Raw genomic sequence first — 49,233 nt, 5'->3', positions numbered from 1 at the left:
ACTTCCCTGCTCGGTACGAGCATCTTCGCAAATTGCACTCAAACGATTGAACCGCCGTATACCGAACGGTACGTACGGTGGTGTGAGAGGTCGGCTACTCAATTAATGGGTAGCCTCCTACTCGATTGTAAAGAACGGTTTAGATTTGTTTGCTGTCTATCGACTCGATTCTCACATTGCTACAATCATTTAAAGCAGTATCGCTCTTGTATACTGCTAATGGATGTCCATTACGATGAACCGCTGCAGCCTGACATGATTATAGACACGGAGAATAATACCGTAGAAAGATGCACGGATGCATAGCTAACTTTATGACCACTAGGTTCGCCTATCCATATATGTTCGGGAGTTGAGGCAGATTTATAGAAAAGGAGAGGATTCGGATGAAGATCGATGGAGAGCGTGTAAGTCTTTCAAGGGTTACAGCTAATGACTTAGATTTTGTATGTGAACTAGAAACAAACAACGATATCTGGTTGTTTGAAGAAGATGTTGAATCCGATAAGGAGAAGGTTAGGCAAACGTATCTTGAAACAATGAATTCAACATCCCAATATAATTTTGTCATAACGAAGGAAGCCGATGGAAAGTCAATTCCTGTTGGCTTAGCTCAAATATGGAGTTACTCCGAACACCGAAAGAGTTGGGAATTCGGATTTGCGATAATCCCAGAATTCCAAGGACACGGTTACGGATTAGAAGCCATAAATCTATTACTTGATTTCTCATTCCATCAGTTAGGAGCTCATAAAGTCGTTGGTATGTGTAATTGTCACAATGTGAAATCCATGACCCTTATGGAGAAGTTAGGAATGAGAAGAGAAGGGACTTTCAAAGAGGAATTAATGTGGAAGAACCAATGGGTTGACCAGTATTTTTATTCAATACTCGATACCGAGTACATAAAAAAAGCGAACACATCTAACACCGTCCAACTGTAGATTTAAATATAAATTGCATTGACAAGATGGATTATGCCAATTCAAAAAACGGGCCATTTTGCGGAACAAGGGTTAGAAATCACAGGTGAAAAAGAGTTAGCTTTGGTGAATATTTTGTGTGCCCTATTTTGAGAATTATGGAAATGATATTTGGAATGTTTTAGGCCATATGTGAAAGTGGCTTGTCTTAGGAGAGGAGATAAATAAATGATCGAATTACGAAAAATAACCGGGGATAACATAGATGAATTAATAGCACTTGAAGTAGGAGAAAACCAGAAAGACTTTATACAAACTACTAACCTCAGAAGCTTTGCAGACGCTCATATGTTGAACGCAGACGGGATACCAGCGACTCCCATTGCTATTTATGCCGATGGAGTTGCGGTTGGATTTTTGATGTATATTTATGATACGTTGGATCATGAATCATTTGAAAATGAAGTTTTTTACGGTAAGAAGAGCTATTTTATATGGCATATTATGATTGAAAAGAGTTATCAGGGGAAAGGATATGGCAAACTTGCCTTTGAAAAAATGTTGATGGATATTGAAAATATGCCATATGGGGAAGCAGAATATGTAACCCTCTTTTATCGAACAAGTAATGCCATAGCTAAAACATTATACGCTTCATTTGGTTTCGTAGATACAGGTATCATTCAGGATAATTCGATGTTGGCGATTAAAAATCTAATAGGAAAATAACAGAATCCTTAGTAAAACAGGATCTCTAAGAAAGAAATGTTAGCTATCTACGTAGAATCACTACTCCTCCCAATCGGGGATAGAATGACCAATGCCCAGGTAAGTTTTTAAGTGAGTTCAATCATACAAAACAGTTATAGAAAAAAGTGCCTATCTTGGTGAAGGCACTTTTTGTTATGCAGCCGGCAATACACCGAATATCATTTATCCAAGATGCTCAATCAGGTTCGCAAACGGAACATCCTGCCATGTTCATCTATTTGGCAGTATCGTAAAATGTTCGATCAGTTCGTCCAGTTTTCAATTTGGCTTATAGAATCCCCACTAAATATTATTTGTTAACATCTTCATTTTTAGGGAATAGCCCCCTCCCTGGTTAAGGGATTTAATTAATAAAAATTTATTAAAGATGTAGTAAATAAGCGCAAATAATGATAGATTAAATCTGTTAGTAAAAACTGTCAATAGTGGTCATATATTCTTGTTATGAACATTTTTGCTTGCAGCAGTACCACCAATGTCACCGCCAACAAAACGAAGCGCAAGGCCCCAGTCATCCACGCTGATCCCGAGTTTGATCCTGAGCAGCATGTTAGCGGGATCGCGAGGAGCTCGACCCTATTTCACAACATTTTAGAAATATCAAGAGTAAAGTTTGTTCGCACCTCGATTTTGGGGGTGAAACAATAAAAGACCCTGGCTGCCAGGTTAGAGCCGATGAGGAACTATGTATTCCGAGAGGCTTAAGCCTATTCTTGGAGGTGAAACATGTATTGATCCTCGTTGTGCATCATGATTCATGACGAAACAATGATTGCGTTTCACAGCAGTACAAACCATATCATTGGGAGGCTGGTTAACTTGCAATATGGATTCAAACCCGGTAATCGGAATAAGGTATCGTTATTACGGAGGCTTCAATATTCGGTCGTCATGACATTGATGCTCTGTCTGTGCGTGCTGTTGAATAGTAGTCCTGTCTTTGCTGCTGCGCCGCTTGTACCGGATTCTATTCAAGGTGGGGAAAAGGGGCCTGTCTATATACAGACGGCTGTTGGCGGTAAAGATCAAGTACTCGATATACCGGACGGTAAAGCAAACGATGGGCAAAAGCTTCAAGTATATAATTTCGGAGGATATGGGAACCTTAACCAGGAATGGACGATGGTTGTAGCCTCAGATGGAACATTCCAGTTAAAATCCGTCAAGAATCCAGCTGTATGTATTGACAACACCAAGGGCTATGATGGCTGGAAAGCTAAATGGTTCGATGTTCTCAGTGTGAAAAGCTGTAACACCACTTCCGTTTCGCAGAAATTTTACGTTCAACGTGGCTCGAGTACTAGTGATACCTATGTAATTCGCAGCGTCTAAAGCGACTGGCAATGCGTGGATATCAAAGATGGCAATATCAATAACGGGGAATGGCCAATTAGGTACACTTGCGGCAACCCAGTTAAATCAAACCAAATATGGAAAATAAAACATTATACCGATAATAATTTTGACAATTATCTAAAGACTCTTGCCGATTTCCGTGCATTGAAAATGTATGACGATACGTCACCGCGAATTCTTTCGGTATACTACAATTCTGCATCTAGTCCAGTAACCTCGTTTTCTTCATACAAAACTGTTTCTGATGAAGCGATCTGGAACGGTACCAGTTCGGCAGTCAATAGAACTCTGAACTGGTCGACAACGAAGGTTAATCAGTACACGAATACAGTCTCATCAGAAATATCTGTAACGGTTGGAACAGGCAAGGATTCCCCGGTCAACGTTCAAGTAACAGCTAAATTGGGGTATGCCTGGTCGAACATGCAATCGACTGCAGTAATGGATGGCGGTAGTATGACATTCGTTATCAATCCAAACCAAGGCGGATGGATACTCCGAAGTCAGCTTGTTAGTCTTATTACCGGAACATTCACAATCGGTACCGACCTGGGAGTGACCTATACAACTCCTACGATGACCGGTACGATTCCTCTCTCTGAGGGTGCAGGCAGCAATACAAGCGTTATGGTAGCATGCACTACTGACAGCACTGATAGCAGGTGCCAGGCTACGAATCCTTTTCCAAAATAAAGAAATAAATCAAAAGCCGGAGTTCATGAAAGCCGCTCCGGCTTCCATCATAACGAGGGGATAGAGGAATGGTTGTAAAACTGCATGGGAAATCGAAGTTTGGTATCGTTCCATAAATTCCGTTAGTTTCGATGAGCCCTCATCCATAATCCACTATAACAGCTCGCATCGTACTAAACATGGCAAGCAACATGTCTACTACTTTATATTTCTTTGGACATTGATGAAAAGCCGGTTAATCCTTAGAGCAGGAAAACCGGAAAAAGGACGCATCAGATTTTCTGACTGCGGCTTTTTGTGATTTCCCTATATATTACCGTAAAGGGAATTAACGAATAACAAAAAGTGCCTATCTATAAAAAGGCACTTTTTGCTGAGCAGGCTCGACCGGCCATTCTATCCAAGATGCTCAATCAAGTTCGCTAAAGGAACATCCTGCTCCTGCTCTGGATCGTCAAGTGGATAAATTCGAGCAGATTCGTTGTCGGAATCTACATGCTGAATATAAACTTGTCTACCGTTGTAGGTTACGTTAGCCAGCATTGGAGAGCCTGCGATCTCTTGTGCGCGTTGTGCGTTCATGCCGATACCTCCTGCAATCATCATCTATACACTAGTGTGTGTAAATGAAATGGAAAATAATCGACATGAAACCCGTCATCATCTCAATGGCTTGCCTTCTTTATAATAATAGTGCGGATCGAGGATGATGAAGAAAATGTGAACGCCTGGATATCCTCGCTCTCGCAACATATGGTCGATGCTGGCGGCAACGGCGTCATGTGTTTCCTTGTCCCGTTGGAACATCATAATCTCGACCGAAAGCGGAGTGTTCGTTATAATATGAACATTCAGTACTTCAATCTTGACCTTCTCCGGCTCCACGCGAACAATCGAGGCAAACTCCTCTACAATGTTTGGTGTAATCTCTTCCACGAAGGCATCTGGAAAAGCTTTAAATCGAATGTATGGCATATAAATCCCTTCAATCTGTTCTAATGTTCAATATTGTGATTTTAGGCGCAAATCGATGGAAAAGTCAATTCCCTTGTATCGAAACAATGCAGAATACCTATATTCAGCAGCGGGGGCGTAAATCCTTTTTCTTTCCTTGAAGAGTAAAGACTCATTTATTTAATCATATTAACAAATAAACATGACTCGCTTCGATCCTGTTTGAAAGAATAGGATCTTTTTATTACACTTAAGAGATTCATAGCATAATACAGAGAAGACAATGACGCAACGGGAGCGAAGAAATGATGGAGAGACAATCGATGAGGACTCAATTGATGAATATACTTAACGTGGTTAATCTTGGTGAGAAGTTAAAGTCTGAACTGCGGCACAGCTGGCTGTCAAACGGCAGACAGGAGAGCGTGGCGGAGCACACGTGGAGAGTATCGCTCATGGCCATGCTGATTGAGCCGTATTTAGATCAAGAGATCGATACCGCCAAAATGCTGAAAATGATCATTATTCATGATTTAGTGGAAGCAGAAGCGAAAGATATCCCTGCATTCGATACGATGAACAACGAACAATTGCGAGAACAAAAGGCTCAAAATGAAATGAAAGCCATACAACGAATTCGGGAAACATTAAGAGGGGATCTAGGGCGAGACGTATATGACCTGTGGATCGAATTTGAACATAAGCAAACGTATGAAGCCAAGGTTGCAAATGTTTTGGATAAACTGGAAGCTCAAATCCAACACAATGAGGCGGATATAAGCACATGGATTGAAATCGAATACGAGATGAGCTTTATGATGGGGAAGCATACCGACTTTAGTCCTGTATTGACCCAGTTGAAAGAACTCATTGAAGAGGAAGCAGAGGATAAACTACAACGTGCAGGTATTGATGTAGAAAATCGCAAGAGTAAGAAATGAACGGCGGCCAATTTCTAGCCGATTGGCAATTGAAGCGAAAGTCCTAGCGCAAGCGATGATCCAGGTTGCGAATCAAGACCGTACAGGAATTGCTATCTACACCCCGAATCAAATAGAGAGCGCGGCAATATGAATATATCGCATATCATCGGGGACTAAGGCTACAAGCTATTTTAATGGGGTACAGATACACATCATCTAAAAATGACAATGACCCCGCCAGAACGCCAATGCGTCGGTGGGGTCATTCTGTGATGCAGCAATTTACTATTCAATCCTTGGGTAGGCTAATTTGATATTCCTCATAAAAGCTTTATCGCTTACTTGATCGATTTTGCATATTCAGCTGACTTCGTACCGGCTTGGCGACCGAAGATAATAATTTCCGCAACGGAGTTGCCTCCAATTCGATTCTCGCCATGCAATCCACCTGTCACTTCACCTGCAGCGAACAATCCTGGGATAGGCTTGCCGTCCTTGTCCAGCACTTCTGTATTCGTGTTGATTTTTACGCCACCCATGGTGTAGTGAATCCCTGGGCCGATTTTGATCGCATAGAATGGGGCAGCTGACAATTCATGATCCATCCCCGTTTTTCTGTCGAACTCCGCGTCTTTCTTATTTTTCACCGCACTGTTCCACGTATCGAGCGTTTTTTGCAGCTCTTCAGCCGGTACCTTAATTTCTTCTGCCAGCGCCTTGATCGAGTCTTTTGTTTTGACAAAACCCATCTTTTCGTACTGTTCGATGTCTTTTGCTCGTGAGCGGACACCCGCGTCAAATATAAGGAACGCGTTTTTCTCTGGCAGCTTTGTAATTGCAGTCGTTACACTGTCTCGAGCAGCCATCTCGTTAACGAATCGCTTCCCTTTGCTCGTAACGAGAATCGCACCTTCGCCGCGCACAACTTCACCAATCAGGTAGGAGTTTTCCTGCTGTACAGTAGGATGCACCTGAATTTGCTTCAAATCAACCGTAGTTCCGCCCATTTTCTCAACCATAGAGATGCCATCACCTGTGCTTCCCGGTTGGTTCGTTGTGACATAGCCTTTCAGGTCGGGACGAACTTCAGCAATGCGATTCATGTTGGCTCCAAAACCACCAGCTGTAATGACAACCGATTTTGCTGCAATCGTTTTTTCTCCATGCTGGCTGAATCCAACCTTCACTCCCGTTGCTTTGCCATTTGAACTTGTAATTTCTTTAACATCCGCATTTACAAAAACCGGAATGCCTTTTTCTTGTACATTTTTAAGCAAACCAGTCACGAGATACTGGCCCACGGCTGAACCGTCTTTGGGACGGTGGGTACGCTTCTCGCTCATGCCCCCGGTAATGGTTATATTGTTGAGTGTGATCCCGATAGAATCAAGCCAGTCGATTGCTTTGGCCGAATTGTCTACGAAGAAGTGGAGCATGTCCTTATTGTTCGTGTTATGTCCGCCTTTGAGCGTCTCTTCATAGAATAAGTCATTTTTATCCGAAATGCCTTGTTCCTTCTGGAACTTCGTTTCTGACGCATTCATACCCGATGATGCTTTGCTTGTATTGCCGCCTGCAACCGGCATTTTCTCAAGGATGACCGGGTTCATGCCAGCTGCCTTCGCCTCAAGCGCGGCAGTCATGCCAGCACCCCCCGCGCCAACGATGACGATATCGTAGCTATCCTTCAATTCCTCAAGCGGAGTATACTTCGCCGCTGAAGCACCTGATGTGGCATCTTTCTTCCCCTTATCCTTCTCTTCTTGTACTTTTTTGTTCTCGCCCGCATTTGTCTCGGGCTTCTTGCTTGCATTCCCACAGCCTGAAATGATAAGCAGCATAGAGAGCAAGAGAATCATGACGATGGTTGATTTTTTTTGCATGATGCGCAATCCTCCACGATGGAATCTGTTCTTATATGTTCTTGTCGCTAGGATGTATACAAAGCACCCTAAGTTGAACTGAGCGTTTCATCACATTTAGCATGTCATTTTCAGCTTTATATTATTTATGAACATCTGTAACCTAGATGGGGAGACATGAACGGTAGGAGTTGACTTTGCCCTTAGGGGAAGAGGTACAGTGGAGTTGAACACAGAACGATATACGATCCAAACTGATGACTGGATAAATGATCAAAGAACGGAGGGTATCACTTGTTGTCAATCGGAGAATTCTCGAAAATATGCGGAGTATCGACCAAAACACTTCGATATTATGGTGAAATCGGATTAATTAATCCTAGTGAAATTAATCCTGAAAACGGATATCGATATTATTCCATTAAGCAGCTTACAAAAATGCTATTCATTAACCGCTTAAAATCTTATCACTTCCCACTAGAGGAGATTAAAGACATGCTCGCGTGGGAGGAGAATGATTCGGAAGAAAAGTTGTGCGATTCCCTGTACAGCAAGCGAGAGGAATTACAACTCAAAATCCAAGCATTAGAACTCACGCTTGCACAAATGAATCATGATATTGCAAATTTAGAAGAGGGCGTATCGATCATGTCGTACCTTGATCATATTGAAGTGCAGCTTGTTGAGACTCAGCCTATGAATATTTTGTATATGCGTCGGATGATGAGCAGCGATGACTACGCTGCTGGATATGGCAAGCATTTTGGCGTACTCTATGAAAAAATTGCCGCCGATCATCTCACAATGACGGGCACACCAATGACGATTTATCACAGTCCAGAATACAACCCTGCAGGCAACGATACAGAGTTTGCTATTCCGATTCGGGAACCGGTTAAGGGAACAAGAGATTTGTCGGAAGGACTATGCGCAAAGTCAGTCGTGAGGGGGCCATATGCAGAATTAACTTCGGTATATGCCAAGTTAAGGGAGTGGGTAGAAAAAGAAGCTTATGCACTAGTGAACTCCCCTTATGAAGTCTATGTAACTGATCCAAATCAAGCCGATGAGCCTGAGGCGATGGTTACTGAGGTATATTTTCCTGTCAAGAAAAGATAGAATCTGAGACTTCCATCATCCTTAATTAGGTTAAACAAATTATCTAGTACAGTACTCTTGAAGGAGTTGCGATATGAATAGAAATGACTTAACAACTACAGAGTGGCAAGTTGAGGCCCCATCTGTCTTGCGAATGGATGCTAATACGCTATCAACGCTTGAACCTATCATACGATCAGAGTATAGCAATATAAACGGGATGGTCATTGCGAGACATGGATACATTGCTTACGAAAGGTATTTCAATAGCTTCGGCCCAGATGATACGCACCATGTAGCCTCGGTGACAAAAAGTGTGCTATCCGCGCTGATTGGTATTGCTATAGATGCAGGCTACATTCAACATATAGACCAGAGGGTGATCGACTTCTTTCCTGAATATGTTCCTGATACGGCTCACAGTCAGAGGCGAGAAATCACCCTTCGTCATCTTCTCACGATGACGGCTCCTTATGCATTTGAGGACTGGCGGGAGCCGCTGGACAAGATGTGTATGCAGCCTAACTGGATGATTTATACGCTGGATATGTTAGGGCAGAACGGAAGTACTGGGGCTTTTAAATATTCAACGGCAGGGGCACATTTACTATCGGCCATTATTACGCGTAGCACTGGACAGAATGCTCAATCGTTTGCCAACGAACGATTATTCGCACCCATCGGCATGAGTATAATCCCTGATTATGAGATGAAGGAATATGACTTTGATCATTTATTCGGGAAGAAGGTAAGAGGGTGGGTGCAAGACCCGGACGGCAACTCTACAGGAGGGTGGGGACTTACATTAAGTCCCCGTGATATGGCTCGGTTCGGTGTTCTATATTTGAACCGTGGTATGTGGGACAATCATCAAATCCTATCCAGCTCATGGATTGCTGCATCAACAGCGATGAATCCAAATCATTACGGTTATCTATGGTGGCTGCGTGAAGAGGATGGGGCACTTGCTTACATGGCACTAGGCGATGGAGGCAACGTTATTTGCTGCGTTCCAGATCAAGCTCTTGTCATCTCCATTGCATCTGAATTCATGCCGAATCCTCGGGATAGATGGTCACTGATTAAGAAGATTATGTCAGCAGTAATAGACTAAGTAAGTTTGAAACTTACGGTTTCACATTCTCCAAGCTATTCTCGAACATATCAATGAATTTCAAGGAACCGTTCAGTTGCTTGCAAGTATTGAATGAACGTGTATGTAAATAAACAAGAAATAAGATAAAGTACCAGGAAGAGCTTGAACCATCAAGCTCTTCTTTTGTTGAACTTACAGCTCAGGAATTGGTTCTTCGCTGAAAACAGAAACTGGAACCTATCGCTTATGTTATCCTTTCAGGAAAAGTTCGTTATAATAGTCAAAGGAAGTGAGGAAAGGAAATCAAGTATGAAAAAAATCATCGTTGTAGGAGCAGGAATTCTTGGGGCATCGACCGCTTACCAGTTGGCTAAGTTCGGAGCGGATGTCCTGATTGTAGACCGTAAGGATCAAGGACAAGCTACAGACGCTGCAGCAGGGATTATATGTCCATGGCTGTCACAGCGACGCAATAAAGCTTGGTACCGATTAGCGAAGGCCGGAGCCCATTTCTATCCGCAGTTAATCCAGGATCTCCAGAGCGAAGGGGAGACGGATACGGGTTATGCGCAAGTGGGAGCTCTCTGTATACATGAAGATGTTGAGAAACTCATCAAAATGGAAGAGCGCGCATACGTACGTAAAGCAGATGCACCAGAAATCGGGGAGATCACACAGCTTGATGAATCAGAAACGCAGGAACGATTTCCTCTGTTGGCTGAGGGATATCGATCCGTACATATAAGTGGTGCCGCTCGAGTAGACGGTCGTGCGCTGCGTGATGCTCTGCTCCGATCCGCTCAAAGAAATGGCGCTGTCTTTATAAATGGTGATGCTACGCTTCAATATGAGTCGAATCGTGTTACAGGTGTAACCGTAGGTGAACAGAGCTACACATCTGAGCTTGTAATTGTATGTGCAGGAGCATGGGCTAACCCACTTTTTCAGCCATTAGGACTTGATTTTCAGGTAAGCTATCAGAAGGCGCAAATTATGCACTTGCGAGTTCAGGGGGAACACGACACCGGCGGCTGGCCATTAATTATTCCGCCTTCTGATCAATATCTGCTTACCTTTGACCAACAGAAGATCGTGATTGGAGCCACACATGAAAATGATGTCGAAGGTTATGATACGAGAGTAACAGCAGGGGGAGTACAAGAGGTTCTGAATAAAGGATTGCATTTAGCACCAAAGTTAGCGGACAGCACAATGGAGGAGATTAGAGTCGGATTCCGCCCTTTCACACCAGGCTTCCTTCCCGTTATCGGCGCTGTTCCCGGCTGGGAGGGACTTATTGCAGCCAATGGGCTAGGATCATCTGGATTGACGGCAGGGCCTTATTTGGGTAGCCAACTTGCCAAAATGGCACTGAATATGGAGCTTGATATCGATCCAACGGACTATGATATTCGAAATGCCATGGAGGAAAGCTGAAACTCTGACCATCGATAAGTAGCATCATAATTATAATTTTTAGCAATGATAACAAGATTCTGGATCGTCATAGGTTCATGAGTACAAAAACGCCGCTAGCTTCCGCCTCGAAGTATAGCGGCGTTTTTCTATACCGATGATTTCGTTCCATTAATACGTGACGTCACCATATACAATCCAGCATTCTCCCTTGTTCTTTTTATCGAAATCAAACTTTTTCAGATAGCTTATTCGTCTTTCTTATGTACAGCAAGCAAGAATAAATGGAGGTAACATAATGAAAAACCAACAAGCAAAGAAAATTCCTTTATTAGCGATGGCGGGTCTCATTTGTGCTGTCAGCATCGCAACACCGCAAGTAATATTTGCAAAACAGGCATCCTCAACTCCAAAAGCAGTAACTCAACCGACAAAAAATAATAAGTCATCAAAAGTAGAGATTGGCCAAAAATGTAGAATCCCAGAACTAAAACTAAAGGAAAATACGTATGTCCTTGATTATAAGCAATCCGAAATTACTGGGGATAACATTCAAGACAACGTGATATTGGTCGGGACAAAAGAAAAGTTAAATGGAAAACTGGATACTTATGCGAGAGACTTGTCCATTATCATTCAGGACGGAAAAACCAAAAAATACGTGAAATACGATTGGATATTCAAAGGATCGGACGGAAAAATGTATCGAGAAATCGGAAGAGAACCGAATTTGATTATTGGCGACTATACGGGCAATAAAGTGAACGATATTATCGTAACGGCCCCTCAAGGCGGAAATGGCGGATTCGTGGATCATCTTATCTTAACTGGGGAAAACCTTAACCTCAAAGATGTTATGTCGGATAATCAAGCGCTATACGAGAATTCTCAGGCAAAATTCAGCGTAAAACTGCCTGCTTCATGGAATGGACATTACAAGGTAAACCCAATTTCAGGCGCAGAGGCAGATAAAGTCATGCCATTCGCAAAGCATGTCGTGCAGTTCGAATACGTGACGAAAGATAACAAAGATTCGGAAATAATGATGATGATCTCCGTTTTTACCAAGACTGATTGGAGCCGCCTCTCCAATGAAGATGGCCCGCCTGTAGGGAGTGTAATTGCGGAGGCCGACGGTATGGTATATGTATCTACAACGCCACAATCCAATCCATTTGATCCGAAGTCCAAAGATGGAAAAATGTTCGATCAACTCTATCAAGATCTAAACCTGAATAAATCTTTCGAGCTGATTAAATAGGTTTTTTAGTTCATACATCTAAGAGATATAAAAAGGTTATCAATACATCTTCAAATTAGATATAAATATCAATGAACCTGCATGACACGAAAACTCGATTTTCCTTTTGAAGAGGAGATCGAGTTTTTTTGATTTCATTAACAACGTAAAATGTTGAACGATGACGACAGTACCTATATTTACATCACAGAATGATCTTACTTTTGTGATTAAATAAAAGTTGCCCAATGAGCTCGAAAAAAATGAAAATTTTACATCTACTTTTCACTACTCAAGTACAAACTTTTTGAATTGCTGTCTTCGTCTTATTCTATAGCAACAAAAAGATATGCGCATATCAAAGGGAGAATCTCTGCATGAATCACAAGTTCGAAAAGTTACTTATTCGTTTCATTACGGAACATAAAGAGGATATATATCGATTGGCTTACAGTTACGTTAAAAATGCTGAAAACGCACTGGATATTATCCAGGATTCCATTCATAAAGCTCTGTCATCATCAGAATCCTTGAAATCCGAAGGCTCCATAAAGAGCTGGTTTTACAGAATATTGGTCAATACAGCTATCGATTTCCTAAGAAGGCAAAAAAAAATACAGATTGTAGATGATAAGACATTGGAATTACACACCCCAGCAGGTGAAGATGTCTACCACGACATTGATCTCGAAAACGCATTGGATGAATTGCCTCCTGCATACCGAACTGTCATTGTACTTCGATATTTTGAAGATATGAAAATAGAAAAAATTTCGGAAGTCATGAATGAAAACGTCAATACGATAAAAACACGGTTATATCAAGGACTCCGCAAACTCCGAATTAATTTGAGTAATGAATTGTTAGAGGAGGTAAAGAAATGAGCGAGCAACTTGACCATCTAAAAAGAAAATATAAAGATATACCCATCCCTAGAGAATTAGATTCTGTTGTAAAGAATGCGATAAAACAAGGGAAGAAGAAACGGAAACGAGTGAACTGGAAGAAGAAACTGATTGGAGCAGGCGCAGCTGCAGCTATTCTGATGATAGCTGGGATCAACACTAGCCCTGCCTTTGCAAAAGCCATATCGAATGTGCCCTTGGTTGGTTCGCTCGTCAAGGTGCTCACGTTTACTGAATTTACTGTGAATGAAGAGACGGCCAAAGCCAATATCAAGGTGCCTGCCATCACGAATATGGATAATAAAGTACTAGAAACTTCCCTAAATAATAAATATCTCGAAGAAAATAAAAAACTGTACAATGATTTTAAGGCTGAAATGGAAGAAGTAAAGAATAGCGGCGGGGGACACGTAGGTGTGGAAAGCGGCTATGAGGTCAAAACTGACAACAATCAGATACTTGCCATTGGCAGATATGTTGCAAATACAGTCGGTACATCATCTACTACATTTACGTACAATACGATAGACAAACAAAATCAACTATTAATTACTTTACCAGGTTTATTTAAAGATAATAGCTATATACAGCTTATCAGCGAAAATATTAAAGAACAGATGAAACAGCAAATGAAGTCGGATTCCGATAAGACCTATTGGTTAGATGGTGAGATGGGCTTCAAAACCATAACTCATGATCAGAGCTTCTATATAAACAATAATGGAAAACTCGTCATTTCCTTCAATAAATATGATGTTGCACCAGGCTATATGGGCGTGGTTGAATTTATCATACCGACCAAAGTAATTACGGATGTACTAGTAAGCAATGTTTATGTCAAGTAAGGGATGTTCAAGATGTACTCCAAGCAACATTACGCCTGCTTGGGGTGCTCTCTTTACGTTTAGGACGTGCTGTATGAGCGCTGTACTATTTGGCCGAACGCGATGATTCGAGAATACATTATCGTCGTTGTGGCTGGCTCGTTAGCAATAAAATTCATAAGTTTCCACATAGCTGCCTTCGTCTGGGAAGGCAGCTTCTTCGAGTTAAGAGGTGATGCGCCTAAAATACGTAACCCAAAATATTCTTGTACGTATAATGATAATAATTGTTGACGAGTTGACGCATGCACAATGAATAATCTTATCGAAGTCGAGGGAAGCCACCTGATGAATGAAGCACTTATCGATCATGCCCATACCGCATACCGGCATGCTGAGCAGCGAGCAGCGCAATATTTTGCAGCGTTGTATGAACAGACAACTAAGAAGACTTACGTGGCGAAGTTAACAGAGGATTTTCGATTATGGAAGAAGAGTCATCTTCCTCGTCATTCATGGTTCTCTTTTTCTTCAAAAACTAGGAAAAAGCCATCTACGAAAGAGTACTACAGGTATATTCAATGGCTGAATCAAACTGGCAAGCTAGATGATTACTTGGATCGAAGCGTATCCTACATGTACATGAGAGATCTGGGCAAGTCCCTAGATTCTCCTGACATACGCGCTCGAGTAAAACACCTGGCTGCCGATATCAAGCAACAGCTTGTTGCCTCTCAGGAAATAAGGAGTCAGAAACAACCTCCAGAATTGATGAGCTTATCGGGATTGTATCGGTGGGCCCAGAAGGAGGGAATTGAAGAGGACGTCATCTGGGTAATCAACAAGCTGAATACCGTATCCTCTCATATTCCGAAAGAGATGAATGCAGAGCATGCCCAGCGCAAGCTGATTAAGATCATGCTCGGGGTAGTTCTGAATATGAAGGAAGAGATAGATGATAATGCGCCCCCAGCAGAACGTGCCAAGCGGCTCGGTAATGCAATCAGACTGGGATATAGCTATGGTCTGACCTACCCGTTCATTGACGACCTTCTGGATTCTGGAGCATTAACGGCAGAAGAACAAGTGCAATATTCACATATGATTCGAGAGGCTTTGTTTACTGGAATCGTTCCGGAGCTCGGAATGTGGACGGGTAAGCACACCGATATGTTTCACTTTATCCACTCTGAGCTGAGCGAAGCGTTCACCTATATTAAGGGTTACCAAAATCCACGGTCTGAGAACACTTTTTTCGAGCAATCCAATGTGTTTTTTCATTCACAGGACATTGATCGTGTCAAAGATCTAGCAAATGCAAATTATACGAATGAAGAGCTCTATATCCCAATCATCCTAAAATCATCATCTTCCCGCTTAATCGTCCGTTCGGTTATCCGTGCACCTGAAGATTCCGGGTACGAGCACCGGACATTCTATTACGGAATCTATAATCAGCTGGCGGATGATTTCGCGGATATGTTCGACGATATGCAGGAAGGAGCCGTAACGCCCTATACGTATTATTTGAAGTATCATCAACAACGGCCTGATTTGCTGAATCCGTTCGAGTTGTACTGGTCAGTGATCTCCCATATTATCCATCAGGTCCATCATTCAGATGCCGCGACGCGCGAGGTCATATTGGATCGGGCAATCAATGGCTTGAAGCGCTGCAGGGAGCGAGTAGGCGCTGCTAAGTATGAAGAAATCATGGAGATATTCAACTTCGATGAACCGGCCTTTCATTCTCTTGTGCAACAGATGGTGCAGAAGGGGGACAACGTGGATTTCTTCGATAAACTGCTTCGCGATCAGCTTGTTATTCAACTGGCGAACAATCGGAAGGAGAAGGAACATTTCCATAGTTCAATTGCAACCATTCGACATGAGATTAACAGCATACTTCATATCACCAAGCCTAGCTCGCTTCCGATTGAAGATTCGCTCTATGACGCAGCCAATTACAGTCTCGAAGGAGACGGGAAACGCTTGCGGCCTATTTTGACTTGGGTAATGGGCGTGAACGAATATGGTCTGGAGCCGTCATCAATCGTGCCGCTGCTGCGATCACTGGAATATATGCATACGGCTTCCTTAATCTTCGACGATCTTCCGTCTCAGGATAATGCAGATACGCGCAGAGGAAATCCGACGCTGCACAATGTATATAATAGTGCCACTGCGGAACTAACGGCTCTACTGCTAATACAGAGGTCGATTCAAGAGCAATCTTCCCTTGATAAGTTCGATGCAGCTACAGTTCTGGACTTAATTCGGTATTCGGCATGCAAGACAGAGGAATTGTGCAGAGGCCAAGCAATGGACTTGCAGGCCAAAGGTAAGCCGTTGACGTTAGAGCAATTGAATGCAATCTGCTTCTACAAAACTGGGGCTGCCTTCGAGGCATCCCTGGTCATGCCTGCGATTCTGGCCAAGACTCCTGCAGCTGAGGTTGCGATACTCAAGAAATTCGCGTATCACGCAGGCATTGCCTTTCAAATTAAGGATGATTTGCTTGATAAAGAAGGCGATTCACACGTGCTCGGGAAACCGGTAGGACAGGATGAGGGGAACAATAACTCGAATTTTGTGTCCATCCTAGGTGTGAACGAAGCGAGGAAGATGATGTGGGAGCACTACTGCTTGGCCATGGAAGCCTTGAAGGAGTTACCCCGGACTATTGCATTTTTGAAGCACTTATTGAATTATATCGTTACCCGAGATCACTAATTCGGACATTGCGTATTGGGTATTGAACTTACCGAGATCATTACGGCAAAGTTCGAGAATAAGGAGCCCAACTCTTCGAATAATCGAACAGCCATTCAAAAGGATATTGCCATTTGGCATGGCTCCTCTGCCTTAATTGGAACCATTGTAGGCTGGCTGCGTAACGACATGCCTTACACGCCAGCTTTCTTAGCAAAACAACTGTACTTGCTTCACTCTCAAGATCTATAAGGTTAATAAGGTTACTAGTAAAAATCACTTTGGCGACGAATAAATTAGCAAAAGCCTAATTTCTCCGTGTTGTAAACGAGAAATTAGGCTTTTTTATATGGTTTCCCTTAATCGATGCCAGCGAAGAGGGAATCTATGAATCACGCCCAATCCGAAGGATCGAAATCCCAAAAGCTCATAGTGGAGCTCGGGGATTAGGGGGCTTTACATAACCATATTTTAGTGGGCAGATGTCATAGGAACACTAGCGGAACCAATTTCATAAATTATCTAGTCGAGATGGATGATGGGCAGCATGCCGGTCGGATCCAGCTCTAAACATATTCGATTAACAACTGTCTCATGCATGTACAGTGAAATGAATGATAAGGAGGGTATAAAATGAACGATTTCCAGAAGGATCTGCAAAATTTGAATGTCGGCAAGTTCAATTCGACGGGAATGACGTCTGCGTCGGGGCAAAATCAGAACGGAGCAGGGGATTCCCGCTTATGTGTTGGCTTTTGCTTTTTTTGTGTAGGGTTTTGTTCATGCAGCAACTGTTTTCGCTGTAGCAACTGCTTCAACTGCGCACGTTGCAGTAACTGCTTCAATTGCGCCCGCTGCAGTAGCTGCGCACGTTGCGGAAGCTGCGCTCGCTGCCGCTGAGTACCTAAAAGCTCCCTTGGCGATACGCAAACGGTATGCCCCTGCAGTGTCTCGCCCTGCAGGGGCTGTTCCTTTTTTAGTTTCTGGCATGACGGACAAAACGCTCTACATAACTTATAAATGGCGGAAAACCGAAGGCCTGCATACAATGCGGTTTTGCCTCCGGCAAAACCTTAAGGAGGAATAAAAACTTGAATCCTTCAATGCGTCTGAAAGTGAAAGGGGATACCTTCTTTCTTCCAGATTCGAATGGAGGCGTCTACTTTCGCAACAATACAGGTTCGTTCCGAATGGAAGGCGACATGGTTGATCAGTGGATCGAAAAATTAATGCCCATGTTGAGTGGGGATTATTCCATGTCGGAACTGACAGACGGGCTGCCGGAACCGTACAGGGTACGGGTTTATGAAATCGCGGAAGTGCTGCTCAATAACGGTTTTGTCCGAGATTCCAGCCAAGACCTACCGCACGGCCTACCCGAAGCGGTAGAACGGAAATATGCTGCACAGATCGAATTTCTGGACAGCTTGGGCGGTTCGGGCGCTCACCGCTTTCAAACCTATCGCCAGGCTAATCCGATTGCGGTCGGTTCCGGCCCGATATTTGTCTCGCTCGTTGCTGCCATGTTGGAATCCGGATTGCCCCGGTTTCGTATGCTGATCACGAACCAGGCGACCACGGATCGGCAGCGGATCTCCGAACTGACGGCGACTGCGCGTCTATCTGACAGTGAGATCGAGGTGGAGGAGATCTTTCCGTCTAATGACGGCTTCCTCGATTGGCAAGAAGTCGTGCAGTTGGCGGATTCCGTTCTATATGTCGCTCAGGGTGACGATCCCAGAGAGCTTAGAGCATTGCATGCGGCCTGCAGGGACGCGAAGAAGGTGCTGCTGCCCGCCATCTATTTGCCACAGTTGGGCATAGCAGGGCCGTTGGTGCACCCGGATTCGGATGTCTGCTTCGAATCCGCATGGCGCAGGATACACCGAACCGCCCTTGGCGATGCGGATCGGCCGACAACGGTCTCTACCACGCCGGAAGCCATGCTAGCGAATGTGCTCGTATTCGAATGGTTTAAGACCGTTACGGGGACGGCTTCGGAATTGAACGGAAAGCTGTTTCTGCTGAATCCGGAAACATTAGTTGGCGAGTGGCATTCGTTACTTCCTCATCCGCTAGTCACAGGTCTTCGTCAGGCCGAGCCAACGGATCCATTCGACCTTCCAATCGATCCATGTACGGAGCGGCAGGAATCAGACCGACTTTTCTCCTATTTCTATCGCTTGACTTCGACGGAGACCGGCATTCTTCACCTTTGGGAGGAAGGGGACTCGAAGCAGCTTCCGCTCTCGCAGTGTCGCGTCCAGGCAGTCGACCCGCTGACGGAAGGCCCCGCCGAGCTTCTCCCGCAGATCGTCTGTTCGGGAATGACGCATCATGAAGCAAGGAAGGAAGCAGGCTTGGCAGGCATCGAGGCGTACGTGTCGCGAATGGCCGGTGTTCTGAAGGCTGCCAGTCCTGCGCAGCCGGATTCTGCTAGCCCGCTCGAGTCGCAGTCCCATGAATATGTAGGGGTCGGAGCGGGAGAGACCGTTGCGGAAGCGGTCCTTCGCGGACTGCGGAAGTGTCTATTCGAGGAGCTGAAAAGTCGTTCCGAATCCAGCATACCCTCCGTTAATCCAATCAAGCTAAGCGAGGTTGAAGACGAATATTGCCGCTATTGCTTGCGTGCATTGACTACGATGCAGGACACCCCGGTAATCGGATTGGGACAAGAAGCGGCGGGCTTCCCAGTCTTCTGGGTCGGTACGAACGGTTACTGGTACGGCGGGGTCGGAGTCAACCGCACGATGGCACTGCGAGAAGCGCTCAGACAGGCGCTGATGAAAATCCAAAACGATCCGGCGGACATCCAAGGCCAAATCCTAGAACGCTCTTCGGTCATGGTGGAAGATGCCTTGGCGCAGAGTCTGACGATCCCCGGCTTCGATGAATCGGAATACGGCATGATGATGCAGTCCGTACGGCAGATTCTGCAATGGAACCGTAAGCGGATCGCGATCGTTGATTTGTCGATAGAACCATTCATGAAAGAAGAGCTGGCAGGCGTGTTTGGCGTGTCGTTGCGAGAGGAGGAGACACATTGAGCGCGATTGTGACGGTCATCGGGGAAGGACAGCTCGCGGATTTGGTAATCAAGCAATTGTCTGCCGATGACCGCTATCGACTGATCCGGCAGAAGAACATAGAGTCTGGAGAAACAGCAACGGGAGACTTGGCGCTGGTGTTGAACGATGCTTGGGATCCTTCCGTTCATTCTGCGGCAGAAGATCGGTTCCGACAGTCGGGAACGCCTTGGCTGCGCGGATTTGTTGGATTCGGAGAGGGGATTGTCGGTCCACTGGTTCGTCCAGAGAGGCAAGGATGCTCACAATGCGCGGATAACCGGCTCCTGATGGCGGGAAGTGACCGTAGGGAATCGTGGAAACTGCAGCAGAAGTTGGCATCTCATGGGGGAATCGCCCGGGATGCTTGGGCGTCTCGCACGGGATTATTGCAGGTGGCGCGCCTTGTTGCGGCTGAAGCCGTGAAGATGCTGATGGGCGGGCAGCCGGAGACGGAAAGCAGGATGTACTTGATCGATCTGCGTACGTTGAAAAGCTCATTGCACTTCTTCCTGCCCGTTCCGCTATGTCCAATTTGCGGCCGATTGCCAGAAGACGATGAGGAGCTGGCCCGCATTGCGCTGAAGCCAAGCCTGAAAATCGGCACCGAAACGTATCGCAGCCGTTCGATGAATGAGCTGAAAGATGTTTTAGCCAAAGAATACTTGGATGCCAGGACCGGTTTTTTGAATGGAAAAATGGTGGATCTAGTGTCGCCTTTCGCTGATGCGAGCATCAATTTGCCCTTGTTTGGCGGAGATGAGGCTTGCGCTGGTCGGACTCACTCCTATGCGGATAGCGAAATGACAGCCATCCTGGAGGGACTAGAGCGTTATTGCGGTCTGTCGCCTCGTGGAAAACGATCCGTCGTTCATGATAGTTTCCGCAATGTACAGCACCAGGCGCTCGATCCTCTCCGCGTAGGCGTGCATGCCAAGGAGCAGTACGAACGCTCCGACTTCCCGCTCAAGTCATTCGACCCCGAAAGGCCGATCGATTGGGTATGGGGCTATTCGTTTCTGCAGGAGCGTCCGATTCTCGTACCGGAGCAGCTGGCTTATTACAGTTCGGGCTACGGTCACGGATTCGTCTATGAAACCTCCAATGGCTGCGCGCTGGGCGGAAGTCTGGAGGAAGCGATCTTCTACGGGATGCTGGAAGTGGTGGAGCGCGACTCCTTCCTCATGACTTGGTATGCTCGTCTGCCCCTGCCTCGCCTGGATCTCCGTTCTGTTCAGGATCGGGAATTGAATTGGATGACGGAGCGACTGGAGACAGTGTCGGGCTATGAACTGTATTTGTATAAATCGACAATGGAGCACGGAATACCAAGCGTGTGGGCGCTCGCGAAGAATAAAAAAGAGCGGGGCGTGAACCTCATTTGCGCCGCGGGCGCCCATCCGGATCCGATCCGTGCGGCAAAGAGCGCGATCCACGAGCTGGCAGGCATGCTGCTCACGGTTAGCGAGAAATTCGAGGAAAACCGTGAGCAGTACGAACGGATGCTTCACGATCCGTACCAGGTTGTTCAGATGGAGGATCATTCCATGCTGTACGGGTTGAAACAGGCAGAGGAAAGGCTCGATTTTCTGCTGAACGACGATCGTCCGATGCAAACGTTCGAGGAAGCATTTGAACCGACGAGCTGGAACGCCGATCTGACTGATGATCTGAAGGCCATGCTGCTTGTTTTTCGCCAATTGAATCTCGAAGTGATCGTGGTCGACCAGACGACTCCGGAGACGCTTCGCAACGGACTGCATTGTGTGAAAGTACTCATCCCCGGCATGCTGCCGATGACGTTCGGGCAGCATCTCATCCGGTTGACGGGACTGGATAGAGTGCTCAGTGTTCCTGCGGAGCTGTCTTATTCACCGGAGCCCTTGTTACCCGAGCAGCTTAATCCATATCCGCACCCGTTCCCATAAATACGGATAAGGAACGGCACGGATTAAACCAGGGAGGAAAGCGATGAGTCTAATGAATCTGGACGTTTTTCTTCACCGTTTGCAATATGATCCGGATAAGGTCAAGCCCTTGGATTGGGAGACGGATTGGGAGTACGCGCCGCTTCCTTACAAGCTTTATCGTGACTTGCCGATGTTTCCACTATCTAGGGAAGTACCGATAACGCTCGAAGGAATGGATACACCCGATGTGCCTACCCTTCGCAATATTGGACATTTCCTCTACTATGTATACGGGCTTACGAAATTGACCCAATCCGTCATGGAACGTGATACTTCGGAAGAATCGGGAGGCGTCTTGCAGATGTGCCGGCGCTTCGTTCCTTCCGGAGGCGGGCTCTATCCGAGTGAACTGTATCTCTATCTTAAGCTTGGCGAGTTGCCTGCAGGCGTATATCATTACGATGCGGCGCATCATCGGTTGGCGTTGCTGCGCACAGGGAATTTCGATGACTATTTGACGAGGTCGCTCGGAAATCGATGCGACGCGAACGGCTGCTTCGGAGCCGCGTTCGTATCTACGGTATACTGGAAAAATTTTTATAAATACAATAATTTCGCCTACCGGCTTCAGGGACTGGATGCCGGTATTTTGATCGGACAGCTGCTCGAAATCGCGAAACGATTCGGATTTTCGTCTGGCGTGCATTTTCAATTTCTCGATCAAGCCATCAATCATCTGCTCGGACTATCAGAACAAGAGGAGAGCGTGTATGCGGTAATCCCGTTATCGGTGAACCCGGCGATCCGATGGATGGAAAGTGGGAACGAGGATATGGACATCGTGCCCGCCTCCGAGCTGTGCCGGGAGTTGTCGCCGGTTAATCATGATCACGATGTAAAGTCGCGGAGGAACGCGGATTATCCGATGCTGCTCCGGATGAGCGATGCGTCCCGATTTGATTCGGCGCGATTGTTTCAACAGCTCCGGCAGGATGAGCAAGCAATTCCGAATCAAGCGCCCGCACTGCCTCTGCCGCCTGTAGATCGCTTATCATATGATTTGGCAGCGGTTTGCCGCAACCGTTTCTCACCCGAGACGGAATTTATCTGGAAGCCGATCGGTATTTCGCGGCTTGCATCTCTGCTTCGGGAAGCGACGGCTTCCTTCACGTATCGCAACGACCTGGATGGCCCGCAGAAGAGGCCGGAACCCCGTGTATGTCTTTACGGCTGCTTCTACGGGGTCGAAGACGTTCCGGATGGCGCTTATCGGTATGATAGCACTGCGCATGCGCTGCAGTCGGTTTGCCTTGGAGATCACCGGCAACGGATGCAAGAGGGAATGTCACTTCCCAATATCAATTTGTTTCAAGTACCGCTCAGCTTTCATGTGGCAGGGAAGAGGAGTTTCTATCAATCGCAGCTCGGCAAGCGGGGATACCGCATACAGCAAATGGAAGCCGGGATGCTCGTGCACCGATTATTGCTGGCAGCATCCGCTCTCGGGATGGGAGGGCGTCCCCTTCTCGGGTTTGACGCCAATTCCAGCGATGCGCTTTACAGGACGGCTTCCCGAGATGAAACGGGACTGATTTTTATACCGGTCGGTCCCTACCGTCAACGATTGCGATTGGTGGGCAGCTTGAGCCGTTAAAAAAAATCATCGCTAATGACATTGACGCGAACGGTCATGTCCTCAGCGATGAAACCACCCTTTGAAAAAAGGGTGACTGGACTTCTCTTAGCAATGATAGTTATCCCACGGATGATGGCAATGCATGTGGGTATGATCCCATGGATGAAACCAATCATGATGGTGATCGAACTCGCAACAGTCCCACCCTGAATACAGATAAGGATGAAGGTGGTCATCCATATACGGATCCCATGGATGATGCATGCAGGGATGCATCATGCAAGAACAGTGTTCATGCTCCCAGGGGTGAACCATATCGGGGTGCTGCTCATGCTTCTGGGGCTGAAACTTCGCAGGTGAGTGCATATTCTCACAGGGATGAGCCATTACAGCTTGATGCTCGTTACCACAATAGTGACACATCCCGGGGTGGTATCCGTGATGATAAGGAATATGGCACCAAGGATAGTGTAACGTTTGATAACCGTCGTCGCGAGGTCTTATTTGATTATTCGATTGCTGCTCAAATGCTTGCTCGGACGGATTGGAATTCTGCACGTCGGCCGGGTTCTGAACGTAAGGTTGATGGTATAACATAGTTTTCCTCCTAATCTTTTGAGGGGCATTGCATCGTGAATCCTCTTCTGGCAAAGCTCGCTTGGAAGCTACCGCAAGGCATAATTCACAATATGCTGAGATTGGGGAAAGGGCACTTGCCCCTATAAAATGGGCAGCTACCCAAGAGGAGGAGAAGCAAGGAACGAAATTGGTGTCGAAGCGAAGACCGAGCGTGTGACGGTGATGATGAGGTTGTAGCAAATAAAATTGTGATACCTGATTCCCAAACTTTCTTAGATGAATCAGGTCATCAGATTATCTATCCGTATTCTGAATAAATGGGTCAGTTTATTTTGTGTCCCCAAGTCCTTGTCATTTTTATTTGACAGGAACTTGGGGATATTTCTGAGTACCAATAATGATATGAGAGCCTGTTACCGCACCTTCTCGACATCAGAAGCTTTCACAAAGGCGAAGCGGTGATTGAAGAAGATGCGATAGAATGCCTCTTTGCCTTTAATGTGCTTATTCGTCGCATAAGGATCCTTCGTGAATACTGGGGCTTCGTAATAATCGCCATTGACCTTCTCGATGGCAACATACGATTGTCCCTGTGCAATTGTGTACTGCAGCGGTACGAGTTCGTTCGGCTTTACCTCGGCAGGGTATGCTGCCGCTTCTGGATAGGCCGCACCATAAACCGGTATAGAAGCTGCGCCCGCTTTTGGAGTAATGAGCTCTCCTGAACCCGCTACCGCATTGCTTCCTGCCGGATTATAGAACCATGCCTTCTGTCCACCGTACCAGATTGCTGTCCAGTTCCCCAGCTCACCTGCGAGCGAGAAGGTTTGCCCTGTCGTAGCCTTAGCGCCTATGCTCAATCCGTCTTTTTTGTTTTGAACGGCAAGGGCTGGGTCATCAATTAAATCCGCATCAAACTGAGGCTCCTTATACAGATAAACGAAGTTCGTCGGCTGAAGCGGAGCATCCTGAACTTCAGGTAAATTACTCTTAAAATTAGGCTTGATTGTCACGATGTCCTTGAGGCTATGCGTGGCGCCAAGTGGTGCTCCAACCAGCTCCATATAATGCTCCCAATCCCAGAATGGACCGGGATCCTGATGCATTGCCGGTGTTCGCTTCGGAGTAAGCCCCGGAATTTCGTTGTGCCCAATGATATGCGCTCGATCCAGTGGAATATCATACTTTTGTCCCAAATACTGAACGAGTGCGGCAGAAGAACGATAAAGCCGTTCAGAGTACCAGGTTGCTCCTTCCATCGCATAGCCTTCATGCTCAATGCCGATGGAGTGCATATTGAAATAATAGTTGCCTGCATGCCATGGCACGTCTTTGTTGTTGACCATTTGTGTTACATCGCCATCAAATGAGCGAACAACATAGTGAGCGGCCACGCTCTTTTTCGGATTTGCGAAGATACCAATGGTGTCTCGATATGTTTCTTCCGTATCATGAATGACAATAAAACGGATATCTGGCCCGAATTTAGGACGGTCTGCAAGATCATAGTTGGAATAGTCTGACGGGTCATCCCCGTTCTGCTGATAGGCTGCTGGAATGGATCTGCAAGGAAGTAGGGAAGGGCAATCAGCGCTGCTTGATAGGGTTGAATGCAGTTGCAGGCTCTGCAAAGTGTCTGGGTTTGGCTTCACTTCCTTGGAAGTAAGGCGCAGCGCCTGACCTTCCGGTGTTTGCCGTACGATCCCTTGCTGGATCGTATGGAACACTTGATCGGCGAAATCCTGTGCATAATACAATTCTTGAGAGCCGCTATATTTGGCAACCGCACCATACCAATCAGATTCTGATACTGGCAGTTTGCCCGCGATGTCCTTCGCATATTTTGCCAGCAGCGCAGCACCGCCTCGGATGTTCTCTACAGGATCCTTCTTCAGAAAGATTGGATTTACATTCAGGAGTTGAGATGCTGCAGCAAGAGTATGGTGGCTCGGATCGGCAAGCGATTCCGGTGTGCTGCTTTGGTCAGTGGTTCCATTCTGTTCCTCTGGCTGCTGCTTCGGTATGTCGGTCAAATGCATAACGCCGAAGCCTCCAGATGTGCTTGGTTCGCCATTATGTTGTTCCCACCGTGTCAGGTTGTAGGAGACGGACATCAGAATGTTCACAGGCACTCCAAATTCTTTCGCAGCAGATTCGAAGGCTTGTTGCAGCTGCTGCGAATTCGACTTGACTTGCTCTGCATAGACAGACGGTACACTGTTGTATGCAGCAGGCAACGCAGGCATAAATCCTGCGGCCGCCAATGAGGCGACAGTGAGTGTGAGCGATAGCTTTTTCCATTGGATTGTTTGAAGTCGTTTCAATTATTTCCCTCCCAAAATGATAATCACTAAGACGAGATGACACCGCTTTCAAAACACAATTGGCATCCACATTTGCGCTTCCTTCTTTATCACCACCATTCCATAATATGGGGATTGGTAACTATTATATTATCTTTCGATTAAAATTTTCAATATATTTTTAAAAGACGAAATATTTTTTCAAATAGAGTAGGACGATTCTCCTTTCTATCTTTCAGGTACCAAATACGAAAATGAGAGACGAACATTGGCAACAAATCGAAAAGAGGGTAGGTTCGTGCTAACAATTAGGGAAGGGGATGAGCTTTCATCGTGGACTACTAAATAATTGATCATTTCAACTAGAAAGGAACAGCAAATAAAAAAACTGCGATGCCAATGGCAAAGCAGTTTGTATGTCTATTTTTGGCATATATAAATACAACTAGGGTGTCTTCGACATCCATAATAGTATTGTAACTGACGACGAATTATAAGTCTATACTTTATACAAAATTTCCCGTAATTTATGGAGTGTCGATCAGAACAGTCCTGATCGGCATGAAAAGAATAGGGAGGTAACGGTAGATGAATAGCCATCAAATCAATGATTATGCGGTGTCACGTTTCGAAAGCATTCAGGTACTCGTCCATGGATTGCTGCAATCGATGGACAGTTCCGTCCAGAAACAGGATGCAGCTGTACGCCTGTATGGCGTATCTGCATTCGCTTCTATGCTTGCTAGAAAGAGAGGGCTGCAATCGGAACTCGCCGCAATCGCGGGTGTGCTTCACCATTATTATTTCTACAAAACCGGTGTCGAAGAATTCCCTGGCCCCAACAGCTTAGAGGCCGTGAGGCCAATGATCCGTGACCTTAAATTGTTCTCTCAAGAAGAGCAAGCAACCATCCTAAGTGCCATCTATTATCATGATGATCGACATCAACGTCATGGAGCATACGAAGAAGTCATAAAAGATGCGATTGTACTGCAAAAATACTTCCAAACCCCGAACAGCCAAGTTGATTCGAGAGATTCACACAGACTTCAGCAGGTATTAGGCGAATTGGCGATTCCATATTCCTACGAGACACCTCATAATAATACGAGCACGGAATTTCCTAAAACAAGCAATTTCACAGACAAACGTCAAATGCTGGCTGACATCGCTGAATCGCTCGCAGGACAGAACATTATTGGTGTGCCAGGAGATAAGTACTACAGAGAGATCTGCAAGTATTGGCCAGATACGAACATCTATCAAGACATCAGAGCTAGCTGGTGTGCTGCATTTGTATACTACTGCTGTAGACAAGCTGGATTCGCCTTGCCGATACGATATCCCAATGGCATTTATCGATTGGCTGGGGTAGGTGCATGGCTGGAGTGGTCTCAGCTGCCTGAGACCGGATTTTTCTACCGTGATGGACAAGAAGGATTCACACCGGAGCGAGGGGATATCGTCATCTATGACAAGCTGTTGTCCGATAAGCCGCACGATCACATTGGGGTCGTACTCGCTTGCGAAGAGAAGGCGATTGCAGTGGCTGAAGGGAACAGAGATAACCAGAATTACTCCTCTGTGTTCCGGAGAGACAGACATCATTGCATACTCGGGTATATTCGGATCGACAATGACTATACGTTTCATTTTAAAGGCAGATTGAAGTCAGCATATTTTGAATAAGCCAACCACGATTCTTTTTCGAAATAATGAACCTATCAACAAGGCCCATTCCGAGACGAAGGAGTTGGCTTCTTTTTTATATACGAGGTTTTGATAGTGAAAACAAAAAAATCTAACTATTGACAGTTGCAGTGTATTACGGTCATAATACACCAATGAAGTGTATGAACCACATAGTACACACACTTGGCGATAAATGCGAGGGGTGATCATAGAGATGAATGAAGGGTGGACGAGTGTGGTCTTTAATAACCGTGACCCTGTCTATTTGCAAGTCGTAAGGCATTTCAAGGAGCGGATCGCAACAGGCCGATTAAAGGCAGGGCAGGTTATTCCTTCCCGCAGAGAGCTCGGAGCATTGCTCAAAATAAACCCAAATACGGCGCAAAAAGCCTACAAGGAAATGGAGGAGCAGCGGTTGATTATAACGGAAGGGAACTCACCGAGTCGGATTACGGAGGATGCGGATATTTTGCGAGCAATTCGTTCGGAACTTATAGAAGGTGCAGTAGAGGCTTTTGTGGTGTCGGTACGGAGAATTGATGTGCCTGTCGATGAACTGCTGGATCTTGTCCGGGCAAAGTATGTAGAGGAACGTGCGCGTACGAATCAGGAAGAAGGGGAGGAACTCTGATGATTGAGGTTGTCGATTTGCATAAGCGCTATCGTTGGCGCAAGGTGCTGAACGGTATATCCTTCACAGCCGACAAAGGGCAGATTACATGCCTGATCGGAATCAATGGAGCTGGGAAATCCACGATTCTGAAATCAATTATGGGACTAACCCCGCCAAAGAGCGGCATGATTCGCATTGATGGCAACCCTGTTGGGCCAGCGATATATGAGAAGGTAGCTTTTGTACCAGATCATCCGACAGTACCAATGGGAATGAAGCTGTCCGACGGGATGCAATTTATGAAAGATTTCTACCGGAATTGGAATGAGGCGCGAGCGAAGGAATTATTGAATTTTTTCAAGTTGGATCGGTCGGAGCGCGTAGGTAATCTGTCCAAAGGGACTGCTGCGAAATATAGTCTGCTGCTTGGTTTATCGCAAGATACGGATTATATCTTAATGGATGAACCATTCTCAGGCATTGATATGTTTAGTCGCGAGATCATTGCTGAAGTATTCTCGTCGGATCTTATCGAGGACCGGGGCGTGCTGCTGACGACACATGAAATAGATGATATGGAGCATTTAATCGATAAGGCGGTTCTGCTGCAGAATGGGACGGTTCATCTTGCGTTTGACTGCGAAGAAATGCGTACGACAGAAGGGAAATCCGTTATTGACGTGATGAGGGAGGTGTATATGGGGTGAATCGTTATTTGAAATTGGTTCATATGGAAATCCATCGATTCCGATATATTTTGGCATCCTTAATGGTGGTGACGATGGTCTGTCAGTTCAGTTCATTCATTCTGACAATCAAGGGTACATTATCGATCAAAGCGGAAAAAGGACTGGGTTATGTTGGCATGGGTATACCCGAGATCCTAACCTTCCCATGGGTTATCATCAAAACAAAGGAATGGTTCATTCTTCCGATTTTGCTTAGCATAACGGTTCTGGTGTTATATACCCTCCTTATCTGGTATCGGGATTGGTTCGGGCGATCGACGTTCATCTATCGGCTGCTGATGCTTCCATCGAAGAGATGGCTGCTATACGTATCGAAGCTTACAGCTATTATTATGTTTGTATTTAGTATGATTGCATTTCAATTGGTGCTGCTCGTCGGTGAGAATATGATCTTCAAGGCGATGGTTCCGGCAGAACTGCGGACGGATTCGACATTCGCCGAAGCGATTTCGATGAATGATGCATTAAAAATGCTACTGCCCACACAGTTTGAGCAATTTATATATTACTATGGTTCAGGCATCGTTGCTGTAATGGTTATCTTTACTGCGGTTCTACTTGAGCGAAGCTATCGGAGGATCGGTGTTCTATACGCAATTGCGTATTTCGCAGGTTGTGTAGTTTCGGCTGTGTATCCAGTGTCTTTCTTACGCATGGATGAATATTGGTATTCGAATGAAATATACGGAATGCAGCTTGGTGTCTGCTTGCTCGTTGCCGTGATCTCCGGCTGGCTCGGATTCTGGCTTCTTCGCAAGAAGATCACGGTGTAAAGGAGGATTAAGATGAAACGTTACTTATTTTCGATTATTCTCGGACTTTGTACGTTAGGGATATTGTGTACCTATTATACGTACGGTGCGGCGGATCATCTGCCGGCATACAAGCTTGTAACGGTTCAAGGCGACCGGAAGGAGGGAGCGGGTATCGAGCTTTCCGGTAATTACGGAGGAATAGGATCAGAATCATTATCCATTAATATGGAAGGAAGCAAATATCGGAGTCGGGAGACGTTTCGCGATCAGATCTTTTCCGTACGATCATGGAGGGATTTTTCAGAAGGCATGGGGCAGCTCATTCGGGATCATCGTCAATTTATGCGGGGCAAGAGTGTTCCTAATGGATTTTATAAGGATGCTGAATGGTTGATTTATGCCAAAGGAAATATCGTTCAAGGTCAGTCCCCACAGAAGCAATATCAGCTGCATGTTGACCTGTTGAATCTGAAGACGAATGAGGAGCAGCAGTATGTCACAGAAATTCCTACTGACAGTACATTTGATTATATCTATGTCAATGATGTACAACGCATCAATGATCAGCTTCATGTACTAATCATGCAGGATAAGAGGGATGAATCGTCGCAATATTTTGACTATGTGCTGGACATGAAGAGCGGCACACTCATAGAGGGTAAGCAAGTAACCCATTGGAAGAAGAATAGCGCAAATAAAGATATAGAAATTGAGGTCAGCTTATTAAGTAATTACATTGCTCCGAATGAATATACAGTCTTTCAAGTTCAAGAGAATAAGGTCACATCGAGAGGAGATTATACGTATTCTTCTGATCCCATTGCCGTTCATCTCTATGTTTATTCATATCGAACAGGCAAGCTGTCTGCCTTGCCAGACCCAAAGCAGCTAGACCCAAAGCAGAAAATTAATTCTAACAAGCCCTATTATCTAGAGAGCAATTCGTTGGTCTACGCAAATTTCGATGAAAATGCAATTCAGTTATCACGTTATAACTTAAGCACAGGTCTTGAAGAGCGAGATTATGTTAAAATCGAAGCTTCTGAGCTTGGCGCTGATAGGATACAAACGGTTGTTCAAACTAATAATCGAGTCAGCATCTTGATGAAGAAAGGCTCAACACATCTCGTAGTGATTGTGGATGCATCCAATGGAAAAACACGCTACGTGGGTCAAGTAACCTACGAAGGACCTGAATCTGAACGTGATAAAGAGTTGGGACTCCTGCGGCTAAATAACCTGAATATTCGAGAGATGGCTATTTAGAAAAGAGGTACAGCCCGATGAATCGAACGGTGAGCTTTGGGCATAAAGTACATGTTTTAAGAGGGGTGGAGACGTACGGGTATCAAGTAGCGCATTATCTGCTGCAAGAGGAAGAACTTGCTTTGGATGCGGCCAAAGCAGCCCTGCTGGAGTTGAGCTCAAATGATGATTTTTTCGCTGAAGAATCTTCATTGCAACGAGCAAGACTCTGCAGAGCTGTTATACGTCATGCACTGCTTTTGAAACAAAAGTGTCTGAGAAGAGAACACAGCATTATTAGCTGAATTAGATAGTTTTTATCCCTTGATCATCAGGGTTTAAAATGCTTCGCTTAAAGAAGTTAAAGATGACTACGAAAGTCTATAGTTCCCGCCTGTCTGAGGATAGGCGGATTTTTAATTTTGGGACTTCTACTTTTTCGTTCCTCAGCTGACGTTTCCCAGTGGCTGCCATTCACTCTTGAAACGGTAGTCTTCTTTCTTTTACAATCGGGATTATAATGTTTTGCTTTCATTACGTACGAACATATACGAGCAGGGAATGAACCATAGTTTCATGAATTTATGATGGATATATCTCATTTGAAGTAACCTTTTGGTCGTTACATGGCACTAGTGTATAGATGGATAGATAGAAAGGAGTTGGGGGCGTGCACCATTGGATAGAGGCAGCGAAGCAAGGAGACCGCGAAGCGTTCGATCCCATCGTCCGACAGTTCACTTCAATGGCTTATGCTGTAGCCTATGAACGGCTGCAAGATGTTCAGTTGGCGGAAGATGCCGTGCAGGAAGCATTCGCGGAAGCATTCATTAACCTCGATAAGCTGCAAGAAACCGAAGCATTCCCGGGTTGGTTCAAGGTGATTGTCGTTCGCCAAGCAAACCGCATTCTTCGGCGCAAACGTCATCCGTCTGTCCCGTTGGATGATATGATCGGCTTAGCCGAAAGCGGGAAGAGCATCCCCGACATTGTCGAGCAAAAAGAACTGAGACTGCTGCTTCATGAATCCGTATCGTCCTTGTCATCGAATATGCGTGTGGCGGTCCAGTTGTTTTATTTTTACGGCTATTCATTACAGGAAATCTCTGCGTACTTAGGCATTTCCATCCCTGTATTGAAAAAACGGTTATTCGACGCACGACGCAAACTAAAAGGAATCCTGCCAGTTGCTGATTTTGCCCATGTATGCAACGGCTTATATGAAGGGGGACAACATATGCTGCATATTGTAAACGGAGATCACGTAGCGAACACATTGCGTAAGGTTATACCAGAAGGGGATATTCTCGTGTGGAGGGAAGTTTATTCGGAAGGACCGAACTTCGCCAATCCCACAGAAGCCTCCAATAGGCGAGTACGGGCTCAATACTTGGAGCAGGCGCTCGGCATTCCCGCAGCAGAATTCACACGTCTCTCTGGCGAACAAGAACAGCAGCTCACTCGCTTTTCCGAATACGAAGAGATTGTGTTGTGGTTCGAGCATGATTTATTTGACCAGACGATGCTCAGCTACTTGCTCCATTGGTTTGCACAGCGGCCGCTTGGACATACGAAACTAAGTTTGCTATGCGTTGGGTCATTCCCAGGCATTGAATTATTCCGTGGGCTCGGCCAATTAAATGAAGAGCAGTTGGCGTCACTATCAGGGACGTGGCAAACTGTCGGTCGTGAACAGCTCGATCTAGGGTCAGCATTATGGGAGGCTTATACGTCTCCTGATCCTAGCAAGCTCGTACAGCTTCTGCGAGAGGATACGTCGGCATTGCCCTATGCGAATGCAGCATTCCAGCAGCATCTTGCCCTTTTCCCATCTGTCCACAATGGGCTCGGCATTGTCGAGCAATTCACATTGGAGCAGATTGATTGTGGCATTGCTTCTCCGTATGAATTATTTAAGCATGTCTGCAATAGGCTGCATGAACTTGGAATGGGGGATTTGCAATACTGGCATGTGTTGGACAAGCTGACTAGCGGTACCCATCCGCTTCTGCATGTTGAGGGAGTAGAGACCTTCCCGAACTTCCAAGGCACACCGCCTTCATTCCGTGAATGTACGGTGGCGTTAACGAAAGAGGGGAAACAAGTTCTGGAAGGTCAAGCAGACCGGGTAGCTCTGAACGGCATCGATACGTGGCTTGGTGGTGTTCACCTGACAGGGCAATCTGTACCGTGGCGCTGGGACACAGTAGCGAAAACACTCATCAACGATAACCAAGGAGCGTAGCAAAGCGGAACAAATTCATCGTAGGTGACCAATTTCCTGCTTTGAACTACTGAACTCGAAAAATTATGCCTTTCACAGCAAAAACGGCCGAGCAGTCGATATTGACGCTCGGCCGTTTTATTATTTCACCACATTCTTTTCTAAATAGTCGATTAATTCCTTCGAGGCATCCCTTCTGTTTGCAGGGTAACGAATGTATATAATATATATATACACTAAATACTCTATTGACACTTACTGCAACAGTGTATATATTGTATATGTACACTATATGGATATTAACAGCAATGAGGTGATACAAGCTGAAAATTATTATTTCCAACGCCTCGAGCGATCCGATATACATGCAAATATTGAACCAAATCAGACAGAGCATTCTGAGCGGGGAATTGCGTGCAGGTGACAGTCTTCCTTCCATTCGGCAGCTGGCTAAGGATTTGCAGGTCAGCGTCATCACAACCAAGCGTGTGTATGAAGAGCTGGAGAAAGAGAAACTGATCGACTCCGTGGTAGGGAAGGGATCGTTCGTATCAGGTGCCAATAAAGACTTCATTCGGGAGCAGCGTATGAAACAATTAGAAGAAAAAATGATAGAGATCATTCGTGAAAGTAAGGAATTAAGCATGAGTCAACAAGATGTGATCGATCATATGAAGCTATTGTTCGAGGAGGAGCACACACCATGAATGTAATCGAAATACGTAATTTAACGAAAACATATCCTGAATTTACAGTTGATCAGGTATCTTTGGATGTGAAGCAGGGCTACATTACCGGGCTCATAGGTCCGAATGGAGTTGGGAAGAGCACCTTAATCAAAATGATGCTCGGCATGATTCGCCCTGACTCCGGGAGCGTAAAGATACTAGGCTGCGATATGCCTGCACAAGAAGTGGACATCAAGCAGCGCATCGGCATCGTGTCAGACGATTGCTTCTATTATGATCACCTTACGATTCGTGACATGAAGAAGGTGATCGCGCCTTTCTATAAGAAATGGAACGATCAGAAGTTTAACAACTATCTGGAACGGTTCGAGCTGTCCCCGAATAAGAAGATTGAACAATTATCCAAGGGGATGAAAGTGAAGTTTGCCCTTGCCGTTGCTTTTTCACATGAGGCAGAGCTCCTCATCATGGATGAGCCAACCTCCGGGCTAGATCCTGTGTTTAGAAGGGAAATGCTCGATATTCTTGCGGACATGATGCAGAACGAGCGAAATTCGATTATTTTCTCAACTCATATCACGACAGACTTGGATCGCATTGCCGACTACATTGCTTTCATCAATCGCGGAAAGCTCGTATTCAATGAAGCGAAAGATGATGTACTCGATAGATACGTAATCGTGAAAGGTGACTCCCAACTGCTAGATTCCGATGTTCGAAAAAAATTTATCGGAATTCGTGAGACAGCCGTTGGTTTTGAGGGCTTAGTAGATAATCGGCAGGAAGCTGAACATTTATTCGGAAATTATGCGGTTCTCAACAAACCATCATTAGAAGACATCGTGTATTTCACAACCAAGGGGGGACGCGTACATGCTTAACTTGCTTCGGAAAGATTTCATCGCTTTGAAGAGCTCGCTGTGGACACCTCTCATGTATTTTGTTGTATTCAGTGTTGTTTTTATACCAAGGCATTCATCCTCTGTTCACCTTGTGGGTATTTATACGGCTTTCGCTACGCTTAGTCACGCTACGCTGATCGATATAAAGAATCATAACCACAATTTTCTGGTCACGCTGCCGATTAGCCGTAAAAATATCGTAAAAGCGAAATACATAACGGGCATTATTATTAGCCTTGTCAGTGTCCTAGCATCTTATGGCATTCACTTGTTCGTTACAACTGTATTCCCGGCATTTAACAAACCAGAATTAACGGTCATGGATATACTAGGACCAGCAGCCATCACGCTAGCCCTTGCTTCCATTTATTTGCCGCTGTTTTATACGCTTAGTAAGAAAGGAACGTCTATTATTCAAGGGGTGTTCACATTAATCCTAATTGCACTGGCACAGCCTACGGCAATATTTATGCAAATGATCAACGAGCACGGATTACATAGTAACCCAATCTTGTATTTGATCCTGATCGGCATCTTATTGCTGTTCATTGCTTCCTACTTTATAGCTGCAGCTCTGTTTACGAAAAAGGAATTATAAGAGTTCGTAACTGTTGCATGATCAAAAGATATACGAAAAAGGGAGATAGGACAGGATGCATACTCAAAAAGGTCGTCCTAGTCGAATAAAAGGCTGGGTAATGCCCCTTGTGGGATTTCTTGTTGCGCAACTCTATTTTATTGCCTGTGATCGATTTTCATGGAACCCGAACAGAGAAATCAATCCAGGAACGATCATGGGCAGAATTTTGAACTCTAAACTTTTTACAGAATGGTTCACTCCGTATAACTTACCGATAAATAATGTCATTACTGCATTTTTAATCGTAACCTTACTGCTGCCCGCGCTAATAGGCGCGATTAAGAGTATTTTTTTCAGAAAATAAATCGACTTATGTTAGGAATGAAAGGACTGTAATGTAATGATAAAGAGAGAAAATCAGAATATGAAATGGTTAGGTTTATTGTTCGCCGGATGGGCAACATTAGTCGGTGCTCTGTTTCTAGCTTCATCTTCCGGTGATGTTACTGTACAGTTGTTCGGCCCATCAATGTATGCTCAATATGTGGTTAAAGGTCTTGTAATGAGCGGGCTCATTGTTCCTATTATTTTGTATTTATATCAGCGTCTCTATCGAATGACTGGTGTGAAACCCAAGACGCCGGTATATTCCTGGAAAAGGGGATATCACTTTATTACGGGGGCTCTCTTGGCAATTGCTTTGGCTGCATTGACTCTCATTATTGCCAGTTCTCAAGGGTTGATTGTCATAGAAAAATGGCACACCCCTGATCAGTGGGTTGCTGCGCTGCTCATCAATGTTTGTTTTGCCGTTTTCTATGAAGCTTTGCCAGAAGAGCTAGGGTTAAGAGGGTTTCTGTATGACGTCTTACGGCATCGATTTCCAGCTTGGCTGTCCGTATTCCTTCAAACAATGCTATTTGTATGCCTCACGACAGCGGTTGCCCTAATTCAAGCGTTCGTAGGACTTACACCCGGAGTATCGCTTGACATCTCATATATCGTTATCATTTTTTGTTTTGGAATAGGCTTGCAGTTACTTCGTTTATGGACCGGAAGCCTCTGGGCGTCAATTGGTTTTCACCTTACATATTTAGAAATTTTGCGGTTTGTCATCTGGCCGAATCAATATAGAGTGCCACCAATCTTAACCTACCAAGAATCAGAACCTGGACTCACCGGTCTATTCGCTATCGGCATGATGCAAATCGGCAGCATTATTGTATCACTCATTATACTAAGTATGATTCGTATCATACGGAAAAAGCATGCCACTCGAACTGGTGAACTAAGCAAATGAAATATCTGATATGCATAGATCTGATCCGCTTACATGGTTAATTAGTATTAAAATCGAACGGTTAGATTGCATAAAAAAATCAGTACAGTTGAAGAGAGCGCAGTTCGCTCTCTTCATTTCTTTCTGGGGCTCACATTCCTTATTTTCCATGGAGAAAGAACCGATTCCCTTGCAAATTCAAATCGAATGGCTACGCTTTTTTCCGACATGTTCTTCTGTTTCATGAAAACAGGTAGTTCTAAGACTGTAGTTAATCGATGCCTGTTGTCTGGATCGGGAATTTCTTTTCTTTTCATCATCCGATATGTCGTTCCGTTCTCCATCTGCTTAAGAAAGTAGTTTACCGTTTCAGAATGTGCACCTTCAGACACTGCTATAAGTAAATTATTATCTCGCTGAGACAATGCTCCAATAAATAGTTCCGAGAGCATCTCGGGCGACAAGCTATGTAAAAACGCCTCTCTTTTTCCAGCCGCCGTGTAAACCATCACCTGATGCAATAAGTCTGGATGCATGGATCGATGCGTACTGCTTCCAAGAAAGTGTACGCAGAAGTGTCCGGAAAATCCATTGTCTGGGATTCCATCGCCGCCATGTGGCATCCCGTTCATAGAAGCAGCGATTTTCCTATTGTCATCAGTAACGACGATTATCGCTTTCCGATTCCAGCTCCAATGATTATCATACATCTGCTTCATCGTCTTCGTATCCTTTTTGGTTAGCGGCTGCACATCGGCATGCCTGCTTCCCGCACGACGCTGAACACGGAATTTCAACCCTTTCTCCAAATCAATAATTGAGAAAGTACTTTTTCTAGGAAGCAAGGCTTTCGCTTCACTCCAAGGAACAATCGTCCCATAATGATGTTTTCTTAGAAAATTTGCATGTACCAGTAACTGCTTGGTCGCTTTAGGTGTAAGGATAAGACGTGTTGATTCAGCCTCGTTCCATAAGGAACCGGATTGATCCATACGGAAATTCTTAGTTCCATTATTTTTTGTAATCGTTACATAAATGTCGGAGAGTACAGGGCGATATTCTATTTGTTCTTCCTTGCTATCCTGATATAAACGAATGGCTTCCTTATTTTTCAAAACTATTTTATGTTCATATGTTGCGGAGGGGCTTGTCCGTACACTTATGTTCATTTCAGCAGATGGCGCCTTGTAGTCAGCATGGACAATCATGCTGCTATCAGAAAAATAGGTGAGGAGGAGAAGAAATATCATGGAGCGGGTCACGAATAAGATCATTTTCAAGCCTCCAAATAACTGTTGTTTGTTAAAATCAATATTTCTGGGCTTCGACCTGAATACCTAGAAATTGGATGTCGCATGTGTAGAATTCATCTTATGTACGATTTTTATTCAACATACTTTATATATGCAGTGGCACGGCGTATACCGAAGGTTAAAAGTCGTTTGCTTATCTTTGGGACAGAAAACGACTTTTTCTTTCTTCCAATTTTTATAGGTGATAAACCAACGGGATAAAAAGGGGAGTCTGCTGAAAAAGATTCAGCAGACTCCCCATGTTCCACAATTTATGTTTTACTTGCGTAAATAGATCCGGTATTGACGCATTCGATTTCTTTTCGAATTGCCGACAATAGTTGCTCCGGATGAGAGTGCAAGAAAAAGTGCCCTCCCGGGAGCAGCTTGCTTGAAAAATCGGAATTGGTCAAGCTGCGCCAGGATGTCAGCGATTGTTCGGACAGAAATTCGTCGTCTTGTCCTCCTAATGCAACGATGGGACAAGGTACGGTGCCTTGTGTATATTCATAAGTCTCGCAGACCGAAAAGTCGGCTCTCAGAGAAGGAGACAGAAGTTCCAGCAATTCCTCGTCATCAATTAGCTCTTCTGGAATTCCCCCGTTCAGCCGAAGTCTTTTTCTGAATTCTTCCTCGGGCAAATTATGAATGGGCGATACCGGACTTTGTACAAACGGAGCATTCAATCCCGCGACAATAAGCTTTAGCGGAGGACGATTCAAGCTCCTCGATAATAAGATCGACAATTCATATGCCAATAAGGCTCCCATGCTGTAACCAAACAGAATATACGGCTTGTCCAATAAGGGCCTCATCGCATGTGCGACTGCTTCCAGCAGCGGTGACATGCTTGTGTAGGCAGGTTCGCGCAATCGCGCGCCTCTGCCTGGATATTGAACTGCGCAAACCTCCGCGAACGCTGGCAAATAGTCATGCCATGCGCGGAAAATAGATGCGTTCCCTCCCGCATAAGGCAAACAAAACAGCCGTATTGCGTCTTTCTGATTTACCTTATTGCGAACGAACCATTTGCTGCTTGTATCAAGACCGCTCACATCGTTCATCTTCCGTCCGTTAACAGAGGTATGGGATTTTGATTGCTGGCATAATCCGATCATGATTCGAAGCTCTTCTTCGAACCTTTGAGCCAAATTTTCGATCGTTTGCTTACGATGCACATTTTCGCTGTATGACAAACTTATGTGCAGACGGCCTGACGTCACCATTGCCGCCGCGTCGACATAATGGGCCCGTTCGGAATCAGGCGCAAGATCCTGTCCTGCCGTATCCGCAACCAGCGTGAATAGAGCCCCCTTTTCCTTATTCCAATCAGTATTGAATTGCCCCAAGTAATTAAAGCTCATCATTGGTCGTGGAAGATTGCGAAGCTGATTCGCAATATCGTCATCTTCGGTCATATAACGCAGTAAGCCATAACCGATTCCGCGATTTGGAATACGCTTCAGTCGCTCTTTTACCCCCTGGATGTCCGCGTATATATCCGCGCTATCTGTCACTTCGAGCATGACTGGATACATGTTCGTAAACCATCCTACTGTACGCGAGATATCAAGGTCAGTGAATAATTCTTCTCTGCCGTGCCCCTCCATATGGACATACAATTTCCTTTCTCCCGACCATCCAGAGACAGCGCGGCCGAGTGCGGCCAACAGAATAGCGTCAATTTGCGCGCCGAATGCTGATGGAGCCTCCTGCAGCAGAATCCGCGTTTCTTCAGAAGACAAATTCGATTCCGCAACTGCCAAAGAGGCCGTCGTATTGGCTCCGTCTGGGAAGTCGAGCGGAATTAGGGGAGGGGGAGGACTGACTTGATGTAACCAGTATTCCAGCTCTGCCCGCAGTTGATCCGTGGCGGAGTAGGCAGCAAGGCTGTGCGCCCAATCGCGATATGAAGCAGTTTTCGACGGTAGGCATATGGCTTCACGGTCTACTAATTGCTGACAAGCCGTGTTTAGATCATCAAGCAAAATGCGCCATGAAACACCATCTATCGCCAAATGATGAATTACCAATGCCAGCTTATCTGTCTGTGCGGCGCCATAGTCAAAATAGATGGATCGCAGCAGCATGCCTTCGCTTAAGTCGAAGCCGGTTTGAGTCTCTGTGATCGCGGCCGCAAAAGCATCTGCCTGCAGGTTTGCAGGCTGATCGCGAAGATCAATGCGCTTCAGAGGCGATTCGTCCGTATAAGCGGCATATGCCTGTTCCCAACCTGATCGGCCCATCGTAAATTGGAGACGCAGCGCATCATGATGTGCCACGAGATGGGCAATCGCTCTCTGCAGGATTTCATAGCTTATTTGGGAATTCACGGACAAAATCATGGACTGATTGAAATGCTCGGGAACGGACATCTCCTCGAATAACCAGCGCTGAATCGGTGTAAGCGGCAGCGAGCCCGTCACTTCTTGCTGCCCGATTTCACTTGGCTCGGGCGGCTTCAGAGCTTCTAACACGGGAGCCAGCTCCGCGATCGATTGATATTGAAACAGATATTTCGGCTTCATTTCCAGACCCAATTGACGTACTTTGCTTGTAATTTGAGTGCTTAAAATGGAGTCGCCGCCTAAGCTGAAATAATTATCATGGATGCTGACGAGTTCAATGCCGAGCACCTGCGACCAAATGTCAGCCAACTTCTTTTCGGTTGGCGTTCGGGGAGGCACATATTCTTCCTCCTTGTCCGTAAAATTCGGCGACGGCAATGCATTGCGATCCACTTTACCATTAGGCGTCAATGGGAGAGCCTCCATAACGACGAAGGCGGCAGGAACCATATAATTCGGAAGCCGGGCCTGCACATGCAGCCGAAGCTCGCTTATAACCAATCCGTGAGTGATATCGGCTGGGATCACGTATGCAACCAGCCGCTTGTCTTCCGGCCCAGGCTCCTTTACGGAAACGATCGCCTGCTCAACAGCCGGATGTAGCGTAAGCGCCGCCTCGATTTCGCCGGGTTCAATGCGATATCCCCTTATTTTTATCTGATCGTCGGCGCGGCCCATAAATTCAATGGATCCGTCCGGTAAATAACGGGCAAGATCGCCAGTTCGATACAATCGTTCCCCTGCAAGGGAAGGAACGAACGCGAACCGCTCAGCTGTAAGCTCGGGCCTTCTCAGATAACCGCGAGCCAGGCCGCGGCCAGCAATGTATAATTCGCCAACAACGCCGACTGGAACGGGATGGCGATGCCGATCCAGCAAATAAATTCTCATATTGGCGATCGGTCGTCCAATCGTCGGTGCTGTAAGCTCCGCGGAAGACCGTGATTTCACAGGCACGCGGCATGCTGTGGAGACAACTGTTCCTTCGCTCGGCCCATAATGATTGAACAGGGCAAACGGCAACGTCTCCGGCGGAAAATAACGCAGTCTGTCCCCCCCAGTAAGCATGCACCGCAGAGAGCACTCGTCAGGCCAGGTCAGAGAGATAACCGCCTCAGCCAGCGGCGTGGGCAAAAAGCTGACGGTAATGCGCTCATTCACGAGCCAATCGCGCAGGCGATCCGGATCCAAGCGGGTATCCTCGTCTGGAATATGAATGGAGGCGCCGCTGGCCAAATAAGGCCACAGCTCCCAGACGGAAGCGTCAAAAGCGGGGCCTGCCAGCCATGTCGCCCGATCGCAGCTGGATATGCGATACACATTCTGATGCCAGGACACTAAATTGAGCAAGCTATGATGCTCGATTTCGACTCCCTTAGGTCGGCCTGTCGAACCGGAAGTGTAGATGACATAGGCTAAATTGCTGGGCGCAGTGCCGCTGTCGGGAGCCGATTCATCGCCATCTTGCGGATTGGCGCCGATTCCGTCCAACGGAAGAACGGTCAAATTCGTGTGCCGAACCCGCTCTGCATGCCGCTTTTGAGTCAACAGCACATGAATTTGGGCATCTTCGATCATATAAGCGATCCGTTCGTCGGGGTACGCCGGATCGATCGGTACATAAGCCCCGCCGGATTTTAATATTGCGAGCAATCCGATAATTTGCTCGGCTGAACGGTCAGCCAGCAAGCCTACCAATACTTCTGGACCAATACCGAGCCGCTGTAGATGGCGGGCCATCCGATTCGCGCGAATGTTGACCTCCCGATAGGTGAACTGCTCGATCCCGAATGTCACCGCAATTGCATCTGGGAATAAGGAAGCTTGTTTCTCCACAATTTCATGGATGCACATATTTCCCAAATCTGCGGCTCCTGTCTGATTCCATGCCGATAGCAGAAGCTGCCGCTCGCATTCGCCCATAATCTCCAGACTGCTCAAGGACAAGTCGGGATTGAGCACGATGCTCTCCAATAGATGTTGGAGATGCTCCAGCATCCTCTCCACGGTCTGTGAATCGAAAAGATCCGTGTTGTACTCCAGCTCGGCAATGATTCCGTGATCCCTGACATGGCTCATCACCAGGGACAAGTCATATTTTGACGTCTTGTTGACAATCGGAAATAGCTTTACCTGCAGACCGTCCGATTGCACCATATGCTGAAACGAATCGTCACTCATCGCGAAGGTGACTTGAAATAACGGACTATGGCTCGTTACGCGCTCAGGTTGCAGTGCCTGCACCAGTTGATCGAACGGAAGATCCTGATGCTCATATGCGTTAAGGACCTGTTTCTTGGTTTGCTGCATCAGCTCGCGGAACGTCGGGTTAGTGGACAGATCGCTTCTGATCACGAGCGTATTTACAAAAAAGCCGATCAATCCTTCTATTTCCGACATTCCGCGATTGGCTATCGGAGTGCCAATGCAAAAGTCATGCTGTCCCGAATAGCGATGCAGCAAAGCTTGAAAAGCTGCCAGTAAGGTCATGAACAATGTCGAGCCTTCTCGGCGGCTCAATTGCAGGAGCGGTTGCGCTACGGCTTCCGGTATGCACAATTGAGCGGCATCGCCCCGGAAAGTTTGCGTAGCGGATCGGGGACGATCCGTGGGCAGCTCTAATGCCGAAGGAGCATGATTCAGGGTGTCCAGCCAATATTGCAGTTGCTTATCCAATTCTTCTTCCGACAACCATTTGCGCTGCCAGATCGCATAATCCGCATACTGGAAGGGGAGATCGGGCAGGGGAGACGGCTTTCCCTGCGAATAACAGGAATAGAGCGTCAGCAGCTCCTGTTGAAATACGCCCACAGACCAACCATCAAACACGATATGATGGAAGGCAAACAGGAGAAAATTCTCCTGTTTGCCGGTTTTGATGAGCAAGCTCCGGCACGGATGACCATGCTCCAAGTCGAACGGCTTGGCTGCCTCTTCATCGATGATGCGGCGAGCTTCCAGGTATTTGTCCTCGACGCGTTCATCTGCGAACAAATCGATTTCTTTCATTGGTTGAACGGTGTCGATCGGCTCAATGATTTGTACTGGCGCATTTTTCATCGTTGAAAAACGCGTTCTCAATGATTCGTGGCGGCGGATGACTTCGATCCACGCCCGCTGTATGGCCGTTATGTCCAACTCCCCGATACATTCGAACGCTAACGGAATATGATAATGATTCATGCCCGGTTCAAGCTGATGAAGCAGCCATAATCGTTGTTGAGCAAATGACATAACGGATCCCGCCAGCTTCCTTGACTGCGGCTTTATGGGCGGTTTGCGAGGTGCCTTGTCCTTGGCAAGCCGGGCTGCCAACATTCTTTGCTGCTCGGGAGTTAACGAGGCCAAACGATCCCGCAAATCCGTCATACCCATGCATCCTCCTTATGGGGCAGTTCGCGCATAACAGCTTCTCGTTCTTCTTCTGGCAAGTTTTCCAGCTCGGTCAGCAGTTCGGATAGGAGAACGGGATCCATTTCCGTTTCCAATTCCATTTCCGTCATTCCCATGTCTTCAAGCTTGGCGGTTAAAGCCGCAACAGTCGGCGCATCGAACAGGGCATGTAAAGGGAGCTCTGCTTGGAACGCTTCCCGAATGCGGGAGAGAAGCCGGGTAGCGAGCAAAGAATGGCCGCCAAGCTCGAAAAAGTTATCCTCCACGCCCACTTCTTTTACTCCGAGAACATCTTCCCAGATGGCGGCCATTTTCATTTCGGCCGGATTGCGCGGCGCCACATAGATCGGCTGCAGATCCGTTCTTTCGTAACCAGGCTTCGGAAGCGAATCGCGATCGATTTTCCCGTTATTCGTAAGAGGCATCGATTGCAGCCACATAAAGAGGGACGGGATCATGTAATCTGGAAGCCTGCTTTCGAGATGCGCTCGCAGCACCGGCATAATATCGCCCGATTGATCCGTTTCCACGTAGGCAATCAGACGCTTGTCTCCATGTGGATCAACGTCCGCAATAACGAGAGCTTCCCTTACAGACGGATGTTCCTTCAGCGCAGCCTCGATTTCCCCCAATTCGATGCGATATCCCCGTATTTTCACCTGATGATCCGCACGTTCTACATATTCGAGTTCGCCGTTATGCCGAATGCGGGCCAGGTCGCCGCTTTTGTACATGCGTGCATCAGGTTCATTAGCGAACGGATCGAGCACGAAGCGCTCGCTATTTAATTCGGCCCGGTTCAAATACCCTTTAGCGACTCCGGGGCCTCCTACGTACATTTCGCCAGTCACACCAGGAGGAACGGGCTGCATATGACGGTTAAGGACATACACCTTCGTGTCCGGAAATGGAATTCCGATCAAGCTTCCCGTGTCCTGCCCGATATCCTCAGCGGTTATTCGGCGGTAAGTAGAAACTACCGTCGTTTCCGTGATTCCGTACATATTGATAAATTGAGGTGAACGATCTCCGTGTCGATCGATCCAAGGCTTTAATGACTGAAAATCCAGCATCTCTCCGCCAAAATTAATATAACGCAGGCTTAATTTTGACGAGTCTTGTGATTCCTCATATTGAGCCAATGGCCGAAATGCCGACGGCGTCTGGTTGAGGACGGTAACCTTGTGCTCTTCCAGCAAGTGATACAGGTTCTCCGGCGAGCGACTCGTCAGATGGGGCACAACCACTAACCGCCCACCATAGAACCAGGCGCCCCACATTTCCCATACGGAAAAGTCGAAGGAATAGGAGTGAAACAGGGCCCAAACATCGTCTTCATGAAAACCGAAAATGGATTCGGTAGACGTAAACAGCCGGACGACATTCTCATGCGAGATCATTACGCCCTTCGGCTTCCCGGTGGAACCGGAGGTGTAAATCACGTAAGCAAGATTGGTGGAAGGCAGCTCCACGTTCAAATCTTCGCCGGCTAGCTTCTCTATCGTATCCCGCTCTTCATCCAGACACACCGTTGCAAGCTCATGCTGCGGCAAGGAGCGCAAGAGATGAGACTGGGTAAGGAGAATGGCCGGAGCCGCGTCTTCCATCACATAACGGATGCGTTCCGCAGGGTACGCGGGGTCAATCGGCACATAAGCAGCGCCCGCTTTGAGCACGCCGAGGATGCCGACGAGCATGTCCAGGGAACGCTCGACCAATATCGCTGCCAGCACGCCGGGACCTGCCCCCAATGTAAGCAAATATCGCGCAAGACGATTGGCTCGCTCATTTAGTTCACTGTAGGTCAGTTGTTGATGATCATATACGGCGGCGACGGCATCGGGTTTGTGCCGGGCCTGCGCCTCAAGCACTTCATGAAGGCAGCGATGATCGCGCAGGAGATTCGCTGGCTCTCCAGCAAAAAGCAAACGTTCCCGGTCTGCATCGTTAAGGAGAGGAAGCAAGGCGATTGGCGCTTTTTCGGCAGACGGTTCAATAATGGCCTGCAAAATATTTTCGTAATAGGTTAAAAAGCGTTCGATCGTATCTTTCCGGAACAGATCCGAATTATAAGTCAGATCCAAAACAATATTTCGGTTGAATTCCATGACATTGAAACTGAGCTCATATTTCGTTGCTGTAATCGGAGTAGGGATGGTATCGACTTCAATATTGCCAGCATCCGAGATATTGACTCTTCGCTCATAGTTAAAAACGACTTCAAGTGGCGATAGACGATGAGAGGCATCGGGATTTCGAAATACGCTGCTGAATGAAAACTCGCCGTGCTCCTGGGCCTCCAAAACAGAAGTCTTCACCTGGCTTAGCAAACGCGTAAACTCCGCGTGCTCATCCATTTCGATGGATATCGGCAATAATGTGATCGCATACCCAACATAGCTCGAGCCGTCAGGCAGAGAGCGCTGGGCAAAAGGCACCCCGACGGTCAGCTCCGTCTGATGCGTCAAACGATTGAGAAGCAGGGCATAGGCACTTAAAAATGTAACGAAAGGAGTGACCTTATTGCGCTGTGAAAAGCGGTTCACTCGTTCAGCAAGTGTAGGATCGACCATATGCCGAACAATGTCGCCATTATAGGTTTTTTTGTGCGGACGCCTCATATCGAACGGCAAATCCAGGGTCGTATTGCTGCATGTTTTGTTCAACCAATACAGGTTATTGGCTTGACGCTCCTCATTGGATTCCAGCTCCGCCTTCCAGTCCATGTAGCTTCTTAATTGCAAAGGCTCCGGCAAATGAATGGGCATGCCTTTCAACAATGAGGAATAGGCGGCGAACATTTCTTCAAGAATAATTCCAATAGCGTATCCGTCTACGAGAACGTGACTTGCAGTAAATACGAGGTAATGCCTGTCGGTCGTTAATTTGAGCAGCGTGCAGCGATATAAGCTCCCTGATGCAAGAGGGCGCTCCGTCGCATCGCGAATCCATTCTATTGCAGCAGATTCCGGACTCGAATCCGTTGCGGAGCTCAAATCCAGCATCGGCATATCGATGCGAACCGTCCCCCGAATCGGTATCATATTGCCTTGATGATCGAATGTCACCCGCAAGGAATCGTGCCGCGCCACAACACTGTTCATTGCCTCTGTTAATAATGAATGGCGGAGCGTGCCTTTAAGGGAAAGCACTACGGTTTCATTGCATGCGATGGCTGCCTGATCGCCTAGCTGCGAAAGCACCCATAACTCCCTCTGATCCTCGGATACGGGGATAAGTTCCTTATCGGAAGTCTGCTGTCCAGCCGGAATGCGTGCACCCGGAAACATTTGGGCGTCAATAAGCTCTGTCATCGTATCCTTGATTATTCCAATCAACTTACGGATGTCTTCGTCGGAATGCTCTGTCGACAGGAAGCAGTTGCGTCCTTCCCAGATATACACGCCCTTATCCAGCAGGCCATAGAAGAATAGATCCATGTTCACTTGATAGACGAACCGGAAGAGGGAGCCGAAGTGAACCATCTTCATAGGGATATTCGCGGATTCGAAAAAGTCGTTCAATTCGCGCACCAAATAGGCTGTCTTGGCATTGACGTTCTCTTGCAATTCCGGGCCGAACTCCAACAGATGAAGCAGAACGGCATGCGTGCAGGCCATCGTAATAGGATGCTTGCAGAACGTGCCTGCGATTATGGTTGTTTCAGCTTGCGGGTAAGAGCGGTCACCAAAATTCCATTGCCCTCCATCCACGGCATCCAAGAACTTCGCGCTGCCGGCCACTACTCCAATGTGCATGCCTCCGCCAAGGATTTTCCCGTAAACGCACATATCCGGTCGAATCCCGGATATGCCCTGGAACCCGGCAGGATGAACTCTGAAGCCGGTAATCACTTCATCAAATATCAGCGCCGTATTGTTGCTCCGCGTAATTTCACGAAGCTCTTCCAAAAATGCGATAGGAACGAGGTCAGGACGACGGCTTTGTACAGGCTCGACCAGTACTGCTGCCAGCTCACCCGACATGGATCGTATAATCTCCAGCGATTTCGGATTATTATAATCGAGAATCATGACGTCTTCCGTAATCCCGGCAGGAATGCCTGGCGCCATTGGCGAAGCTCCGTTTGAACCGGGACGATTGAACATGCTGGCCAGTACGCCGTCATACGTGCCGTGATATGACCCTGCGAACATGGCAATCTTATTCTTGCCGGTTACGGCGCGCGCAAGCCTCAGGGCAGCCATTACCGCTTCCGTCCCTGAATTGCAGAAGGTGCTTCTGTCCATGCCGGTAATCTGGTGAATGAGGTCGGCTACTTCCCCTGCGACGCCGGATTGCGGGCCTAGAGCATAGCCGTTTTGAAGCTCTGCTTTAATAGCTTCGTCAATAAACTCAGGCGCGTGACCGAAAAAATTCACGCCGAAGCCCATCGTTAAATCGATATATTCATTTCCGTCCTTATCCCAAAAACGCGAACCTTTTGCATGATCGACAACGGGCAAATAATGAACTTCTTTCGTGGAAAACCGGAAACCAGATGCACCGCGATAATCGGCGAACGCGGGGCGATGCTTGGCTATCCACTCTTTCGATTTTTTTGTTTTATCGGCCAATCGTGCCACGAGCGCTCTGGCATATTGTTCTTGCATACCAGTTACGCTTTCTTCTTTCTGATCCTGCCATCTTTGATAGGGAACCCAGGCTTTTTCAGAGATTGTCGGCAGTGAAGGCGCGGCAGGGGATTCCGGTCGGATCGCCATTGTACTTGGATGAACAGTCGATCCATTCTGCGAATGGTTGATTGCCGTTGTACTAGAATGAACAGCCGTTCCATTCAGTGGTTGATTGTGGATGAAGGATAATTGATGTTGGATGACACGTTCCATGGAAGCCAGTTGTTCGCTCATGAAACCAAGCAGCCCCGATTCGTTGCGCATCGAATTGGAGAGTGCTAGGGATGGTTGATTGACGGCTGTCGAATTGGAGAGTGCCGGGGACGGCGAATCAACGGCTGACGACGGGCTCGGCAGCTCTTCGGTCAGCGCTGGCGGTTCTTCATGCGGCATAACCGATTCGATGGATGCGCATAGCTTGGAAATGCTCGTGATTTCGGTGAAAAAATCGCGCGCCGAAAAGGTTACTCCGTATTTATTCTTTACTTTTTGAATCACGTCCATCAAAATGAGCGAGTCAGCGCCCATTTCCAATAAAGGCAGGTTCTCATCGATTCTTGCCACGTCTT

General features: G+C 46.4%; 36 protein-coding genes and 1 pseudogene (1 of these 37 cut by a window edge). 29 read left to right on the top strand and 8 right to left on the bottom strand.

What is annotated here, in order from left to right; translation table 11 throughout:
- The first annotated feature begins 386 nt into the window (after positions 1-386).
- From M3661_RS25450 to M3661_RS25435, 4 genes are all read left to right on the top strand, one after another.
- On the top strand, positions 387-944 hold the full coding sequence (locus tag M3661_RS25450; RefSeq protein WP_251489679.1) for a GNAT family N-acetyltransferase: 558 nt from the start codon (positions 387-389) through the stop codon (positions 942-944).
- Positions 945-1,151: 207 nt separating this feature from the next.
- Positions 1,152-1,652, top strand: coding sequence for a GNAT family N-acetyltransferase (locus M3661_RS25445; RefSeq protein ID WP_251489677.1), 501 nt, complete (start codon positions 1,152-1,154; stop codon positions 1,650-1,652).
- Between the two features lie 861 nt (positions 1,653-2,513).
- A complete protein-coding gene (locus tag M3661_RS25440; protein WP_251489675.1) occupies positions 2,514-3,026 on the top strand; it encodes an RICIN domain-containing protein in 513 nt (170 codons plus the stop codon).
- Positions 3,027-3,194: 168 nt separating this feature from the next.
- The gene (locus M3661_RS25435; protein WP_251489673.1) at positions 3,195-3,743 is read left to right on the top strand and encodes a hypothetical protein; all 549 of its coding nucleotides are present in this window, start codon (positions 3,195-3,197) and stop codon (positions 3,741-3,743) included.
- A 396-nt stretch (positions 3,744-4,139) separates the two neighbouring features.
- On the opposite strand, the gene M3661_RS25430 is transcribed toward M3661_RS25435, so the two are convergent.
- Together M3661_RS25430 and M3661_RS25425 are read right to left on the bottom strand one after the other, a co-directional pair.
- Entirely contained in the window at positions 4,140-4,325 is a 186-nt protein-coding gene (locus M3661_RS25430) for a small acid-soluble spore protein H (RefSeq protein WP_065290772.1), read from the bottom strand.
- A 78-nt stretch (positions 4,326-4,403) separates the two neighbouring features.
- Positions 4,404-4,718 carry a DUF1904 family protein gene (locus M3661_RS25425; protein ID WP_065290771.1) on the bottom strand — a complete coding sequence of 105 codons (315 nt, stop codon included), beginning with the start codon at positions 4,716-4,718 and terminating at the stop codon, positions 4,404-4,406.
- Between the two features lie 317 nt (positions 4,719-5,035).
- On the opposite strand from M3661_RS25425, the gene M3661_RS25420 reads away from it, so the two are divergent.
- Complete coding sequence (locus M3661_RS25420) at positions 5,036-5,638, top strand: HD domain-containing protein (RefSeq protein WP_251489671.1); 603 nt, start codon at positions 5,036-5,038, stop codon at positions 5,636-5,638.
- A 320-nt stretch (positions 5,639-5,958) separates the two neighbouring features.
- On the opposite strand, the gene M3661_RS25415 is transcribed toward M3661_RS25420, so the two are convergent.
- A complete protein-coding gene (locus M3661_RS25415; RefSeq protein WP_251489669.1) occupies positions 5,959-7,503 on the bottom strand; it encodes a flavocytochrome c in 1,545 nt (514 codons plus the stop codon).
- Between the two features lie 273 nt (positions 7,504-7,776).
- Here M3661_RS25415 and M3661_RS25410 point away from each other — a divergent pair, with 273 nt between their 5' ends.
- The 8 genes and pseudogenes from M3661_RS25410 to M3661_RS30390 form a co-directional block, all read left to right on the top strand.
- Complete coding sequence (locus M3661_RS25410; RefSeq protein WP_251489667.1) at positions 7,777-8,601, top strand: MerR family transcriptional regulator; 825 nt, start codon at positions 7,777-7,779, stop codon at positions 8,599-8,601.
- 73 nt (positions 8,602-8,674) lie between these two features.
- The gene (locus M3661_RS25405; RefSeq protein WP_251489665.1) at positions 8,675-9,694 is read left to right on the top strand and encodes a serine hydrolase domain-containing protein; all 1,020 of its coding nucleotides are present in this window, start codon (positions 8,675-8,677) and stop codon (positions 9,692-9,694) included.
- Between the two features lie 291 nt (positions 9,695-9,985).
- Positions 9,986-11,113, top strand: a complete 1,128-nt coding sequence (locus tag M3661_RS25400; protein ID WP_251489663.1) for an NAD(P)/FAD-dependent oxidoreductase — start codon at positions 9,986-9,988, stop codon at positions 11,111-11,113.
- Positions 11,114-11,390: 277 nt separating this feature from the next.
- Complete coding sequence (locus M3661_RS25395; RefSeq protein WP_251489661.1) at positions 11,391-12,353, top strand: hypothetical protein; 963 nt, start codon at positions 11,391-11,393, stop codon at positions 12,351-12,353.
- A 356-nt stretch (positions 12,354-12,709) separates the two neighbouring features.
- Positions 12,710-13,216, top strand: a complete 507-nt coding sequence (locus M3661_RS25390; protein ID WP_065290764.1) for an RNA polymerase sigma factor SigV — start codon at positions 12,710-12,712, stop codon at positions 13,214-13,216.
- A complete protein-coding gene (gene rsiV, locus M3661_RS25385; protein ID WP_251489659.1) occupies positions 13,213-14,082 on the top strand; it encodes an anti-sigma-V factor RsiV in 870 nt (289 codons plus the stop codon). The genes M3661_RS25390 and rsiV overlap by 4 nt, the downstream gene beginning before the upstream one ends.
- Before the next feature lie 327 nt (positions 14,083-14,409).
- Positions 14,410-16,794 (top strand): polyprenyl synthetase family protein, encoded by a 2,385-nt coding sequence (locus tag M3661_RS25380; RefSeq protein WP_251489657.1) that lies wholly within the window; start codon positions 14,410-14,412, stop codon positions 16,792-16,794.
- Between the two features lie 27 nt (positions 16,795-16,821).
- A pseudogene (locus M3661_RS30390) lies at positions 16,822-17,025 on the top strand (TetR-like C-terminal domain-containing protein); the annotation flags it as partial.
- A gap of 528 nt (positions 17,026-17,553) precedes the next feature.
- Here M3661_RS30390 and M3661_RS25370 read toward each other — a convergent pair.
- Positions 17,554-17,763 carry a hypothetical protein gene (locus M3661_RS25370; RefSeq protein WP_139070675.1) on the bottom strand — a complete coding sequence of 70 codons (210 nt, stop codon included), beginning with the start codon at positions 17,761-17,763 and terminating at the stop codon, positions 17,554-17,556.
- 101 nt (positions 17,764-17,864) lie between these two features.
- On the opposite strand from M3661_RS25370, the gene M3661_RS25365 reads away from it, so the two are divergent.
- From M3661_RS25365 to M3661_RS25350, 4 genes are all read left to right on the top strand, one after another.
- A complete protein-coding gene (locus M3661_RS25365; protein WP_285853288.1) occupies positions 17,865-19,820 on the top strand; it encodes a putative thiazole-containing bacteriocin maturation protein in 1,956 nt (651 codons plus the stop codon).
- The gene (locus M3661_RS25360) at positions 19,817-21,766 is read left to right on the top strand and encodes a TOMM precursor leader peptide-binding protein (protein WP_251489655.1); all 1,950 of its coding nucleotides are present in this window, start codon (positions 19,817-19,819) and stop codon (positions 21,764-21,766) included. Before M3661_RS25365 ends, M3661_RS25360 begins: the two co-directional genes overlap by 4 nt.
- Positions 21,767-21,809: 43 nt before the next feature.
- Positions 21,810-23,402, top strand: a complete 1,593-nt coding sequence (locus M3661_RS25355) for a SagB family peptide dehydrogenase (protein ID WP_251489648.1) — start codon at positions 21,810-21,812, stop codon at positions 23,400-23,402.
- Positions 23,403-23,542: 140 nt separating this feature from the next.
- Entirely contained in the window at positions 23,543-23,983 is a 441-nt protein-coding gene (locus tag M3661_RS25350) for a hypothetical protein (RefSeq protein ID WP_251489645.1), read from the top strand.
- Positions 23,984-24,376: 393 nt separating this feature from the next.
- Here M3661_RS25350 and M3661_RS25345 read toward each other — a convergent pair whose 3' ends face one another.
- Complete coding sequence (locus M3661_RS25345; RefSeq protein WP_251489643.1) at positions 24,377-26,287, bottom strand: N-acetylmuramoyl-L-alanine amidase; 1,911 nt, start codon at positions 26,285-26,287, stop codon at positions 24,377-24,379.
- 567 nt (positions 26,288-26,854) lie between these two features.
- Here M3661_RS25345 and M3661_RS25340 point away from each other — a divergent pair.
- From M3661_RS25340 to M3661_RS25285, 12 genes are all read left to right on the top strand, one after another.
- Entirely contained in the window at positions 26,855-27,955 is a 1,101-nt protein-coding gene (locus tag M3661_RS25340; RefSeq protein WP_251489641.1) for a CHAP domain-containing protein, read from the top strand.
- 217 nt (positions 27,956-28,172) lie between these two features.
- On the top strand, positions 28,173-28,589 hold the full coding sequence (locus tag M3661_RS25335) for a GntR family transcriptional regulator (protein ID WP_065290748.1): 417 nt from the start codon (positions 28,173-28,175) through the stop codon (positions 28,587-28,589).
- A complete protein-coding gene (locus M3661_RS25330; RefSeq protein WP_065290747.1) occupies positions 28,589-29,278 on the top strand; it encodes an ATP-binding cassette domain-containing protein in 690 nt (229 codons plus the stop codon). The genes M3661_RS25335 and M3661_RS25330 overlap by 1 nt, the downstream gene beginning before the upstream one ends.
- Positions 29,275-30,093 (top strand): hypothetical protein, encoded by an 819-nt coding sequence (locus M3661_RS25325; protein ID WP_251489639.1) that lies wholly within the window; start codon positions 29,275-29,277, stop codon positions 30,091-30,093. Before M3661_RS25330 ends, M3661_RS25325 begins: the two co-directional genes overlap by 4 nt.
- Before the next feature lie 12 nt (positions 30,094-30,105).
- Complete coding sequence (locus M3661_RS25320; RefSeq protein WP_251489637.1) at positions 30,106-31,341, top strand: hypothetical protein; 1,236 nt, start codon at positions 30,106-30,108, stop codon at positions 31,339-31,341.
- A 17-nt stretch (positions 31,342-31,358) separates the two neighbouring features.
- On the top strand, positions 31,359-31,625 hold the full coding sequence (locus M3661_RS25315; RefSeq protein WP_251489635.1) for a hypothetical protein: 267 nt from the start codon (positions 31,359-31,361) through the stop codon (positions 31,623-31,625).
- 365 nt (positions 31,626-31,990) lie between these two features.
- Entirely contained in the window at positions 31,991-33,565 is a 1,575-nt protein-coding gene (locus M3661_RS25310; RefSeq protein WP_251489633.1) for a sigma-70 family RNA polymerase sigma factor, read from the top strand.
- Positions 33,566-33,867: 302 nt separating this feature from the next.
- Positions 33,868-34,251 carry a GntR family transcriptional regulator gene (locus tag M3661_RS25305; protein WP_251489681.1) on the top strand — a complete coding sequence of 128 codons (384 nt, stop codon included), beginning with the start codon at positions 33,868-33,870 and terminating at the stop codon, positions 34,249-34,251.
- Positions 34,248-35,114 (top strand): ABC transporter ATP-binding protein, encoded by an 867-nt coding sequence (locus M3661_RS25300; RefSeq protein WP_251489631.1) that lies wholly within the window; start codon positions 34,248-34,250, stop codon positions 35,112-35,114. The genes M3661_RS25305 and M3661_RS25300 overlap by 4 nt, the downstream gene beginning before the upstream one ends.
- Positions 35,107-35,733 (top strand): ABC-2 transporter permease, encoded by a 627-nt coding sequence (locus tag M3661_RS25295; RefSeq protein WP_065290740.1) that lies wholly within the window; start codon positions 35,107-35,109, stop codon positions 35,731-35,733. The genes M3661_RS25300 and M3661_RS25295 overlap by 8 nt, the downstream gene beginning before the upstream one ends.
- Before the next feature lie 55 nt (positions 35,734-35,788).
- On the top strand, positions 35,789-36,079 hold the full coding sequence (locus M3661_RS25290; RefSeq protein WP_251489629.1) for a YfzA family protein: 291 nt from the start codon (positions 35,789-35,791) through the stop codon (positions 36,077-36,079).
- 60 nt (positions 36,080-36,139) lie between these two features.
- Positions 36,140-37,015, top strand: a complete 876-nt coding sequence (locus M3661_RS25285) for a CPBP family intramembrane glutamic endopeptidase (protein ID WP_251489627.1) — start codon at positions 36,140-36,142, stop codon at positions 37,013-37,015.
- 113 nt (positions 37,016-37,128) lie between these two features.
- Here the strand turns inward: M3661_RS25285 and M3661_RS25280 are convergent, their stop codons facing one another.
- From M3661_RS25280 to M3661_RS25270, 3 genes are all read right to left on the bottom strand, one after another.
- Positions 37,129-38,268, bottom strand: coding sequence for a hypothetical protein (locus tag M3661_RS25280; RefSeq protein ID WP_251489625.1), 1,140 nt, complete (start codon positions 38,266-38,268; stop codon positions 37,129-37,131).
- Between the two features lie 290 nt (positions 38,269-38,558).
- On the bottom strand, positions 38,559-44,003 hold the full coding sequence (locus M3661_RS25275; RefSeq protein ID WP_251489624.1) for a non-ribosomal peptide synthetase: 5,445 nt from the start codon (positions 44,001-44,003) through the stop codon (positions 38,559-38,561).
- Positions 44,000-49,233 carry the 3' portion of a non-ribosomal peptide synthetase/type I polyketide synthase gene (locus M3661_RS25270; RefSeq protein WP_251489622.1) on the bottom strand. Its footprint extends 4,720 nt past the window's final position, so 5,234 of the gene's 9,954 nt are visible here — the last part of the coding sequence; the start codon falls outside the window, past its right edge — the gene reads right to left on this strand; its stop codon occupies positions 44,000-44,002. The genes M3661_RS25275 and M3661_RS25270 overlap by 4 nt, the downstream gene beginning before the upstream one ends.

Origin of the sequence: Paenibacillus sp. MER 180, from assembly GCF_023713665.1 — a bacterium.
GTDB classification, from domain to species: Bacteria; Bacillota; Bacilli; order Paenibacillales; family Paenibacillaceae; genus Paenibacillus_B; species Paenibacillus_B suaedae.
This window is presented reverse-complemented; position numbering and strand designations above follow the sequence as displayed.

Bases quoted from the DNA above. Each gene is read 5' to 3' on its own strand.
- M3661_RS25420 (WP_251489671.1), top strand. From the start codon at position 5,036: ATGAATATACTTAACGTGGTTAATCTTGGTGAGAAGTTAAAGTCTGAA.
- M3661_RS25395 (WP_251489661.1), top strand. From the start codon at position 11,391: ATGAAAAACCAACAAGCAAAGAAAATTCCTTTATTAGCGATGGCGGGT.
- M3661_RS25295 (WP_065290740.1), top strand. From the start codon at position 35,107: ATGCTTAACTTGCTTCGGAAAGATTTCATCGCTTTGAAGAGCTCGCTG.
- rsiV (WP_251489659.1), top strand. From the start codon at position 13,213: ATGAGCGAGCAACTTGACCATCTAAAAAGAAAATATAAAGATATACCC.
- M3661_RS25275 (WP_251489624.1), bottom strand. From the start codon at position 44,003: ATGACGGATTTGCGGGATCGTTTGGCCTCGTTAACTCCCGAGCAGCAA.
- M3661_RS25330 (WP_065290747.1), top strand. From the start codon at position 28,589: ATGATTGAGGTTGTCGATTTGCATAAGCGCTATCGTTGGCGCAAGGTG.
- M3661_RS25320 (WP_251489637.1), top strand. From the start codon at position 30,106: ATGAAACGTTACTTATTTTCGATTATTCTCGGACTTTGTACGTTAGGG.
- M3661_RS25290 (WP_251489629.1), top strand. From the start codon at position 35,789: ATGCATACTCAAAAAGGTCGTCCTAGTCGAATAAAAGGCTGGGTAATG.
- M3661_RS25335 (WP_065290748.1), top strand. From the start codon at position 28,173: ATGAATGAAGGGTGGACGAGTGTGGTCTTTAATAACCGTGACCCTGTC.
- M3661_RS25405 (WP_251489665.1), top strand. From the start codon at position 8,675: ATGAATAGAAATGACTTAACAACTACAGAGTGGCAAGTTGAGGCCCCA.
- M3661_RS25355 (WP_251489648.1), top strand. From the start codon at position 21,810: ATGAGTCTAATGAATCTGGACGTTTTTCTTCACCGTTTGCAATATGAT.
- M3661_RS25430 (WP_065290772.1), bottom strand. From the start codon at position 4,325: ATGAACGCACAACGCGCACAAGAGATCGCAGGCTCTCCAATGCTGGCT.
- M3661_RS25285 (WP_251489627.1), top strand. From the start codon at position 36,140: ATGAAATGGTTAGGTTTATTGTTCGCCGGATGGGCAACATTAGTCGGT.
- M3661_RS25445 (WP_251489677.1), top strand. From the start codon at position 1,152: ATGATCGAATTACGAAAAATAACCGGGGATAACATAGATGAATTAATA.
- M3661_RS25400 (WP_251489663.1), top strand. From the start codon at position 9,986: ATGAAAAAAATCATCGTTGTAGGAGCAGGAATTCTTGGGGCATCGACC.
- M3661_RS25450 (WP_251489679.1), top strand. From the start codon at position 387: ATGAAGATCGATGGAGAGCGTGTAAGTCTTTCAAGGGTTACAGCTAAT.
- M3661_RS25350 (WP_251489645.1), top strand. From the start codon at position 23,543: ATGGATGAAACCAATCATGATGGTGATCGAACTCGCAACAGTCCCACC.
- M3661_RS25380 (WP_251489657.1), top strand. From the start codon at position 14,410: ATGAATGAAGCACTTATCGATCATGCCCATACCGCATACCGGCATGCT.
- M3661_RS25425 (WP_065290771.1), bottom strand. From the start codon at position 4,718: ATGCCATACATTCGATTTAAAGCTTTTCCAGATGCCTTCGTGGAAGAG.
- M3661_RS25315 (WP_251489635.1), top strand. From the start codon at position 31,359: ATGAATCGAACGGTGAGCTTTGGGCATAAAGTACATGTTTTAAGAGGG.
- M3661_RS25370 (WP_139070675.1), bottom strand. From the start codon at position 17,763: ATGCCAGAAACTAAAAAAGGAACAGCCCCTGCAGGGCGAGACACTGCA.
- M3661_RS25280 (WP_251489625.1), bottom strand. From the start codon at position 38,268: ATGATCTTATTCGTGACCCGCTCCATGATATTTCTTCTCCTCCTCACC.
- M3661_RS25300 (WP_251489631.1), top strand. From the start codon at position 34,248: ATGAATGTAATCGAAATACGTAATTTAACGAAAACATATCCTGAATTT.
- M3661_RS25390 (WP_065290764.1), top strand. From the start codon at position 12,710: ATGAATCACAAGTTCGAAAAGTTACTTATTCGTTTCATTACGGAACAT.
- M3661_RS25415 (WP_251489669.1), bottom strand. From the start codon at position 7,503: ATGCAAAAAAAATCAACCATCGTCATGATTCTCTTGCTCTCTATGCTG.
- M3661_RS25340 (WP_251489641.1), top strand. From the start codon at position 26,855: ATGAATAGCCATCAAATCAATGATTATGCGGTGTCACGTTTCGAAAGC.